This is a genomic window from Mesorhizobium sp. M1142, from assembly GCF_040318565.1.
Lineage (GTDB): Bacteria > Pseudomonadota > Alphaproteobacteria > Rhizobiales > Rhizobiaceae > Mesorhizobium.
The window spans coordinates 1-57,671 of the sequence record NZ_JAMYMK010000020.1 but is presented as its reverse complement, the minus strand read 5'-3'; the positions used below and the strand labels follow the sequence as shown (position 1 = coordinate 57,671).

Annotated in this window: 48 protein-coding genes and 2 pseudogenes (1 of these 50 running past the window's edge); 22 read left to right on the top strand and 28 right to left on the bottom strand. The window is 60.0% G+C overall.

All coding sequences use genetic code 11. The features are described 5' to 3' along the window. The 6 genes from NKH42_RS25820 to NKH42_RS25795 all read right to left on the bottom strand — a co-directional run. A protein-coding gene (locus NKH42_RS25820; RefSeq protein WP_502896186.1) for an NAD(P)/FAD-dependent oxidoreductase crosses the window boundary here: on the bottom strand, positions 1-408 show its beginning. The gene continues 843 nt to the left of window position 1, outside the view; the window shows 408 of its 1,251 coding nt (coding positions 1-408); it begins with the start codon at positions 406-408; its stop codon lies beyond the left edge, outside the window. Positions 409-510: 102 nt separating this feature from the next. Beyond that, entirely contained in the window at positions 511-1,389 is an 879-nt protein-coding gene (locus NKH42_RS25815) for an ABC transporter permease (protein ID WP_352752782.1), read from the bottom strand. 32 nt (positions 1,390-1,421) lie between these two features. Further along, the gene (locus NKH42_RS25810; RefSeq protein WP_352507726.1) at positions 1,422-2,372 is read right to left on the bottom strand and encodes an ABC transporter permease; all 951 of its coding nucleotides are present in this window, start codon (positions 2,370-2,372) and stop codon (positions 1,422-1,424) included. A gap of 82 nt (positions 2,373-2,454) precedes the next feature. Beyond that, positions 2,455-4,125: a peptide ABC transporter substrate-binding protein gene (locus NKH42_RS25805; protein ID WP_352752784.1), complete on the bottom strand. Its 1,671-nt coding sequence runs from the start codon at positions 4,123-4,125 to the stop codon at positions 2,455-2,457. A gap of 23 nt (positions 4,126-4,148) precedes the next feature. Further along, entirely contained in the window at positions 4,149-5,813 is a 1,665-nt protein-coding gene (locus NKH42_RS25800; RefSeq protein WP_352752786.1) for an ABC transporter ATP-binding protein, read from the bottom strand. 432 nt (positions 5,814-6,245) lie between these two features. Further along, positions 6,246-6,434 (bottom strand): hypothetical protein, encoded by a 189-nt coding sequence (locus NKH42_RS25795; RefSeq protein ID WP_352507723.1) that lies wholly within the window; start codon positions 6,432-6,434, stop codon positions 6,246-6,248. 157 nt (positions 6,435-6,591) lie between these two features. Between NKH42_RS25795 and NKH42_RS25790 the strand changes: the two genes are divergently transcribed. The 3 genes from NKH42_RS25790 to NKH42_RS25780 all read left to right on the top strand — a co-directional run bounded on the left by NKH42_RS25790 (position 6,592) and on the right by NKH42_RS25780 (position 9,560). Beyond that, positions 6,592-7,917, top strand: a complete 1,326-nt coding sequence (locus NKH42_RS25790; protein ID WP_352507722.1) for an NAD(P)/FAD-dependent oxidoreductase — start codon at positions 6,592-6,594, stop codon at positions 7,915-7,917. Positions 7,918-7,999: 82 nt separating this feature from the next. Further along, complete coding sequence (locus NKH42_RS25785; RefSeq protein WP_352752788.1) at positions 8,000-9,073, top strand: tartrate dehydrogenase; 1,074 nt, start codon at positions 8,000-8,002, stop codon at positions 9,071-9,073. A 10-nt stretch (positions 9,074-9,083) separates the two neighbouring features. Further along, entirely contained in the window at positions 9,084-9,560 is a 477-nt protein-coding gene (locus tag NKH42_RS25780) for an Lrp/AsnC family transcriptional regulator (protein WP_023718597.1), read from the top strand. Positions 9,561-9,763: 203 nt separating this feature from the next. Here the strand turns inward: NKH42_RS25780 and NKH42_RS25775 are convergent, their stop codons facing one another. Next, complete coding sequence (locus NKH42_RS25775; RefSeq protein WP_352752833.1) at positions 9,764-11,140, bottom strand: aspartate aminotransferase family protein; 1,377 nt, start codon at positions 11,138-11,140, stop codon at positions 9,764-9,766. 429 nt (positions 11,141-11,569) lie between these two features. Between NKH42_RS25775 and NKH42_RS25770 the strand changes: the two genes are divergently transcribed. Further along, positions 11,570-12,259: a haloacid dehalogenase type II gene (locus tag NKH42_RS25770; RefSeq protein ID WP_352752789.1), complete on the top strand. Its 690-nt coding sequence runs from the start codon at positions 11,570-11,572 to the stop codon at positions 12,257-12,259. A gap of 151 nt (positions 12,260-12,410) precedes the next feature. Here the strand turns inward: NKH42_RS25770 and NKH42_RS25765 are convergent, their stop codons facing one another. The 5 genes from NKH42_RS25765 to argE all read right to left on the bottom strand — a co-directional run bounded on the left by NKH42_RS25765 (position 12,411) and on the right by argE (position 17,555). Further along, entirely contained in the window at positions 12,411-13,886 is a 1,476-nt protein-coding gene (locus NKH42_RS25765) for an NAD-dependent succinate-semialdehyde dehydrogenase (RefSeq protein WP_352752791.1), read from the bottom strand. 18 nt (positions 13,887-13,904) lie between these two features. Next, positions 13,905-14,948, bottom strand: a complete 1,044-nt coding sequence (locus NKH42_RS25760) for a tartrate dehydrogenase (RefSeq protein ID WP_352752792.1) — start codon at positions 14,946-14,948, stop codon at positions 13,905-13,907. A gap of 171 nt (positions 14,949-15,119) precedes the next feature. Further along, positions 15,120-15,476, bottom strand: coding sequence for a cupin domain-containing protein (locus NKH42_RS25755; protein WP_023678793.1), 357 nt, complete (start codon positions 15,474-15,476; stop codon positions 15,120-15,122). A gap of 14 nt (positions 15,477-15,490) precedes the next feature. Further along, positions 15,491-16,414, bottom strand: a complete 924-nt coding sequence (locus tag NKH42_RS25750; RefSeq protein ID WP_352752794.1) for a 2-hydroxyacid dehydrogenase — start codon at positions 16,412-16,414, stop codon at positions 15,491-15,493. A 16-nt stretch (positions 16,415-16,430) separates the two neighbouring features. Then, on the bottom strand, positions 16,431-17,555 hold the full coding sequence (gene argE / locus NKH42_RS25745; protein ID WP_352752796.1) for an acetylornithine deacetylase: 1,125 nt from the start codon (positions 17,553-17,555) through the stop codon (positions 16,431-16,433). A 236-nt stretch (positions 17,556-17,791) separates the two neighbouring features. On the opposite strand from argE, the gene NKH42_RS25740 reads away from it, so the two are divergent. Beyond that, entirely contained in the window at positions 17,792-18,670 is an 879-nt protein-coding gene (locus NKH42_RS25740) for a GNAT family N-acetyltransferase (protein WP_352507704.1), read from the top strand. Between the two features lie 88 nt (positions 18,671-18,758). Here NKH42_RS25740 and NKH42_RS25735 read toward each other — a convergent pair. The 3 genes and pseudogenes from NKH42_RS25735 to NKH42_RS25725 all read right to left on the bottom strand — a co-directional run bounded on the left by NKH42_RS25735 (position 18,759) and on the right by NKH42_RS25725 (position 21,769). Beyond that, positions 18,759-19,597 (bottom strand): annotated as a pseudogene (locus NKH42_RS25735) (ABC transporter ATP-binding protein). Continuing rightward, entirely contained in the window at positions 19,591-20,670 is a 1,080-nt protein-coding gene (locus NKH42_RS25730; protein ID WP_352752799.1) for a FecCD family ABC transporter permease, read from the bottom strand. The pseudogene NKH42_RS25735 and the gene NKH42_RS25730 overlap by 7 nt, the downstream one beginning before the upstream one ends. Then, positions 20,660-21,769, bottom strand: a complete 1,110-nt coding sequence (locus NKH42_RS25725; RefSeq protein WP_352752835.1) for an ABC transporter substrate-binding protein — start codon at positions 21,767-21,769, stop codon at positions 20,660-20,662. Before NKH42_RS25725 ends, NKH42_RS25730 begins: the two co-directional genes overlap by 11 nt. A gap of 143 nt (positions 21,770-21,912) precedes the next feature. Here NKH42_RS25725 and NKH42_RS25720 point away from each other — a divergent pair, with 143 nt between their 5' ends. Beyond that, positions 21,913-22,704 carry a class I SAM-dependent methyltransferase gene (locus NKH42_RS25720; protein WP_352752801.1) on the top strand — a complete coding sequence of 264 codons (792 nt, stop codon included), beginning with the start codon at positions 21,913-21,915 and terminating at the stop codon, positions 22,702-22,704. 160 nt (positions 22,705-22,864) lie between these two features. Here the strand turns inward: NKH42_RS25720 and NKH42_RS25715 are convergent, their stop codons facing one another. Both NKH42_RS25715 and NKH42_RS25710 read right to left on the bottom strand, forming a co-directional pair. Continuing rightward, the gene (locus NKH42_RS25715) at positions 22,865-23,263 is read right to left on the bottom strand and encodes a type II toxin-antitoxin system VapC family toxin (RefSeq protein WP_352752803.1); all 399 of its coding nucleotides are present in this window, start codon (positions 23,261-23,263) and stop codon (positions 22,865-22,867) included. Then, positions 23,260-23,526 (bottom strand): AbrB/MazE/SpoVT family DNA-binding domain-containing protein, encoded by a 267-nt coding sequence (locus tag NKH42_RS25710; RefSeq protein WP_352478643.1) that lies wholly within the window; start codon positions 23,524-23,526, stop codon positions 23,260-23,262. Before NKH42_RS25710 ends, NKH42_RS25715 begins: the two co-directional genes overlap by 4 nt. A 531-nt stretch (positions 23,527-24,057) precedes the next feature. On the opposite strand from NKH42_RS25710, the gene NKH42_RS25705 reads away from it, so the two are divergent. The 14 genes and pseudogenes from NKH42_RS25705 (at position 24,058) to NKH42_RS25640 (ending at position 39,315) form a co-directional block, all read left to right on the top strand. Then, a complete protein-coding gene (locus NKH42_RS25705) occupies positions 24,058-24,897 on the top strand; it encodes a hypothetical protein (protein WP_352701475.1) in 840 nt (279 codons plus the stop codon). A 132-nt stretch (positions 24,898-25,029) separates the two neighbouring features. Further along, positions 25,030-26,076 (top strand): NAD(P)-dependent alcohol dehydrogenase, encoded by a 1,047-nt coding sequence (locus NKH42_RS25700; RefSeq protein WP_352752805.1) that lies wholly within the window; start codon positions 25,030-25,032, stop codon positions 26,074-26,076. Positions 26,077-26,400: 324 nt separating this feature from the next. Further along, on the top strand, positions 26,401-27,312 hold the full coding sequence (locus tag NKH42_RS25695) for a carbohydrate ABC transporter permease (RefSeq protein ID WP_352752807.1): 912 nt from the start codon (positions 26,401-26,403) through the stop codon (positions 27,310-27,312). Beyond that, on the top strand, positions 27,312-28,211 hold the full coding sequence (locus NKH42_RS25690; protein WP_352455511.1) for a carbohydrate ABC transporter permease: 900 nt from the start codon (positions 27,312-27,314) through the stop codon (positions 28,209-28,211). Before NKH42_RS25695 ends, NKH42_RS25690 begins: the two co-directional genes overlap by 1 nt. 48 nt (positions 28,212-28,259) lie before the next feature. Next, positions 28,260-29,789 carry an ABC transporter substrate-binding protein gene (locus tag NKH42_RS25685; protein ID WP_352752809.1) on the top strand — a complete coding sequence of 510 codons (1,530 nt, stop codon included), beginning with the start codon at positions 28,260-28,262 and terminating at the stop codon, positions 29,787-29,789. A gap of 65 nt (positions 29,790-29,854) precedes the next feature. Next, entirely contained in the window at positions 29,855-31,381 is a 1,527-nt protein-coding gene (locus NKH42_RS25680) for a xylulokinase (protein WP_352752811.1), read from the top strand. Beyond that, complete coding sequence (locus NKH42_RS25675; protein ID WP_352752813.1) at positions 31,374-32,699, top strand: iron-containing alcohol dehydrogenase; 1,326 nt, start codon at positions 31,374-31,376, stop codon at positions 32,697-32,699. The genes NKH42_RS25680 and NKH42_RS25675 overlap by 8 nt, the downstream gene beginning before the upstream one ends. A 77-nt stretch (positions 32,700-32,776) precedes the next feature. Then, a complete protein-coding gene (locus tag NKH42_RS25670) occupies positions 32,777-33,859 on the top strand; it encodes an ABC transporter ATP-binding protein (RefSeq protein WP_352752814.1) in 1,083 nt (360 codons plus the stop codon). Continuing rightward, positions 33,860-34,915, top strand: a complete 1,056-nt coding sequence (locus tag NKH42_RS25665) for a hypothetical protein (RefSeq protein ID WP_352752816.1) — start codon at positions 33,860-33,862, stop codon at positions 34,913-34,915. 99 nt (positions 34,916-35,014) lie between these two features. Then, entirely contained in the window at positions 35,015-36,013 is a 999-nt protein-coding gene (locus NKH42_RS25660) for a sugar-binding transcriptional regulator (protein ID WP_352752817.1), read from the top strand. A 242-nt stretch (positions 36,014-36,255) separates the two neighbouring features. Continuing rightward, positions 36,256-37,257 carry a Tim44 domain-containing protein gene (locus NKH42_RS25655; RefSeq protein ID WP_352752819.1) on the top strand — a complete coding sequence of 334 codons (1,002 nt, stop codon included), beginning with the start codon at positions 36,256-36,258 and terminating at the stop codon, positions 37,255-37,257. Between the two features lie 329 nt (positions 37,258-37,586). Beyond that, a pseudogene (locus tag NKH42_RS25650) lies at positions 37,587-37,702 on the top strand (IS3 family transposase); the annotation flags it as partial. Positions 37,703-37,817: 115 nt separating this feature from the next. Further along, the gene (locus NKH42_RS25645; protein ID WP_352752821.1) at positions 37,818-38,642 is read left to right on the top strand and encodes a PA3715 family protein; all 825 of its coding nucleotides are present in this window, start codon (positions 37,818-37,820) and stop codon (positions 38,640-38,642) included. A 124-nt stretch (positions 38,643-38,766) separates the two neighbouring features. Beyond that, positions 38,767-39,315, top strand: coding sequence for a class I SAM-dependent methyltransferase (locus NKH42_RS25640; protein WP_352752823.1), 549 nt, complete (start codon positions 38,767-38,769; stop codon positions 39,313-39,315). Between the two features lie 337 nt (positions 39,316-39,652). Here the strand turns inward: NKH42_RS25640 and NKH42_RS25635 are convergent, their stop codons facing one another. Continuing rightward, a complete protein-coding gene (locus NKH42_RS25635) occupies positions 39,653-39,886 on the bottom strand; it encodes a DUF6429 family protein (protein ID WP_352752825.1) in 234 nt (77 codons plus the stop codon). Positions 39,887-40,553: 667 nt separating this feature from the next. On the opposite strand from NKH42_RS25635, the gene NKH42_RS25630 reads away from it, so the two are divergent. Next, complete coding sequence (locus NKH42_RS25630; RefSeq protein ID WP_352752827.1) at positions 40,554-42,140, top strand: adenylate/guanylate cyclase domain-containing protein; 1,587 nt, start codon at positions 40,554-40,556, stop codon at positions 42,138-42,140. A 379-nt stretch (positions 42,141-42,519) separates the two neighbouring features. On the opposite strand, the gene cysQ is transcribed toward NKH42_RS25630, so the two are convergent. From cysQ to NKH42_RS25580, 10 genes are all read right to left on the bottom strand, one after another. After that, the gene (gene cysQ, locus NKH42_RS25625; protein WP_352753533.1) at positions 42,520-43,308 is read right to left on the bottom strand and encodes a 3'(2'),5'-bisphosphate nucleotidase CysQ; all 789 of its coding nucleotides are present in this window, start codon (positions 43,306-43,308) and stop codon (positions 42,520-42,522) included. A 10-nt stretch (positions 43,309-43,318) separates the two neighbouring features. Next, positions 43,319-45,256: a sulfate adenylyltransferase subunit CysN gene (gene cysN / locus NKH42_RS25620; RefSeq protein WP_352690561.1), complete on the bottom strand. Its 1,938-nt coding sequence runs from the start codon at positions 45,254-45,256 to the stop codon at positions 43,319-43,321. Between the two features lie 2 nt (positions 45,257-45,258). Further along, complete coding sequence (gene cysD / locus NKH42_RS25615; protein ID WP_352690563.1) at positions 45,259-46,164, bottom strand: sulfate adenylyltransferase subunit CysD; 906 nt, start codon at positions 46,162-46,164, stop codon at positions 45,259-45,261. Positions 46,165-46,521: 357 nt separating this feature from the next. After that, positions 46,522-47,838, bottom strand: a complete 1,317-nt coding sequence (locus NKH42_RS25610) for an O-antigen ligase family protein (RefSeq protein ID WP_352753532.1) — start codon at positions 47,836-47,838, stop codon at positions 46,522-46,524. After that, a complete protein-coding gene (locus NKH42_RS25605) occupies positions 47,835-49,016 on the bottom strand; it encodes a tetratricopeptide repeat protein (RefSeq protein ID WP_352753530.1) in 1,182 nt (393 codons plus the stop codon). Before NKH42_RS25605 ends, NKH42_RS25610 begins: the two co-directional genes overlap by 4 nt. After that, a complete protein-coding gene (locus tag NKH42_RS25600) occupies positions 48,982-51,366 on the bottom strand; it encodes a GumC family protein (RefSeq protein WP_352753528.1) in 2,385 nt (794 codons plus the stop codon). Before NKH42_RS25600 ends, NKH42_RS25605 begins: the two co-directional genes overlap by 35 nt. A gap of 44 nt (positions 51,367-51,410) precedes the next feature. Next, positions 51,411-52,193, bottom strand: a complete 783-nt coding sequence (locus NKH42_RS25595; RefSeq protein ID WP_352753527.1) for a polysaccharide biosynthesis/export family protein — start codon at positions 52,191-52,193, stop codon at positions 51,411-51,413. Continuing rightward, positions 52,193-53,002 (bottom strand): tyrosine-protein phosphatase, encoded by an 810-nt coding sequence (locus tag NKH42_RS25590; protein ID WP_352974636.1) that lies wholly within the window; start codon positions 53,000-53,002, stop codon positions 52,193-52,195. Before NKH42_RS25590 ends, NKH42_RS25595 begins: the two co-directional genes overlap by 1 nt. 533 nt (positions 53,003-53,535) lie before the next feature. Beyond that, the gene (locus NKH42_RS25585; RefSeq protein ID WP_352753524.1) at positions 53,536-54,012 is read right to left on the bottom strand and encodes a hypothetical protein; all 477 of its coding nucleotides are present in this window, start codon (positions 54,010-54,012) and stop codon (positions 53,536-53,538) included. 307 nt (positions 54,013-54,319) lie between these two features. Further along, on the bottom strand, positions 54,320-54,805 hold the full coding sequence (locus NKH42_RS25580) for a hypothetical protein (protein WP_352753522.1): 486 nt from the start codon (positions 54,803-54,805) through the stop codon (positions 54,320-54,322). Positions 54,806-55,405: 600 nt separating this feature from the next. Between NKH42_RS25580 and NKH42_RS25575 the strand changes: the two genes are divergently transcribed. Further along, the gene (locus NKH42_RS25575) at positions 55,406-57,313 is read left to right on the top strand and encodes a hypothetical protein (protein WP_352753521.1); all 1,908 of its coding nucleotides are present in this window, start codon (positions 55,406-55,408) and stop codon (positions 57,311-57,313) included. The last annotated feature ends 358 nt before the right edge of the window (positions 57,314-57,671 follow it).

Sequence of the window (57,671 nt, the reverse complement as noted above, 5' to 3'; positions counted from 1 at the left end):
CTCGATCCCCAGTTTCTTCGCCAGCGTCTCGGCGCCGCGCGCCATCTTCTCATACTGTTCATATCCGAAAGCGCCCTTGAATTGGCCAACCAGTCGGAAGTCGCAGTCGAGCCCTTCGGTCTTGATGAAGTCGTAGAGGAATTCGCGTGCGACCTTTCCCTCGGCCTCGATCGCCATGGCTTTCTCTTCCCCGAAGCGCCGGGTGATCGTAGCATAGTCGGGTCGGATGCTCGCGCTCGTAATCCCGCCGTTGCGGGTGGAAGCACCCTCGCCCGGATTCATTGCGTCAAAAGCTGCGACCGAGCGTCCTTCGCGCACCAGCACAAGCCCGGCCGAAAGACCGGCATAACCGGCGCCGACGATTGCCACGTCAAGCTTCTTTGCGAGGGGCTGCCGCGGCAGCGGCATGACGGGCGCTGCTTCCCACCAGTAGGGTGTGTTCTTGTCGGCGATATGAGGCTCTTGCACGGGGCTGACTTCTCGCTGGGGTGATCTACGGTCGGTGAAACTTCAGATGTGGTCGTCTCGGACGTCGAGCGCATCACGCAGCCCGTCACCGATGAAGTTGAAACTGGTTACCGCGATCGTGATTGCAGCTCCGGGAATGATTGCCAGCCAGGGTGCGCTGCCCAGATATTGCTGGGCGCCGTTGAGCATGTTGCCCCAGCTGGGCAGTGGCGGCTGGATCCCGTAGCCGAGGAAACTGATGTAGGCTTCCATGAGAATGGCGCGCGCGACCGTCAAGGTGGAAGCAACGATAATCGGCCCCATGGCGTTGGGCAGTATCTCGCGGAACATGATGTGGGTGCCACTCAATCCCACCATTCGCCCGGCCAGGACGAACTCGCGTTCTCGTAACGAGCGGACTTCCGCTTCGACTATGCGGGCAACCTCCATCCAACTGGTGAGGGCGATAATGACGGTGATCATCACAGGACTGGGCTTCAGTGCGGCAGCCAGCGCCAGCAGCAGAAAGATCGATGGGAATGACAGGAAACCATCGACCGTGCGCATCAGCATGGCCCCGACCCAGCCGCCGCGATAGCCGGCAATTACGCCGACCAGCGTGCCGATGAGCGTCGACAAAACCATGGCAAAGAAACCCACCAGCAGCGAGATTCGTCCCGCCATCAAAAGCCTTGCCGCCACGTCGCGGCCAAGCGGATCGGTACCTAGAAAGTGGTAGCCCGTCAGCGGAGGGGCAAAGCGGGCCCGCAGATCGATGTACAGTGAGTCATAAGGCAGGAGATGGGGGCCGAGGACGCAAGCAAGGCTCAGGAAGATGATCATCGCCAACCCAAGCAGCGCCAAGCGATGCCGCATGAAACGAAGTGCCGCACGGTTGTTTCTCCATCGGCTTGGAGCTGCATTTGCGGTGAGAGCGGTCATATCGGCTGTCTCCTGTCGGGGAAGTTGCGCGCTCAAGCCAGGCGAATGCGCGGATCGACAATAGCGACGACAATGTCGGCGATCAGGTTTCCAAGCAGAACGAGGATGGCGGAGAACATCAGTAGCCCCATCACAACCGGATAGTCGCTGTAACCAAGGCTATCGAGGAACAACCGTCCCATTCCTGGCCAGGTAAAGACGGTTTCGGTCACGAGTGCGCCGGTGAGGACGCTGGGAAGCTGCATCCCAGCCAAGGTAATCATCGGCAAAAGTGCGTTGCCGACGACATGCTTCATCAGAATCCGGCGTTCACTCAAGCCTTTGGCCCGGGCCGTCTTGACGAAATCCTGGCTAATGGCGTCGAGAGTCGCCGTCCGCATGTAGCGGCTCCAGATCGCGACATGGACCAGCGACAGCACGATACTTGGCAGGATCAGATGGTGGAGATAGCCCAGGATCGAGGCATCGCCGATCTCGGACATATTGCCCGCGGGCAGCCAGCCCAGCTTCAGGGAAAAGACGTAGATGCCGACGAGTCCGAACCAGAAGGTGGGGACCGACAACGCGACCATGGCGCCGACAGTTGCAAGATAGTCGAACAGCGAGTAGCGGCGCGTGGCGCCGCGGATTCCGATCCAGGCGCCAATGGAGATTGCAATCACGGTTGAGGAACCCATCAGCAGCAGCGTGGCAAAGAGATGGCTGCCGATGACCTCCAAGACCGGCGCTCCGTCGCGGAAGGAGTGACCCCAGTCGCCCCGCACCAGCCGCCATGCCCAGTCCAGATATTGGATCCATATAGGGCGATCGAGGCCCAGCAGCCCCTTGAGACGCTCGATATCCTGCTGGGTCATTCCGGGATCAAGCCCGAATTGGGCTAGCGGGCCGCCGGGAAGGAGATTCAGAATGCCGAAGCCGATGATCGAAACGATCACAAGCAGCACCAGGCTCTGCAAGAGGCGATTGAGCAGGAAGCCGCGCATTCGAGTCCCTCCATTGTGGGTTGATGATTTTAGTCTGTTGCCGCCGCCGCGGCGGAATCGGGCTGGGCGGCGGCAACTGCGTCTAGGCCTTCCACTTCCAGGCCGCGGCATTCCACGACGCGGTGCGGGTGTTGGCGTTGGGCTCGAAGCCGTCCAGCCCCTTCTTGCGCCCGAGGACGATTGTGTACGCGAACAGCGGCAGGAAGGGCAGATCGTGGCGCACGACTTCCTGCACACGATTATAGATCGCGCGCCGTTCTTCCGGATCGAAGCTGCGAGCACCCTTTTCGAGCAGGGCATCGACCTCAGGATTGGAATATTGCCCGGTGTTCGAACCGTGTCCGCCTTGAGCGGCGATTGCCTTCGTATGGAGCCGGTTTGTGGCGTCGGGGTCGGCGGCAATCAGATAGGTGACGCCCACCATGGCGGTGTCGAATTGCGATTTCAGCCAGAACTCGCCCCACATGACTGCAGCCGGCAAATTCGAGATGGTCATCTCGACGCCTATCTCGGCAAACGTCTGCTGCAGGAACTGCTGCGTCTGCTCGCGCAGGTTGTTGCCGGAAGTTGTCGAGTTGGAGAAGGACAGTCGCACCCCATCCTTGGCGCGGATTCCATCCGGTCCCGGCACCCACCCGGCCTCATCGAGGATTTGGCGCGCCCGGTCCAGATTGAACTCCTGAACCGGCAGGTTCGGGTCATAGTAGTAGGACTCCTTCGGCATGAAGGTCTCGGTGAGGGTACCCACGCCGTAATAGATCGTGTCGACAATCGCCTTCCTGTCCAACGCGGCGTAGAGCGCCTGGCGCACTGCCAGGTCCTTGAACTGCGGGCGGCCCAAATTGAGGTAGATCGACTCCAGGGATGCCCCTGTCTCCAGTGTCACCACGCGGTCCGGTAGTTCGCGGGCTTCAGTATAATGGTCGGCGGTGATGAACGACTGATCGACCAGGTCCACGTCGCCGCTCTTGAACTGAGTGTAGAGCACGGTCATGTCGGGGATGTATTTGAAGATGAGCTGCTCGACATAGGGACCTTCGCCGGCGTACTCAGGATTTGCGACGAGCTCGATATGATCGCCCGCAACACGCTGGCCCCATTTGAATGCTCCGGTGCCGACCGGCGCCTGATTGAACGCGGCTGTGTTCGGATCGGCTTCTTTCCCCAGAATGTGCTTCGGCACGATGAAGGTTTCGGCCAAGAACGAAAGATAGGGCGCGAAGGCCTCCTTCATCCGCCATGTGATCTCGGTGGGCGAAACCACTGTGATGTCCTGCACGAGCGAATGGCCGCTCGTGCGCCAAGCCCGAAACTTCGGGTTCGTGATGAGCTCAAGGGTGAATTTCACGTCTTCGGCCGTGAAGGGCTCACCGTCGTGCCAGCGGGCATTGTCACGCAACCGGACGCGCCAGTTGAGACCGTCCTCCGAAATGCCGCCGTTCTTTTGGCTTGGCACCTCGGCCGCGAGGTTTGGATGTAGGCCGCCTTGGGGATCCATGCGGACCAGCGCGTCGAAAACCGAGAAATGGATCGCGTCATCGACCTCGATATGCGCCATCAGCGGATTGAACACGGTCGGCTCTTGGGAGAGGCCGACGACGACGCGCCCGGCCGGCCCTGCAGGAGGGGTCTTGGCGAAGGCGGGCTTGCCCAACAGATTGGGCGCGATGAGGCCTGCAGCCCCACCTATCGCCATCAGTCGCAGCGCTTCGCGCCTCGAGTAGTTGGACGTAATCGATGAATTTTTGGTCATGGTAGTTCCTCTCTTGTTATTTCTTATGCGTTTGCTGCTACTGGACCGGCATTGCCCGGCCGCTCTCCTGGAATCGCCGCTACCAGTTGGCGCGTGTAGGCTGCTTGCGGGTTCAGGAATATTTGTGAGGGCGGTCCGCGCTCGACGATCCGGCCCGTCTGCATCACTGCGATTTCGTCGCAGATCTGGCTGGCGACGCGCAGGTCGTGCGTGATGAAGACCATCGACACGCCCGTCTCGCGCTGGATCTTGTCCAGAAGCTGCAGGATCTGCGCCTGGATCGACACGTCGAGTGCGGAGACCGCCTCGTCGGCAATCAACAGCTTCGGCTTGAACATCAGCGCACGAGCGATGCCGATGCGCTGGCGTTGCCCACCCGAGAACTCGTGCGGGTAGCGGCCAAAAGCGCCGGCATCGAGACCGACATGGGCCAGAAGCGCACGCGCTTCATCGCGCGCTTGGACATAAGGCATCCCGTGCGCCAGCGGGCCTACCGTCATGATGTGACCGACCGTCGAGCGTGGGTTCAGAGAAGCGAAGGGATCCTGGAAGATCATCTGGATCCGCGGTCGAAGCGGGCGGAACTTCGCTTCGGAAAGCTTGGCTATGTCACAGCCCTCAAACAAGATCCCGCCGCCGTCACTGTCCAGCAGCTTGATCAGCAGCCGGCCCAGCGACGATTTCCCCGAACCGCTCTCGCCTACGACCCCAAGCGTGCGGCCGGGCGCCAGTTCGAACGAAACCTCGTTGACCGCTGTCACAGTCCGTTGCGCGCCGAACAGCGCGCTGCCACCGCGATAGGTCTTCACCAGACCCTCAACCTTCAGGATCGGCTCCTTGCTGGCAGCGTCCGGACGGGGGCGATCTTCGCCGGTCAAATGCGGTACGGCTGCAATCAGGCGCTGGGTATAAGGGTGCTTGGGCGACTTCAACACCTGCTCGGCGCTGCCTTGTTCGACGACATGACCCTTTTCCATCACCACGACGCTGTCGGCGATCTCGGCCACCACGCCGAAATCATGGGTGATGAACATCACGCTCATGCCCTTGCGCCGCTGAATGTCACGGATCAGTTGCAGGATCTGAGCCTGGGTGGTGACGTCGAGCGCGGTGGTCGGCTCATCCGCAATCAGCACCGTCGGCTCGAGCGCCAAGGCCATGGCGATCATGACGCGCTGCCGCTGCCCGCCCGAAAGCCGGAACGGGTACTGATAATACATGAGTTCGGGATCTGGCAGGCCTACTTCAGTGAGCAGTTCGATTGCGCGGTTGCGACAGGTTTGTGGCGTGCCGAAGCCGTGCGCGGCCATGACCTCGTCAATCTGCGCGCCCACCGTCATCAGGGGATTGAGCGCCGAGAGCGGGTCCTGAAAGATCATCGACACGACCCGTCCACGCAGGTTGCGCAGCTTGTCTGGCGACATGCCAACGATGTTCATCCCTTCCAGCTGGATGACACCCGATGAGAGGCGGATCACCTTCGGCAGAAGCCCCATGATCGCGTTCGCCGTCACCGACTTACCCGATCCGGACTCGCCTATGATGCAAAGGATCTGGCCGCGTTTCAGATCGAAGGAAATGTCCTTGACAGCATGGGTCCGTTCCATGCCTTGCGGCAAATTCACTGTGAGGTCGCGCACCGAAAGCGCCACATCGTGGGGGGCTACAGCCTGGATGCTTGCGATCATCGAGATCACCTCCCCTTTCAACCGAGCGCGTCCACCCTGTTGCGGACCGCATCATCGCCCTTTGAGCAGAAGCGCCTCACCCTAGCGGCCGTAGTCCCGCCTTCTCGACGCTTCGCGCGCTGAGGCTGCGAGAGACGGGTTCTGCTCATCCTAGCGGCTCCCTTATGAAATCCGATCCGTGTACCGGACTCTGTTCCCTTTTTCTTGGAGAACTCTCCGAAGGAGCAAGCCTTGCCTGTCGAATGTCCTCTGGAGCCTGCCTGCCAAAAGGAAGGGTTGCTCCGTTCTTGCAGCCAGTCTGACTGTTCTGTTTCCGCAGAGTCTTCGAAACTTGGCCCTCGCGCGGCAGGAACTTCTGAAAAGAACATCCAGTTCGGCATTTCACTCTGTTCCCGTTTCGGCGCGGAAACCGGGATCAGGCAACCATATCCTTTATTCGGCAATACGTGGCCATGAGGGATAGGACCAAAGATTTCCGGTGTACATCGACACCATTTGCGGGCCATGGCGCCCAAACGGATTGGTGACCGTGCGGCCCATCGCAATGTCGGCCAAGGCGCTGCCGATCAAGGTCGACGACTGCGCCGTATGCCGCCCATGCCGCAGATGACGCGACTGCATGAAATGTACTCCAGCTTGCCCACGCAGCGAGCTCTTAGCGCAATAATTGCCTGTCCTGGGGGCTGCTAAACGCAGGAAATTCCGTCCAGGCACAAACTCCGCAGTCTGCCTCTGCGGGCGGCAGGTTAGGATGGTTCAAATTACCGGAGTCCCATCCATGCCCGCGCCGCTCATGCACATCGACTGCAGCCCTTCCCTCCCTCGCGAGGCGGACGTCGTCGTCATCGGCGGCGGGGTGGTGGGCGTGTTCAGCGCTTACTATCTGGCGCGCCGCGGCCTCAAGGTCGCCCTGGTCGAGAAGGGGCGTATCGCGGCCGAGCAGTCCAGCCGCAACTGGGGTTGGTGCCGCCAGCAGAACCGCGATGCGCGTGAGCTGCCGATGGCGACCAAGAGCCTCGACCTCTGGGAGAAGGTAGCACAGGAGACCGGCCAAGACACCGGCTTTCGCCGCTGCGGGCTCCTCTATCTCTCACAAGACGAAAATGAGCTGGCAGGCTGGGCGAAGTGGCGCGATTTTGCGAGAACGGTCGGCGTCACCACGCACATGCTGAGCGCGGAAGAAGCCACCGAACGGGGCAGAGCGACGCGCCGCAAATGGAAAGGTGGCGTGTTCTCGCCAACCGACGGAACGGCGGACCCTTCCAAGGCAGTGCCGGTTGCAGCGCGCGGCATCATGGCGGCGGGAGGCACCGTACATCAGCACTGCGCGGCGCGCGGGCTGGAATTGAGCGCCGGCCGGGTGAGCGCTGTCGTGACCGAAGCGGGTAGCATCCGGACAAAGACCGTGGTCATGGCCGGGGGCGCGTGGGCGTCTTCCTTCTGCAACCAGCTCGGTGTGCGTTTTCCGCAAGCTGCCGTGCGTCAGTCCATTCTGGCCGTGGCGCCAGGCGCAAACGGTCTGCCAGATGCCCTGCATACCGCTCGCATCTCTCTGACGCGGCGCAGCAACGGTGGATACACGCTGGCGATCAGCGGGCGGGCGCGTGTCGATCCAACGCCGCAACAGTTCAGGTTCAGCCGCGAGTTTGTACCTATGTTCGCCCGCCGCTGGCGCAATCTCGCCCCGGGCGCCTTCGAGGGCTGGCGTCAGGGCCACGAAAGCCTGCGCAAATGGACCCTCGACGACATCACGCCAATGGAACGGAACCGGATTCTCGACCCGAAGCCCGACATGGGGCAGATTCGGCTGACATATCGGAGAGCCTGCGAATTGATCCCCGAACTCCAACGGGTGGCGATCTCCGATGTGTGGGCGGGTTATATCGACAGTACACCCGACGGCATTCCCGCAGTCGGCGAAGTGGAGGGGATTCCGGGCTTCATCCTGGCGGCGGGATTCAGCGGTCACGGCTTCGGGATTGGCCCCGGTGCGGGGCATATGATCGCCGACATCATCGCAGGCAGCGAGCCTATTGTCGATCCGCGTCCTTATAGGCCCGAGCGTCTGAAGACCGCTGCGTGGGGCAAGGTCGCTGAATTCTGAGAAGACCGTCTTGCCAAGGTACAATCGGTCGCACACGAGATTGAGGCACGATGCGGCCAGCACCAAAAACAGGGAACTGACGATGCGCGAATATGAGATTGCCGCCATTCCTGCCGACGGGATCGGGCCAGAGGTCATTGCCGCAGGTCTCCAGGCGCTTGAGGCGCTGCAGCAACGCTGCGGCGACTTCAAGCTGCGCGTCCAGCACTTCGACTGGGGCTCGGATTACTACAAGGCCCATGGTCGGATGATGCCCGAAGATGGCGTGGCGCAACTGAAGCGCTTCGACGCCATCTTCTTTGGCGCGGTAGGCGCTCCCGACTTGCCCGACAATATCACGCTCTGGGGCCTCCGGCTGCCGATTTGCCAAGGCTTTGATCAATACGCGAACGTGCGGCCAACAAGAATATTGCCCGGGATTGTTTCGCCTCTGGCGGGTGTTGGCCCTGGCGATCTGGATTGGGTGATCGTGCGGGAGAATTCCGAGGGCGAGTATTCGGGCCACGGCGGCCGCGCCCATCGCGGCCTCCCCGAGGAGGTCGGAACCGAGGTCGCGATCTTCACGCGCGTCGGCGTCACCCGCATCATGCGCTATGCATTCCGGCTGGCGCAGTCACGGCCGCGAAAGCTCCTGACCGTGGTTACGAAATCCAACGCTCAGCGTCACGGGATGGTAATGTGGGACGAAATCGCAGCCGAGGTGGCGCAAGAGTTCCCTGACGTCGCGTGGGACAAGATGCTAGTCGATGCTATGACAGTGCGTATGACGTCGAAACCTCGGAGCCTCGATACGATCGTCGCCACCAATCTTCACGCCGACATATTGTCGGACCTTGCAGGCGCGCTCGCGGGCAGTCTCGGCGTTGCACCGACCGCCAACATTGATCCCGAGCGTCGCTATCCCTCGATGTTCGAGCCAATTCACGGCTCGGCATTCGACATCGCCGGCAAGGGTATTGCCAACCCGGTCGCCACCTTCTGGACCGCTGCCCAGATGCTCGAACATCTGGGCGAGAGCGCAGCGGCCGTGCGGTTGATGAGCGCTGTGGAAACGGTGACGAGTGAAGGCGTGCTGACGCCGGACGTGGGAGGGACAGCGACCACGCAGGAAGTGACGGACGCCGTCTGCCGAGCGATCCGCGGTTCGAACATGTGACAGGTTTCCAATGAAGCTCGACAAGATCGACATCAAGATCTTATCCCAACTGCAAAAGAACGGGCGAGTCACGAATGTCGAGCTTGCCGACCTTGTCAACCTTTCGCCGAGCCCTTGCCTGATGCGGGTGAAGAAGCTTCAGGCGGAAGGCTTCATCACCGGCTATTCCGCCCAGATCGATGTGTCCAAGCTCGGACAGACTCTAACGATCTTCACCGAAGTCACGCTCAAGCACCATCAACAGAACGACTTCGCGAGATTTCTCACCGCAATTCAGAAAGTCGATTCGGTCATCGAATGCCATCTGGTTTCAGGCGGTTACGACTATCTTGTGAAGTTCGTCACAGCGGGCATCAGCGAGTACCAGACGATAATGGAGCGCATGATCGAATTGGATATCGGAATCGACAAATATTTCAGCTTCGTCGTGCTGAAGTCACCGATCGTGAAATCCCATTTGCCTCTCGACATCATTTTCGACAAATGAGAATGCAGCTCCGCAGTCTCGGATCTGGAGAGCCGCGCGCCAGCGCTCCTTCTTGCTGTTTTCGCTGCGCTTGTGCAACGGCAAGAGATTCCACATACCGGCAACTTGCTTTGCACTTGGCAGACGGCGGCATCACCTGAGGATTGCTTCGGGGCGCCAGGCGTCTACCGCATTGACTCAGGTCGGTTCGGTGATGGCAATGATCACCCCTTCATCGCTGCCCGCACATCCTTATCTTCGAGGGTTTGGTCCAGCGTCATCCGCGTGCGTTCGAGGATTCCATCAATATCGTCGTCGGTGCAGCAGAGCGGCGGCGCAAAGCCGAGGATGCCGCTGTTGAAGGCACGGATGACAAGACCGTTTGCCCACGCGCGCTCGAAGATGCGGCGCCCCGGATCGGCCACCGCCGGCAGCGGTGTCTTGCGTGCCTTGTCGGTGACCAACTCGATTGCTGCCAGCATGCCGCGACCGCGAATGTCGCCAACCAGCGGGTGGTCGGCGAGCGAGCGAAGGCCTTCCATCAACCGCTTCCCCACCTTCCGCCCATTCTCGAGCAGGCCATCTTCATAGAGACGCAGACATTCGAGCCCGACCGCCGCGCTCACGGGATGGGCCGAATAGGTATAGCCATGGCCGACAGCCGCTTTGCCGGCTCCGTCCGCGATCGTATTGTACACATGGTCCGACATGAAGACGGCGCCCATCGGCACGTAGCCCGAGGTCAGTCCCTTCGCCGTGGTCATGAAATCCGGCACGACCTCGTCTTCCTCACAGGCGAAGAGAGGGCCTGTGCGGCCAAAGGCAGTGATAACTTCGTCGGCAATGAACAGAATGTCGTGTTCCTTGCACACGGCGTGCAGAGCCTTCAGCCAACCTGTCGGTGGAACGAGGACACCGCCCGAACCCTGGATGGGTTCGGCGTAGAAGGCAGCAACGCGGCCCGCGCCGAGTTCTGCAATTTTGGCCCGCAGGGCCGCGACCGATGCGCCGATGATCGCCTGCGGATCGGAACCGACTGGATTGCGATAGGCGTAGTGCGAGGGAATCTTGTGCTGCCAGTCGTAAGGCACGCCGAAACCCGCGTGAAAAGCCGGGATCGCGGTCAGACCTGACCCTGCCGTCGAGGATCCATGGTAGCCGTGCTCCACGGAGATGAACTGGTCCTTTTGCGGCGTACCCTTGGCATGGTAGTAATAGCGAATGAAGCGGATCGTACTGTCGACTGCGTCGGAGCCGCCAAGCGTGAAATAGACATGGTTCAAATCGCCGGGCGCCAGCTCGGCAAGCTTGGCAGCAAGGCGAATGGCAGGCTCGGATCCCAACCCGAAATATCCCGTCGCATAGGGAAGCTCTCTTAGCTGCTTTGTCGCTGCTTCAATGACGCTTTCCTGGCCATATCCGATATTTACACACCATAGACCGGCGAATCCGTCCAGCAGGGTTTTCCCGCTTGCATCGGTCACGGTTGCGCCTTTGGCGGATTTGAGCACCCGCACGCCCGTCTCCTCGTGGCTCCGATAGCATGAAAACGGGTGAACCAGATGTGCGCGATCGAGTTCGATCAGTGAGTTTGCCAGCATTTGCTTCCTCCGATTCAGCGTAGTGCCTGACTTACGAGAGCGTAAGTCCGGTGTGGTGCGGTTTCGTCCTTCAGCTCGTTTTCCAGCGTGATCTGCTGCGCGGTCACGGTTCATTTCGGGCCTGAATTCGCCTAGGCCGAAGATAGCCCGCCGCGGACAGCAGTTCCTCCCGACCAGAACCTGAGCGATGGGCGTTTTGACTTTCCTTTGTCGCCGGCGCCGCATCTTATGCCGACGCGCGGCTGAAGGATCGCGCTCCGCCGAAGCTCGAAACGAACTCAGGCGCAACTCTCTGCCAAAGCTCTCACGCAATACAAAACAATCTGCTTCAGGGCGCATCGAATGCGGCGACTAGTCTTCTGCGGTCCTCATTATGATCCTTGCTGTTAAAGGCACGCGGTGCCGACAGGATTGGAAGGATCGACGCCCATGACCCAGTTCAGACCGAAATACATCACCTTCGACTGCTATGGTACGCTGACCAACTTCGACATGGCCGGTGCGGCGAGACGCGTATACGGCGCGCAGCTCTCCCCGGCTGGGATGGCGCAGTTCATCAAGGATTTCTCGGCCTATCGCCTCGACGAGGTTCTTGGCGCCTGGAAGCCGTACAGCGAGGTCGTGCACAATTCCGTGGAACGGACCTGCAAGCGCAACGGCGTCGCATTCCGGCCCGAAGATGCCCAACGCATCTATGCGGAAGTGCCGACATGGGGTCCGCACCCGGATGTCCCGGCGGGCCTGGCCAAGGTCGCCAAGGAGATTCCGCTGGTGATCCTGTCGAACTCCATGAAGAGCCTGATCATGTCGAATGTGGAGAAACTCGGCGCACCCTTTCACATGGTCATCACGGCCGAGGAGACCGGCGCCTACAAGCCCCAGATGAAGGGCTTCGAATATATGCTCGAGAAGCTAGGCTGCGGCCCGGAGGACATCACACATGTGTCGTCTTCATTCCGCTACGATCTCATGACCGCCTATGATCTTGGCATCAAGAGCAAGGTCTGGGTGAACCGCGGCCATGAACCTGCGAACCCCTTCTACGAATATACCGAAATCAAGGATATCGGCGGTTTGGCCGGCGCCGTCGGGCTGGAGCCTGTTCGGGAATTCGCCTAACTTTGTTTGCTGGCGCAGTCGCACCAGGCTGAGGCACTCCCAGACGTTAATAATCACTGGTCGCGATAGAGAAAGGGGCGGTTTTCACCGCCCCTTTCTTGTGGTTCCAACGCTTTAGGGCTGCAAGTGTTTCCACCGGCGTGCAAGATAACTAGTTAAGCCCGCCAACATGAAGCGCCTTGACCTCGAGATATTCCTCGATGCCGAGCTGCGATCCTTCGCGCCCCACTCCCGATTGCTTGACACCGCCGAAAGGCGCAACCTCGGTAGAGATCATGCCTGTGTTGAGCCCGACTATACCGAACTCCAGCGCCTCGGCAACACGCCATGAGCGCTTGAGGTTGTCGGTGTAGAAGTAGGCGGCAAGGCCGAACGGCGTACCGTTCGCAATGGCGATGGCCTCTTCCTCCGTCTCGAAGCGAAAAAGCGGCGCCACTGGACCGAACGTCTCTTCCGATGCCAGGAGCATCCCCGCAGTAGCTTCTCCCAGCACGACGGGCCGTGCATATTGCTTACCCTCCGGCATAGTCTCGCTTTGGGCGATGATCTGCGCACCTTTCGCCTGAGCATCGGCGATGTGACGCTCGATCTTGTCGATCGCGGCTGCGTTGATCATCGGGCCGATCTCAGTGCCCTCATCGGTCCCTGCGCCAACCTTCATCCGCGTGACGCGCCGGCTCAGCTTTTCGGCGAAAGCGTCGTAAACGCCTTCCTGCACAAGAATCCGGTTCGCGCAGACGCAGGTTTGACCGCCATTGCGGAACTTGGATGCGATCACCCCTTCAACTGCCTTATCCAGATCGGCGTCGTCAAAGACGATAAAGGGTGCGTTCCCGCCAAGCTCCAGGCTCAGCCGCTTGATGCTATCGGACGCGCCACGCATGAGCAGCGCACCGACGCGGGTCGAACCGGTGAACGAGATCTTGCGCACCGTCTGATTGGCCATCAGTTCGTTGCCGATTTCGACGGGCATGCCGGTCACGATGTTGATCACGCCTGCAGGGATACCTGCCCGTTCCGCCAGAACGAGGAGCGCCAGCGCCGAGAATGGCGTAAATTCCGACGGCTTGATGACTACCGTACAACCTGCGGCCAGCGCCGGTGCTACTTTGCGTGCGATCATCGCGTTGGGGAAATTCCACGGCGTGATGATGGCGCAGACGCCGACGGGTTCTTTCAGCACCAGAATGCGGCGATCGGCCGTGGGTGAGGGAATGGTCGAGCCACCGATCCGGCGCGCTTCTTCGGCGAACCATTTCACAAAAGATGCGCCATAGCGGATTTCTGCCAACGCCTCGGCAAGCGGCTTGCCCTGTTCCAGCGTCAGCAGGAGCGCGAGATCCTGTTCGTGCTGGCGGATGAGGTCGTGCCAGCGTTCCAGAAATCCTGCACGCTCGGCATGCGTCCTTTTCTTCCAGCCTTTGAATGCCTCGGCCGCGGCATCGATTGCCGCCCTCGTCTCGTTCTCCCCCATGGCGGGAACGGTGCCGAGAACACTTTGGCTGGCAGGGTCAATGACATCGACCGCGCCCTTCGTTTCCGCATCCCGCCAGACACCGCCAATCAGCGCCTGCTGGCGAAAAAGGTCGGAGTCGTTGAACATACCAATCTTCGTCATCGCATTCATGGTCTTTCCTCTGCCCTTTCAGCTTAATCCTGCCAGCACGGCCTGCGTGATTGCTTCAGTCCTGTCCTTGCCTGCGATCGTGCCAATCCCCCGCACGGTTGCGGACTCGATTGCCGACATCACTTCCGCCGCAGCGTGCCCCTCGCCCAGATGCTCGAGCATCATGGCACCGGACCAGATCGCGGCGATCGGATTGGCGACGCCGAGATGCGCGATGTCGGGCGCCGAACCATGGACCGGCTCGAACATGGAAGGCACGCTGCGATCGGGATTGATATTGGCGGAGGCGGCGTAACCCAGCCCTCCCTGAATGGCCGCTCCAATATCGGTGAGGATGTCGCCGAAAAGGTTCGATGCGACGATTACGTCGAGGCTTTCCGGCGCCAGGACCATACGGGCGGCAATGGCGTCGATGTGGTAGTGCGAGACCTCCACATCGGCATAGTCTTTCGCCACCTCGCGCGTGACCTCATCCCAGAAAACCATGGAGTGCTTCTGCGCGTTGGATTTGGTGACAGATGCGAGCTTCTTGCGACGCGCCCGCGCCTGTTCGAAACCGAAACGGATGATCCGTTCGACACCCGTACGCGTGAAGATCGCAGTCTCAACCGCGACCTCATCGGCCGTGCCGGAATGAACGCGCCCACCGGCGCCGGAATATTCGCCTTCCGTATTCTCACGGATGCACAGGATATCGAAACCATCGGAGCGGAGGGGCCCCTGAACGCCCGGCAACAGCCGGTGCGGTCGTATGTTGGCGTACTGCGTGAAGCCTTTCCGGATCGGCAGGAGCAGTCCGTGAAGCGATACTGAGTCGGGCACTTCCGCGGACCAGCCCACAGCGCCGAGATAGATCGCATCGAATTTTCGGAGTGTATCGATGCCGTCTGACGGCATCATTGCACCGGTCTCCAGGTAGTAGGCGCACGACCACGGGAATCTTATGTCATCAAGGACGAAACCGCCCTGCTTAGCCGCCACTTGCAGCACCTGCCATGCCGCCTGCGTCACGTCCTTGCCGATGCCGTCGCCGGGGATCAGCGCTATCTTGTAGGTCTTCATGGATGGAGGTCCTCATTCGCACTGGCGTCGCCCGAACAGTAGTCGACCGCCCGCCGCATTTTCCGTCGAGGTTTATGCCTCCGACGGCGTCGAATCGCGTCAGGCGGAACCTGAAAAGCCGATTGTTCTGGAACCGCCGCGCGCTATTCGGCCGGACCTTGAGCACTGAACTCAGTCATAAACGCAGACGTAGATCTTGCGTACGGTCTCGATCGTGCGCCAGACGCCGACGAAACCGGGTTTCATCACGAAACTGTCGCCGGCGCGGTAGGTCTTGGTCTCACCGCCCTTCTCCTCGATTTCTACGAGACCCGAGACGATGTGGCAGAACTCGTAGATAGTGCCCTTGATCGAATGCGTCTCGCCGGGCGTCGCCTCCCAGACGCCGGTCAGAACCTTCTCACCTTTCGAGGCATCCTGCGCCCAAGTCTTGAAGGATGGATTGCCGGAAATGAGCCGCTCCGGAGCCGGTAATGCCTCCTTCGGCGCAAAGTCTGGAACTGTGTCGATCGTGATCAGAAGTGACATGTGATGATTCCTGGTTAGTAGCCGAGTGTCCGATCGACGAGGCCGATCAGTTCTTCTCCGGCGCGGTGGCGCCGAATGTTGTCGACGACGGATTGTGCCGCGGTATGCGGTTGCGTCACCGAGGCGATGTGCGGCGTTATCATCACCTTCGGATGCGACCACAGCGGATGGTCTTCCGGGAGCGGTTCTGGATCGGTGACATCAAGCATCGCCGCAGATACGTGACCGGTGTCGAGCGCGTCGATCAGCGCGGCCTGGTCCAGTTGCGGACCCCTGCCGACATGCAGCAGTTGAGCCCCGGCGGGCAGTAAGTGGAAGAACTCCGCGTCGAGCATGCCGTGCGTTTGTTCCGTGAGCGGGAGCAGGCAGACGAGAATATCCGTTTGCTTCAGAAAGCCCGCGAGTTGGTCCGTGCCGTGAAAGCAGGCGACGTCCTCGATCCGCTTTTCGCTGCGGCTCCACCCGGCAAGCTGAAACTGGAACGGCTTCAAACGCTCGATAGCCGCGCGGGCCAGCATGCCAAGGCCGAGAAAGCCAACCCGGCGTTCGGCCGCCTGTCGAGCGGCAATCGGTTTCCAGAGGCATCTTTTCTGCTGCTCAAGATAAGCGGGCATCTCGCGGTGGAGCGCCAACACGCCGAGCGCAACGTATTCCTGCATCATGCGTATGATGCCGTCCTCGACCATGCGCACAAGCTTCACATGGCTTGGCACCACGTCCTGCTTGAACTGGTCGACGCCCGCGCCGATGGAAAACAGCACTTCCAGATTGCGGTAGCGCGAGATCTCGTCCGGCACCGTCCAGGTGATGAGATAGCGCACCTTCTCCGGCTCCATCTCATCTCCGGAATGGAAGAAATCCAGATCCGGGAGCTCGCGCGCGAATATCTCGCGGAAGACCGCAGCACGCGCCGCATCGGAATTGAAAAGAAACGCCATGGCGACCGCCCTTCCTTCAGGCCGCAAGACGCGCGCCAAGCCCCTCGATCATCTTCCGGCAAGCGGCGAGTTCACCGATCTCGATATACTCATTGGGACGATGGGCACGGCCGATGTCGCCAGGACCGCAAATGATCGCGTCGATGCCGGCCTGCTGGTAAAGCCCGGCCTCCGTGCCGAAGCTGACGGCTGTGAGCGGCTCCTGCCCCGTCAGCTCGGTCAGAACGGCCGCTAGCGCGCTCCCGTTCGCGGGCGCGAGGGCGGGATAGGTGCTCAACTCGTGCCACGCCACATCGAAGCCACTGTCTCGCAGGGCGAAAAGCCGGGTCTTGACAGGCTCAAGCAGGGAGGCTGGAGAAACGCCGGGCACGGCGCGCACCTCGATATCGGCTGTGCATTGGCCAGGGATGATGTTGACCGCCTGTCCACCGGCGATGACGCCCACCTGCAAGGAAGAATATGGGGGCTCGAAATTTTCATCGAGCGGCCCGTCGGCGAGGGACTGGCCGTAGACCACGGCGTATGTGATGACGCTGGCCATGGCGTGCACAGCATTGAGTCCGAGATCGGGGCGTGAGGAATGGCCGGATCGCCCGATCACCTCGAGCCGCGCGGCGGCCTTCCCCTTGTGCGCGCGCACAGGCTGCATTCTGCTCGGCTCGCCGACAATGGCGCCAAGCGGCCTCTCGCATAAGCTCGGCAACGCGGCCAGGAGATGCGGCACACCACGGCACCCCGCCTCTTCGTCATAGGAGAATGCGAGATGAACTGGCTGCCGCAGGTTCATCGCCGCAAGTCCTGGGAGCGCGGCCAATGCGCAGGCGAGGAAGCCCTTCATGTCGGTGGTGCCGCGGCCGTATAGCCTGCCGCCCTCGCGGCGCAGGACGAACGGATCCGAGCTCCATTCCGGCTCGCCGGCCGGCACGACATCCATATGTCCGGAGATGATGTAGCCCCGACCCTGGCGCGGGCCGATCGTCACGAAGAGGTTGGACCGGTCGCCCTCGGGACCGGGCAGAACCGTCACCTCGGCTCCGGCTGCCTGACAGTAGTCGCGGATCCAATCGACGATCGCGCGGTTTGGCGTGCCCACAACAGAGGGAAATCCAATCAGCGTCGCGAGGATTTCATCCACGTTCATGGCGGTCCGCTCTAATCGCACATTATCACCGGGTGCAACCAGCGTATCCGCAGGCAGCAGAGTTCCCTGCCGAATTGCGTCATGCTTTGGCCGAAGATTGCGAAAAAGCACCTCGAACCAGCGAAACCTGCTGGCTTTCCCGTATAATGCTACGGCAAAAGAGGCATGTCGCGACATGGCGATCGATCACAACGTCACACCGCGTGCCTTGCGCATTTGTTGAAGGATCGACTGAGATGCAGAGATCAGTACGCCTGAAATCCTTCGAACTGGTCGCGCGGGACATCAATGATGTCGACGTTGAGCTGCTGCACGCACTGTCGATCTCAGTCCGCTGGCCTCATCGGCCGAAGGATTGGAACCTACTGCGTCGCGCCGGCCAGGGCATCGTTGCCGTTGATGGTATTGGGCGCGTTTTCGGCAGCGCGATGTGGTTTCCTCACGGGGACGACTTCGCCACCATCGGCGTAGTGATCACAACGCCCCGCACGCAAGCGCAAGGAGGCGGCCGGTGGCTCATGGACCTAGTCCTCGAGCAGTGCGGCGATCGCAACTTGGCACTCAATGCTACCCATGCTGCCTATCCTCTTTATGTCTCGCTCGGTTTCACGACCGAGGCGACTGTATACATGCGCCAGGGGGAAGTCCCACCGGTCCTCCCAACAGTGCCGTCCCTGGACGGTCAATTGCAGGCGCTGTCGAGCGACAGGCTGAAGGAGATCACGGCGCTGGATACGCGCGCGTTTGGGACAAACCGCGAGAGGCTGCTCACGTTGCTCGCGGCCGATGCCTCAATCTGCACTTTGAGCCGCGGCAGCGAGATCGTCGGCTATTCCATGTGTCGCGAGTTCGGGCGTGGTCACGTGATCGGCCCGATGGTCGCGGGAAACGATTTCGACGCGGTCCATCTTACAGCCGTGCATCTGAAGGGACTGGCAGGACGATTTGCCCGCGTCGACACCCGCGAGAAGGATGGCGTGTTTGCCGCGTTTCTCCAGCAGTGCGGCCTCGGCATTGCCGAGACCGTTACGACCATGTCCAAGGGGCGCCGCTTTCTGAACCGGGAAGACAATGGGCCTTGGGTCTATGGATTGGCGGGCCACGCCTTGAGTTGAATGCAAGCACGCTGTCGCCTTCAACCAGCGGTCAGAGAACCAGGTCGATCAGTGCGGACGTCGATCAACCGGCTTAATGCGGTTGCCGTCACGCGGCCGGAACGGCTGCCGCCTCGACTCTGCTCCGAAGCCCGGATGCGGTCTCCGCTGCCGGCATTATGAGCGTCCGACGCCCATCCGCCACGCCATCCACGATGACATGCCGATGCCACGCGAGCACGGCTCGATGCGCGCGTTGAGATGATAAATGTCCCGCAGCAGATGTGAGGTGATGATGTCCCGCGTTGGCCCGCATGCGACCAGCCGGCCGTCCGCGATGACCATTGTCTGATCGCTGAAGCGCAGGGCCTGATTGAGGTCGTGCAGGGCGATCAGCACGACCATGCCTCGCGCCCTGGCAAGTTCCCGCACGAGACCGAGCACTTCCAGCTGCCGCGACAGATCGAGTGCTGATGTCGGTTCGTCCATCAGCAGGACCTCCGGCTCGCGCACCAGCGTCTGTGCCAGGCTGGCGAGTTGCCGCTGGCCGCCGGAAAGCTCGCCAATGTTGCGGAAAGCGATGTCGGCGATGCCGAGCGCCGCAAGGGTCTCGTCGATGCGAGCCAGATCATCGTCGCCCACAGACCAGCCCATACCCTGCTTGCGGGCGAGCAACACTGACTCATAGACGGTGAGCACCGCGTTGGCGGACGTTTCCTGTGGCATGTAGCAGATGCCGCTCGTCCCGCGAATGGCCCCCTCGACATGCATTGCTCCCGGTCCGTGCAGGAGGCCCGCGATTCGCCTGAAGAGCGTCGACTTCCCGGCGGCATTCGGACCGATCACGGCCACAATGTCTCCGCCCTCGAACGCTGGCGTCGTCACATCCCGAAGCCGGAGGCTCGTGCCGTAGCGCGCGCCGAGCGCCTCAAGCCGGATCGTCACCATGAGCGCCTCGTGCTGGACAGGATGAGCGAGATGAAGAAGGGGATGCCGATCAGCGAGGTAACGATGCCGATCGGGAAGACCGTCCCCGGGATAAGCGACTTGCTGACGACCGAGCTGGCCGACAGGATGAGCGCGCCCGCGAGGGCCGAGGCGGGCAGGAAGAAGCGTTGGTCCTCGCCGATGACCATGCGCGCGATGTGCGGGCCCACGAGGCCGATAAAACCTATGGTGCCGACGAAGGCGACGGGAATGGCGGCGAGGAGGCTCACCAGGATGAGCGTCTCGAGCCGCAGGCGACCGACTTTGACGCCGAAGCTGGCCGCCTTGTCCTCACCGAGCCTCAACGCCGTCAGCGCCCAGGCGCGCCGGGCGAAAATGGGTAAGACTGCGAGGAGAATGAATGTGGTGACCGCAAGCTTAGGCCAGGTGGCCTTGGTGAGGCTGCCCATTGTCCAGAAGACAACCGCCGCCAGCGCTTCCGCCCACGCGAAAAACTGGACGAGCGCGAGCAGCGCGTTGAAGGTGAAAACCAGCGCGATGCCGAGCAGCACGATGGTCTCCGCGCTGACGCCGCGCTTGACGCTCAGCACGTGAATTAGGAAGGCCGCCAGCATCGCCATCACGAAGGCGTTGATCGGCACTACATACTCGACTGCGGCGGGGACAAGCCTCACCCCGAAGGCAAGCGCAAGCGCGGCGCCGAAGCTCGCGGCGGCGGATATGCCGAGCGTGAACGGGCTCGCCAGCGGGTTATTGAGGATGGTCTGCATCTGCGCGCCGGCCACGGCGAGCGCCGCCCCTACGACAATCGCCATCAGGGCCACCGGCATGCGGATGTCCCAGAGCACCACGCGCACCTGCTGCGGCACGGTGTCGGGGAACACAAGGGCCCGCACGACCTCGCCGAGGTCGTAGCGGGCGGGACCGACCGCAAGGTCGACGCACAGGCTGAAGAGCAGGGCAGCGCCGAGGCCGGCAAGGATCAATTGCCGCCGCCAGACGAGAGCGCGGTAACGCCCTCGTCCATCGGTGCTGTCGAGCGCGGTGCTGACGGCCGTCGATTCAATCGACATCGGTCAGCGAGACCCAGTGGCCGGGCCTGTATGCGATCGGCAGGAATTTCTTGTGCAACTCGCTGAAGGTCACTTCAGGATCAAGGTCGGCGAAAAGATCGGGGTGCAGCCACTTCGCCATCTGCTGGATGGCCACGAACTGATAAGGACTGTTGTAGAACTGATGCCAGATGGCATGCACCGCGCCGTCCTCGACGGCCTTCACGCCGGTCAGCGCCGGCCGCTCGGTCAGCGCCTTCAGCTTGCGCACCGCCTCCGCCTCATCACGGCCGGGGCCGACGCCCACCCAGGCACCGCCCGGTACATAGGCTTCCCACGAGCCGCCGGTGACGATGATCTGATCCGGGTCGGAGGCGATGATCTGTTCGGGATTGAGTGTGCCGAAGGTGCCGGGGATGATGTCCTTGGCGATGTTGTCACCGCCTGCCATCTCAACAAATTTGCCGAAATTGTCGTCGCCGAAGCTCATGCAGCAATCGTCCGAATAGCCGCCGGCGCGTTCGATGAAGACCTTGGGCCTTTCCAGCTTGGCCTTCTCGATTACGTCGGTAACGCGCGCGATCTCGGCGGCGCGCCAGGTGATGAATTCCTCGGCGCGCTCCTCCTTGCCGAACAGCCTGCCAAACAGGCGCATGCTAGGTTCGGTGTTGGTAAAGGGACGCTCGCGGAAATCGACATAAACCAACGGAATGCCGGCAGCGGTGAGCTTCTCGATATACTTGGCGTCTTCCGTGGCCTGCTTCGACTCGATGTTCATCACGATGACGTCGGGCTTGAGCGATATCGCCTGCTCGACGTCGAAAGTGCCGTCCTTGAAACCGCCGAACGTGGGGATATTCGCCATCCTTGGGAATTTTTCCAGATAGGCGGCGTAGCTGTCCGGATCCGCTTGGCTGAAATCCTCGCGCCAGCCAGCGATGCGCTTGAACGGATCCTCGGTCTCGAGCGCCGCGACGAGATAGACCTGCCGGCCCTCACCCAGGATTACCCTCTCGACCGGGACGTTCACCTTGACCTGGCGGCCCGTGATGTCAGTCACTGCAACCATTTCGGCCCTGGCGGCCAGCGTCATCGACAGAGCGACGATAGCGGCCGCCATCGTCGCTGCTGGGATCTTTCCGAAATTCATCGCGCCCTCTCTTGAAATGGATTAGCCAGGGGTGCCTTATTAAAGATGACTTAAATTCTCAAGAAATATCTTTTAGAGCCATTCCAGACTGGTACGACGACAAGGGGTCAGGAATGGCGGGCGAGCCCAATTATTCGCTGCGGGATGAGATACGCGACTATTGGTCGACGCGCGCCGGAACATTCGACCTTTCGGTGGGGCATGAAATCTTCTCACAGCGGGAACGCCTGGCCTGGCACAGGCTGATACTCAAGCACTTGGGGCGCGGGGATGGGCGTCGCGCGCTCGACCTCGCTTGCGGCACCGGGGTCATATCCCATCTCATGCACGACCTGGGTTATGCCGTGACCGGGCTCGATTGGTCAGAGGCCATGCTTGCCCGCGCGCGTGCAAAGGCGACGCAGAGGGAAAGCGGCATCCGGTTTCTGATCGGCGACGCCGAGCGAAACCTTGAAAAAGCAGAGGGCTACGACGTCCTTCTTACCCGTCATCTCGTCTGGACGTTGGTGGATCCGCGAGCAGCATTCGCCGAATGGTTCTCGCTGCTCAAGCCTGGCGGACGGCTGCTGATTATTGATGGTGATTTCGTCAGTAAGACCTGGGTAACCTCTCTGCGACAAGTCCTGGAAAGGGCCGTTGGCCGGACAGTCGGGCCGGTCCACGAACTGGATCAGGTGATGGCGGACCGCCATGGCAGCATCCTGTCACGGTTGCACTTTTCGCATGGCGCCAAAGCGGACGAGGTCTGCGCGCTTCTCGTGGAGGCTGGCTTTGAGATGCCTGTGGTCGACACCCGGCTCGGCGCGATTCATCGCGCGCAGGCACGGCACATGAGCTTCCTCAGGGCGCTGGAACGCTCGACGCAGCATCGCTACGCGATCTGCGCGACCAAGTCGGCCTTGTAGTTGGGGAATTTCTAACGATTTCCACAACCATCTATCGGCGATCGTTGGCTCTCACCCCGCCATTCTGATCTGACACCCGTACCGCAGACAGAATCCGATTGCTCGCAGCGGCCTCTAAAGACGCGACAGCACAGGGCGAAAGACCATCGCGGAAAGAGACTTAGAAAAGAAGCTGTACGGATTGTCCCTGCGCCGAGAGCAGTTTGACGGCCTTCCGGTCAAACGAGACGAAAGTCTCCCCGCCAAGCCAGCCGCCGTCAAAAGCGATCACGCCGTCCGCGAAATCGCCGCCGGCGTCGAGGACTGACAGCCCTGCCTCACCTGCCGGCCGGTTGATGACAACATTCGCGGTGTTCAGCAACGCCCGGATCGCCGCGGCAATTTTTTCGCGCCCTGTCTGGTACTGCCGGGCCAGAACCCAGGCGAACTCGCACAAGGCCTGCAAGCTCACGGCCACGATGTCCGCTTTGGCCAGCAGGTCGACGGCAATGGCCGCCTGCGCCTCATCATCGGCGACATAGGCGCGCAGCAGCACATTCGTGTCGGCCGTAACCCTCATTCCTTGCCGGACCCAGCCGCAGCGCCCGCTTCCGCTATCGCCTCGTTGATCTCCTCGATGCTGAGCACCCGGCCGTTCGTCTTGCCTCTGAGGAAGCCGTGGAGGTCCCGGAACGACCCCTTCGCCCGTGCAGCCCTCAATTCCGCCCGACCGTCGGGCAGCAGATCAAGCTCGATCTTCTCGCCCGGTTTGATGCCCAGATGTTGCAGCACGGCCTTGCGGAACGTCACCTGTCCCCTTGTCGTCACTGTCAACGTTGCCATGTTAAACATTCCTGTTCTCGCGATAAGATCATGCAAATCTGCATTATTATCAATGCAGATGGTCGGGGGGCCAAAGCTTGGCGTCCATGCGGCGACTGAATGGCATTGATGCCTTTTAGAAAGCCGTCAGGCATCGTGGATTCGCGCTCGCCCCCCTCGTTCGACTGATTCTGATGTTGGCCGAACCGGTTGATCTGCCCCCTGCGACGTCGGAGTTGTACAGGAGCCCTCTTTGCCGAGCAGATACTCTACGTCGCTTTTATTGGCCGTAAGTTGTCAGTCCGCTACGTCAAGGTCGAGCCGGAGATTAAGAAGAACGGAGCCATCGCCGCATAGCGTGTGCCTGCGTGGGTCTGGACGGACTCACTCATGCGCAATATGAATTATGAATGGAGATGAGGCCTGCCGTGGCGCTCACATTTTCGCGGTGTCGCTAAGGCAGGTGGTGCTCGTTCAATGCTGCTGCGCCGGGCGGTTGGCCTTCTGGTCTAACGCCGCCCGCAGAAGTGTCGATATCAGGGGATCTGGTCAATGACCGACAACAAGCCAGACGTTACCAAGGATTGGCAAGCGACGCAGGGCCAGAAGTCCTCCGCCACGCGTCTTCGCCTTTTCGCCGCACTCTCGTGGATCGTCGCCATTGGCGGCGAGATCTACGGAATCATGCTGCTTCGCCAGAACAAGTTCGACCAGGCACACCTGCCGCTGGTCATCGGCCTTCTGGTCGGCATCGCGATTTTCGCAATCGCCGGCAACTTGCTGTGGAAGGCGGCCAACAGGCACGATCCGGCCCGTGCATCCGACGCGGCCAGGTTCTTCTTCCAAAACCAGCTCGGCGCAATCATCACGCTGATTGCCTTCCTCCCGCTGGTTTTCCTGATCCTCACCGACAAAAACATGGATCCGCGGACTAAGAAGGTTGCCGGCGGCGTCGGCGCTGCGCTGGCCGTGCTCGCGACGGTCATGGGGATCAGTTTCAACCCCCCGTCGGTCGAGCAGTACACCCAGGATATGAACGCATGCGCGGCCCAGATCAAGTCGGGGCAGCCCACCACCGCCTGTTCGCCCGATGTCGCCGCTCAGGCGCAGGCGATCGCGACGGACACCGCCGCGGTGACGGCGGCGACGCGGGACGCGAGCCACCCCGCCGGTCAGGATGTCGTCTACTGGATCGCGCCGGAAGCCGGAGCCGCGAAGTCCGCCGAGCCGCATGTTTTCCACCTCTGCGCAGGCGTGAGTCCGCTGAAGGGCAAGACCGTGAATAGTGGCTCCGTGACGGAGGCCTACGCGCAGAACGCCGTCCGCATCACGAAACAGATCGATATGGAACAGAAGCAGTGCGGGTTCACCCCCACAACCAGCACCAACTGAACCTGCCTGCGCTCGATCGCGTCTATCGGGGCCACAGCGCCAGCCCGGAGAACAATGATGCATAGATGGACGGTGTGTATACCCGTAGAGGGTTAAAGGCCCCTACGATCGGCTTTAGAGGAGACTACGTCGATGACGAACGTGCGCGCCCTTGTCCTCGAACGCCAACACGAACTCAAGCTGCGTGACATCGATCTGCCACAGACCGTCGGCCCGGGCGAAGTTCGCATCAAAATCCACACTGTCGGCATCTGCGGCTCCGACGTGCACTACTACACGCATGGCCGCATCGGCCCGTTCGTGGTCGAAGCGCCGATGGTCTTGGGCCATGAAGCCGCCGGCACCGTCGTCGAAACGGGGGAAGGCGTCGAGCATCTGAAGGTCGGCGACCGCGTCTGCATGGAGCCGGGTATCCCCGATCCCAATTCGCGGGCGAGCCGGCTCGGCCTCTACAATATCGATCCAGCGGTCAGGTTCTGGGCAACGCCGCCAATCCACGGCGTGCTGACGCCCTATGTCGTTCACCCCGCCAACTACACTTTCAAACTGCCCGACAATGTCAGCTTCGCCGAGGGCGCCATGGTGGAGCCCTTCGCTGTCGGAATGCAGGCGGCGGCCAAAGCGAAGATTGCGCCGGGTGACACCGCGGTGGTGATTGGCGCCGGGCCGATCGGCACGATGGTGGCGATCGCCGCGCTCGCCGGCGGCTGCGCCCGCGCCGTGGTTGCAGATCTCGCCCAACCCAAGCTCGACATTGCTGCCAGCTACCAGGGCGTGATCCCGATCAACGTCCGCGACAAGAACCTGACGGCGGAGGTAAAGCGCCTGACCGACGGCTGGGGCGCCGACGTGGTGTTTGAATGCTCGGGCTCGTCCCAGGCATGGGAGACCCTGCTCGATCTGCCGCGGCCCGGTGGTACCCTGGTGGTGGTCGGTCTGCCGGTCGCGCCGGTGGCGTTCGACATCGCTACGGCCTCTACCAAGGAAATCCGCATCGAGACGGTATTCCGCTATGCCCACCAATATGACCGGGCGATCGCACTGATGGGATCGGGCCGCGTCGATCTCAAACCATTGATTTCGGCGACCTTCCCCTTCGAAGATTCCATTGCCGCCTTCGACCGCGCAGTCGAAGCCCGGCCGGCGGACGTAAAGCTTCAGATCCGATTGCCGGATTAGCGAGTTCCAAAGCTCCGGGCTGTCCTCCCGATCGTTCCTTGGGCCGCCAAAGTTGGCGGCGGCCCTGAGCGCTTTTGATGCTGACACAAGGGCATTTACCGGCGGCGCTCCCTCCAAGAACAACTCCATACCCGGCGATGACGGGATCCTCTGGGACCACGAGCAAATCCCTTGAGCGCTGAGGGAACCGACACTTGACAAATCGGCGGCCGTCCGACACGTTCTTAACAAAAGACACAACAAACTTACAAAAGTTCAAGTTGGCACAATCTGGCCGATAGGGAGAAGGCCGATGCGTCTCTGTGACCTAGCGGAGATTTGCGCGTGAGCACGGTGACCGTGACCCGCGAAACGCCCAGATGGGCCCTGCCCCGGTTCATGACGGCCGAGCATCCTTTCCCCTGGCTCGCGCCGATCACGGTGATGCTTCTCGTTTTCGGCATCTATCCCCTCGCCTATTCAGTCTGGCTTTCGTTTCACAAACGCAATGTCGTCTCCCGGCAACTTGACTTCGCCGGGCTCCACCAATGGACGCGTGCCTTCTCGGATGCGCGTATGTGGCATTCGTTGGAAACCACGCTGATCTACACCTTCGTCGCGCTTGCGGTTCAGCTTGCGCTCGGCATCCTCATTGCGCTTCTGCTTGACACCGATCGCAAAGGTTACGGGGTGCTTCGGGCGCTGATGACACTGCCGCTGGTGGTGCCGCCTGCGGTGACCGGAATGATGTTCCTGCTGATGCAGGACGGCTCTTTCGGCGTCCTATCGTTTTACCTCTATGCCCTGGACCTGATCTCGCCGGCACAGCCGATCCTGACGCAGCCCGGAACCGCATTGGCGGCGATCCTGCTGGCAGACATATGGCAGTGGACGCCGTTCATGGTGCTCATCATCCTGGCAGGGCTCAGGGCACTGCCGAAGGAACCTTTCGAGGCAGCGGCGATCGACGGCGCCACCGGCATCCAGACGTTCTGGCGGCTCACATTGCCGATGTTGCGCAAGGTGATAGCGGTTGCGGTGCTGATCCGCGGCGTCGATCTCTTTCGCATCTACGACTACGTCTACATCATCACCGCTGGCGGGCCAGGCACGGCCACCGAGACGCTTTCATTCTACGCGGGTCGAATCTACTTCACCGGAGACTTCCCCTATGCCGCGACCCTGTCGCTGATCGTGCTCGTCGTCTTGATCGTCGTGTCGAACGTCTTCGTCAGGCTGTTCAAGGTGAGGTTCTGATGGAGTCGTCGCGTGCCCAAACGATCGCCCGTGACGTGCTCGCCGTCCTGGTGGTGGCGATCTTCATGTTCCCGATCGCTTGGTGGGCCCTGTCGTCCATCAAACCCTATTCGGCGATCTTCGATCGCAGCGGACCGGTTTACACCGGTTTCACGCCGACGCCTGACAACTACCGCGTGACGTTGCTTGGCGTTTCGCGCGTCGACATCGGCATGGAACAGGGCGGCGAAGCGGCCGGGGTCATCAAGGGGGGCGCGAGTTCCTACGATTCCCGCCAGTCGTTGCTCGACAGCGCCGTCATAGCCGTCGGATCGACAGCGCTGACGCTGCTGCTCGCAACTCTGGCCGCCTATTGCCTGTCGCGAATGCAGTTCAGCGGCCAGCAGTCCTTTCTGTTCTGGATTCTTTCGCAGCGCTTCATGCCGCCAATCGCGATCGTCATTCCGATTGTTTTCATGTTCCGCGATCTCGGCTTGCGCGATACCTATACGGGCCTCATCCTCGTTCACAGTTTGATCAACCTGCCGCTGGCGGTTTTGCTTTTGAAGTCGTTCTTCGATGACGTCCCGCGCGAGGTCGATGAGGCGGCGCTGATCGACGGCGCGACGCGCTGGCAGACGTTCCGGCGTGTGGTCCTTCCCATGGTCAAGGGCGGCATCGCTGCGACGGCCGTGCTGTGTTTCATCTTTTCGTGGACCGAGTTCCTGCTCTCACTGTTCCTGACAACGTCGATCCGCACCGTGCCGGTGAAGATTTCGACCTTTGTCACCTCGACCGCAACCGAGTGGGGCTACATCACAGCGCTCGGCACGTCCGCGATCATACCCAGCTTCATCTTTATCCTGCTGGTTCAACGGCATCTGGTCCGCGGCCTCACCCTCGGGTCCCTGAAGGAGTGAGGCGCAGGCGAGAAGAACGACGACAAAAAACGCAACGGAGGAACGATCATGAGCTTCAGAGAACACGACAAGAAGACATTCGTCGCCGATACCTGCAACGACTTTACGGCGCGCCGAATAACCAAACGCGACTTCATGAGGAAGATGGCGCTCGCCGGTGTCGGCTTTTCTGCCTTCGGATCAGCCATGCTAAGTGGCGGCCGCACCAATCGCGGGATCCTGGGCCTCGGGGTTGAAGAAGCCCGCGCCCAGGACGCCGATATGTTGAAGTGGCTGGCCGATGTCGGCAAACCGTATGCCGGCACCAAAATCCGCTACACTTCGGAAGCGACGCCGCCAACGATCGTCGCCAACCAGCTTGTCGCGGGTGAATTCACCAAGGCCACCGGCATTGAGGTGGAAGTCGAGATCGTGCCGCTGGAGCAGGTTCTCGCCAAGGCGACGCAAGACGTGCAGGGCCAGCTTGGCACCTACGACGTCTACTATCTCGACCAGTCCTGGATGGCGACGTTTGCACAGGATGTCGTCGATCCGCGCGAGTACTATGACCAGAACAAAGAACTCGCGATGCCCAACTTCGACTGGGACGATTTCTCCAAGCCGCTGGTCGACGGCATTGCCATGTACAACGGCAAACAGTGCGGAATCCCATTCGATATTCCGATCTTCATCCTGATGTACCGCAAGGATCTTTTCGACAAACACAACATTGCGCTGCCGACAGACCTCGACGCCTACCTCAAGGCCGTGCAGGCGCTCACTGAGGCAGAAAAAAGCAACGGCATCTTCGGCACCGCGTGCCAGGCGAAGTCCGGCCACTATTCGCTCGAATGCGACTGGACCTTCGCCTTGTGGGGCCATGGCGGTTCGATCTTCAACAAAGACAAGAAGTTTGTCGGCAATGACGAGCGCGGCGTGGCCGGGCTGCAATTCTATCAGGAGCTGGTCAAGAACTCGCCGCCCTCTGCGACGACATGGACTTGGGACGGTCAGGGACAGGCACTGACACAGGGTCAGGCCGCGATGGCAATCACCTGGGGCGAAGATTTCCCCGGCTTCGACGCCAACGATTCCAAGGTCAAAGGCCTGTTCGAGGCCCTGCCTGCGCCCAAGGAAGTTCCCGGTCGTCGCGCCGCCGCCGATTGCGGCTTCAACGAAATCCCGGCCGTTGGTCACCAGGGCGGCTCGACGATTTCGCTGTCGCAATATTCCAAGAACAAGGAAGCAGCATGGCTGTTCATGCAGTGGGTCTGCTCGAAGGATGTGATGGCGCGGGTATCGACGCTCGGCGGCGGCGCCTCGCCGATGCGCAATTCTTCCTTCACCGATCCTCGCGTGAAGGCGAAGGCCGTCGTCGGGCCTGGAACGACACGCCACTTCGACGCGATCAAATACACGATCGACAACCAGATGGGATCCGAGCCGGACATGCCGATCTGGGCGGATCTGTCGAACAACGACATTCCGGTTGAGCTCGGCAAATTGCTTACGGGCCAAGACTATGGCGGCAATGCCAAGGCGTGCCTCGATGCCATCGCCGGCATTGTCGACGGCAAAGTCAAGGACGCCGGTCTTTAGCGACTCGTCGGTGATTTGGGCGAAGGCGGCTTCCACCGCCCTCGCCCTTTGGCAATGTGGCGGCAATGGTTCCGGATCTCGTCATCGGCATCGATTCCTCGACCTCGGCAACCAAGGCGATCGCCTGGGACCGCAATGGGGCGGCCGTGGCTGAAGGTCGTGCACCGCTTGCAATGTCCAACCCGCGGCCGGGCTATTTCGAGCAGGATCCGGCCGAGTGGTGGGCCTCGACGGTGACGGCGCTTCGCGCTGTCGTAGCAACAGTTTCGCCGGCACGCATTGCCGCCCTTGCGATTGCCAACCAGCGCGAAAGCTTCGGCCTTTTCGACGAGCAGGGCCAGGCGGTCGGGCCGGCGACGCTCTGGCTCGATGAGCGCGCCCGGCAGAAGGTACGCCGCTTCGGCGAGAGTTTCGGCGCGGCACGCGTCCACGCAATATCCGGCAAGCCGCTCGATGTCATTCCTTGCCTTTACCGCATGATCTGGTTTCGCGAGGAAGAGCCCGAGATTTTTGCCCGCGTGGAGCGAATGGCCGAAGTCCATGGCTATCTGGTCTTTCGCTTGAGCGGCCGGTGGGTGACGTCCACCGCATCCGCCGACCCGATGGGCATACTCGATATGCGAGCTATGGACTGGTCTAACGAAATATTGGACGCCGCGGGCGTGGCACGGGGAATGATGCCGGACCTGGCGAGGCCCGGCAGCGTTCTGGGCCAACTGACTTCGGAAGCCGCCATACTGACGGGCCTGCGGGAGGGCACGCCGATCGTCGCCGGAGGCGGCGACGGTCAATGCGCCGGAACGGGCGCTGGCGTGTTGCAGCCGCGATGCGCTTACATCAATCTCGGCACGGCGGTCGTCTCCGGCAGCTTTGGCACGGACTACGTCCATGACCAGGCCTTCCGCACCGAGACGGCGGTCGCCGATGATGGCTATATCTACGAGACGTGCCTTCGCGCCGGCACTTTTCTCGTCGACTGGATGGCGCGCGAAATGCTTGGCGTCGATCTGCATGGCGCAAGCGGCCTGGCAGCGCTCGAGGCCGAAGCCGCTGCCAGCCCGATCGGCGCAGGCGGCATAATGCTTCTTCCCTACTGGCAGGGCGTCATGGACCCACACTGGGACAGTACGGCCCGTGGTGTGATTGCCGGGCTGTCCGGCTCGAGCAGCCGCGGCGACATCTATCGTGCCGTGCTGGAAGGTATAGCGCTTCATCAGGCCGCGACAAGTCAGCGGGCCGCCGCAGCGGCCGCCCAGACCATAGGCCAATTCATAGCCATCGGCGGAGGGGCGAAGTCCGACCTGTGGATGCAGATTCTGGCGGATGCGCTCGATCATCCCATAAAGCGTTCGACGACCGTCGAAGCCTCCTCGCTTGGCGCGGCGATGGCGGCGGCAAAGGGCGTGGGCTGGTTTTCCACCATCGCCGAAGCGTCGCTCGCAATGGCCAGCGAGCCGGCCAGAACCTTCGAACCGGACGCGAAACGGGCCGCGCTCTACGCCGAACTTCTTGCGATCCATGCCGATCTTTGGCCAACGCTTTTAACCTGGAACCAGCGTCTCGCGGCCTTCATGGAGACCGATCATGGCTGAAACGAGCAACTGGAACGCCTTGATCGAGGACGTTGTCGCAGGACGCTGGACAGATCCCAAGACAGGCGCAGCCGCGGTCCTGCCGTTCCAGACAATCGAATTGCTGGAGACGACGGAGGGCCGCGAAGGGGATCTCGTTGCGCCCCTGGCGCTAGGCAGCCGCATCGCCGTGGTCTCCGACATCAACACCGTCGATGTGATGGGCAGGCGCGTCGCGAAGGCGCTGCGTGCCATCGCCGAAATCGACGAAATCGTGCTGCCTGACGGCCTCGACTGCGATGAGGCAACGATCCAGATGGTCAGGGAGAAGACGCGTCACGCCGAAGGCGTCGTGGCCGTCGGATCCGGCGTCCTCAACGACAGCTGCAAGCATGCAACCTTCCTCGACCAGCGGCCCTATGCCGTCTTCGGCACGGCGGCCTCGATGAATGGCTATGGCGCCTCGACAGCGTCGGTGACGTTGGCTTCAGGGCTCAAGATCTCGCTGCCCTCGCATGCTCCGCGAGGCATCTTCCTGGACCTTGGCGTGTCGGCGGCAGCACCCAGTTGGCTCAGCGCCGCCGGGCTTGGCGACAGCCTCTGCCGCTCCACCGCCCAGATCGACTGGTGGGCTTCGCATCGGCTGTTCGGCACTTACTATTCCGAGGTGCCTTATCTGCTTCAGGCGGGCGATGAGCAACCGATGCTGGCCCATGCGCCTGGCCTTGCCAGGCACGACATCACCGCCGTCGGGCATCTCCAGCGCGTCCTGACGCTGTGCTCGATGGGCGTGTGCTTTGCCGGCGTTTCCCATCCCGGGTCCATGGGGGAGCACCAGATCTCCCATTGGGTCGACATGTTCGCGCAAGCACATCATCCAGGCACCACGCACGGCCAGCAGGTCGGGGTTGCCTCGCTGGTCATGGCGCGTCTGCAAGCGCGGCTGCTGGACATGGAACAGCCGCCGCAGGCAAAGCCAACCGTCATCGACGAGGCGACGATGCTGGCCCGCTATGGAGCGCAGCTTGGACCACTTTGCATTGCCGAGATGAGGAAGACAGCACTCGACGCCAGCCAGACGGAAATCTTCAACCGGAAACTCGCGGAAATCTGGCCAGCCCTGCGCCAGGAGGTTCGGCCAATGGCAATGCCGGTTGCCCGCATGGAGGCAGCACTGAAGGGTGCGGGGGGGCCGGTCACCGGCGCAGAACTAGGCCTGCCGCGCGCGCTTTGGCACAATGCCATTCGCTATTCGCGAGAAATCCGCGGCCGCTGGTCCTTCGTCAATCTGGCCGCCGATGCAGGACTCTTGGAAGAATTTCTGGACAGCGAATGGTGAGAGCGCATCCGATCGCCAATGGCTCGCATGGCGAAAATGGGCTCCAACCGGCAAGGGCAATCGAAGGGTAGCAATTTATGGCGTCTGTCACCATCAGCAACATAAAGAAGGACTATGGTGCCCTCTCTATTATCGATGGACTCGATCTCTCGATCGAAGATGGCCAGTTCGTCGTTCTGTTGGGGCCGTCCGGCTGCGGCAAGTCCACACTGTTGCGCATGATAGCCGGTCTCGAGCCCATCACGTCCGGTGAGATCGCCATAGGCGACAGGGTCGTCAACACGCTTCATCCCAAAGACCGCAACATCGCGATGGTCTTCCAGAATTACGCGCTTTATGCGCACATGACCGTCTTCGACAACATGGCCTTTTCCATGCAGTTGAAGAAGCGCCCCAACGAAGAAATCAAACAGAAGGTCGGGTGGGCGGCATCGATCCTCAACCTGACTCCCTATCTGGAACGGTACCCTCGCCAGCTTTCGGGCGGCCAGCGGCAGCGTGTCGCCATGGGCCGCGCCATCGTGCGGGACCCAACTGTGTTCCTGTTCGACGAGCCGCTGTCCAATCTCGATGCCAAGCTGCGGGTGCAGATGCGCACCGAAATCAAGGAACTCCACCAGCGACTGAAGACCACCACGGTCTATGTTACGCATGACCAGATCGAGGCCATGACCATGGCCGATGTCATCGTCATCATGCGCGACGGCCGTATCGAGCAGATCGGGCGCCCGCTCGATGTCTACGATCACCCGGCAAACCTGTTCGTCGCCTCTTTCATCGGCTCGCCCGCAATGAACATGTTCCATGGCGAGGTGGCTTCCGAGCGCGACGCCTGGGTGGTGCGGACCGACGAGCTATCCCTCCTGCTGCCGCCAGGGGCTGCGGTCCGGCCCGGCCAAAAGGTGATCTACGGCATTCGCCCCGAACATCTTCGACCCGTGGCCGACGGGCGCGGCATTCCAGCCAGGATTACGGTTGTCGAGCCGACCGGCCCCGAAATCCACATCTTTGCCAGCATGGGCAACACCGCGATCTGCTCGGTGCTGCATGACCGCATGGAGCTCTCTCCTGGAGCTGTAATCCATCTGGAACCGGCGCCTGAGCGAATCCACCTGTTCGACCAAGGCAGCGGCGAGCGACTGGACAAGGGAAGAAGCTGAATGGCCCAGGTCGTTATCCTCGGCGCCGGCGTCATGGGCTCTGCCATGACGCTTCCGGCCGCTCACGCGGGTAACCGCATCACTCTTGTCGGCACCCATCTCGACGAGGAGATCGTCGGCTTGGTGGCCGGCACAGGTCGTCATCCGCGCCTCAACACCACACTGCCTGATGGGGTAGCCGCCAGGTCCTGGACCGAATTCGGGGCAGCGATGAACGATGGACCCGATCTGCTTGTACTCGGCGTCTCGTCGGCCGGCATTCCTTGGGCGATCGAGCGCATTGCAGAAAGCATCAAGTCGCCGGTACCGATACTGATGATTACGAAAGGACTTGCAGCAAGCGACGAAGGCGTGGAAATCCTGCCACATCTGCTTGCCCGCGAGATCGAGCAACGCACCGGCTTGTCTGTCCCGGTGATGGCCGTCGGCGGACCGTGTATTGCCGGCGAACTGGCGGCACAGCGCGATACGTCTGTGATCGTTGCCGGACACGATCCCGACCAGGTGGCCGCGGCGTCGCGCATTCTGCGCGCGCCTTTCTATCATGCGCGATCGTCATCCGATCTCGTCGGCGTCGAGATCTGCGCTGCTTTCAAGAATTTCTACACACTCGCAGTTGGGGCTCCCGTCGGACTGCTGGAGCGCGACGGCAAGGCGCCCAATGGTGCGCTCATGCACAATCTTGCCTCGTCACTTTTCTCGCAGTCCCTCGCGGAGATGGCGATTCTGGTCGATGCTCTGGGCGGAAAAATCGAAACAGTGCTGGGGCTGGCAGGCTCCGGCGATCTTTATGTGACCTGCCAGGCGGGCCGTAACGGTCGCATGGGGCGCCTGCTTGGCCGCGGCCTGCCCTATTCCGTGGCGAAGCGCGAACATATGAGTTCGGACACGGTCGAGGGAGCGCAACTGGCGCTGGACCTTGGTCCGACTTTGAAGAATATGATGGCCCGGGGTGTACTTCCCCATGATCGCCTGCCGCTGACGAGGGCCATCATCGACGCGGTTTGTCACGATGCTCCGCTGGTTTTGTCCTTCGACCGCTATCATCGAGGCTAGCGGAGCCGGGGAAACTCGATTGATGCCTCATATCGATGAGCACATGGCTCGGCCGAGCCCGCTCTGGACCCGCTGCCGCGGAGTGGACAGGATGATCTGATGGAGAAACCCGCACGAAAGAAGCGCGACGGCCGCCAAGCTGTAACGAGTTCGGTCACGGCTGATCGTGAGGAAGGGCTGCTCGTGCGCGCCGCCTGGCTTGCTTACGTCGGTGACCTCACGCAGGCGCAAATTGCCAAGTCTCTTGGCCTGACCCGCCTTCGCGTCAACCGGATGCTGGCGCATGCGCGCCAGCGGGGGATCGTTCAGATTCGCATCAATTCGAAGGTGGCGAACTGCATCGAGCTGGAGCACCGGCTGCGGGACGCCTATGGTGTCTCGGATCCAATCGTGGTTCCGACACCACCCGATCCTGCGCTGGTGCCACAGGTCATCGCAGCCGCCGCCGGTGAGGCCCTGTCGCTCAGAATCCGCGACGGGATATCGGTGGGCGTGGGATGGGGACGGACGCTCCAGCTTAGTCTGCGGTCAGTGACCGTACGCCCGGTCAAAGGAATGTCGGTCGTTTCCCTGCTTGGTGGGCTCACGCGCGGATCGGCGATCAACATCTATGAGATCGCTTCGCGGCTCGCGGCGCTTTTCGATGCGGAATGCTTCTACATCGCAGCACCGGTGTTCACGGACACGGAGGCCACGCGCGATCTGCTTATGCGCCAGTCCATTCTGGAAGACGCCTTCACCCATGCCCGCGACGTTGACGCCGCTTTCGTTTCGGTGGGCGCGGTGCACAAGGACGCCACCATCTTTCGGATCGGACTGGTAGGCGATGATGATCTCAAATCGCTCCGCGAAGCGGGAGCCGTCGGCGATATTTGCGGCCACTGGATCGGCGCCGACGGACAACTCGTCGATCACCCGCTGAACAATCGCGTTATCGGCCTCGCGCCGGAACATCTGCGCGACATCGACACTGTGATCGTCCCCTCCGGTGGCCTCGACAAGGTTCCGGTGCTGCGCGCCGTGTTGCGTCTGGGAGTCGTCGATGTGCTGATCACCGACGAGAAAACCGCTGAGGCGATCCTTGCGCAAAAGCCGTAGCGCAGACGGCGGGGAATTGTCTCGCACCTGAATGGCGCCAAGCTGGACCGCGCGATATCTGCCGTGCCTGCGCAAAACGGATAACGCTCATGCCTTTTGGCGCTGGTGCGCATCGCGTCATCGCTCCGCGAAGACGCGGCTGAGCAAAACAGCGTGTCGCCCGTTGAAGTGGAGGTGCCGGTCAGTGATATTTCAATCGGCGCACCCCATATGAGCGGAAAGAGCGTCGTAAGGATTGGCCTATGATTTCGCGTTGGGGACGGTTTGCAGTTTTGTTCGCCGGATTGTTCCTGGCATTTTCCATGGTCGCTGTGGATCACGCCGATGCGCGCCGTGGCGGCAGCTTCGGCAGTCGCGGCATGCGCACTTTCCAGCCGGTCCCGCCGACCAGAGTCGCGCCGCAACCGGCCGCACCGGTCGAGCGCTCGATGACGCCTAATGCGGCAACGAACAATGCGGCCCGTCAGCCGCAGGCATTCCAGCGCCCCGGCTTCTTCAACGGCCTCGGCGGATCAATGATGCGGGGGCTGCTTCTCGGCGGTTTGATCGGCGTTCTTCTGGGCCACGGTTTCGGCGGCTTGGCCGGCATGTTGGGTCTTTTGCTCCAAGTACTGCTGATCGGCGGCGTGATCATGCTGGCGATCCGCTTTTTCCGCTCGCAATCGGCATACAACCCAGCGCCCGCTACGGCCGGTGCCTCGCGGGGCATCGGGACCTTTGGGCGAAACGCAGCAGCTGGGCCCGAGCCGAGCAACGCTACAGCTTTCCCCATTCCAGGCATCGGGTCAGGATTTGGCGGAACGAGCCAAGGCAATCCTTCCCAAGCCAGTGCCGATGAGATCGCACTCACGCAAGCCGACCTCGACACGTTCCAGCAACGGCTGACGGAAGTTCAGGAGGCATTCGGGCGCGAAGATCATGCTGCTTTGCGCCGGTTGGCGACGCCCGAGATGGTCTCCTATCTGTCCGAGGAACTTGCCGACAATGCCAAAAAGGGCGTCAGGAACGACGTGTCGGACGTCAACCTATTGGAGGCCGATATTGCGGAAAGTTGGCGGGAGGGTGACCGCGACTACGCGACGGCTGCTTTGCGCTATGAGTCTCGCGACGTAACCCGCGATCGCATCAGCGGCAAGATCGTTGAGGGTCAAGCCGATCGGCCGACGGAGACAATCGAACTGTGGACCTTTGCGCGCCAGAACGGCGCTGAGTGGAAGCTCGCCGCGATCCAGCAGCCTGGCTGATGTGCTGGCCTGATCGAATGGCTGCCAGGAGACTTGTCCAGTTTTGCCAGCTGCGCGCTTGAAGGCCGGTCAGCCGAGGTGAAGCAGCGAGCTCTATCGGCCCAGCGGCAGCTTCGAAGTCGAAAGCAGTTCGGCCTCATCCATCACTCCGGCCGTAATTTGCAATGATGCGACGCGAGCGCTTCATGCTCTATTGGGCTAGATGTCAGCGGCTTTCTGGCCGCGTCTTACGGAACCGTTGGCAACGCGATCGTCGGCAATGTCGATGTGCGCTCCACCACCTTCGTCGCGGCGTTCGGTTAGAGCCCACCCTGCCTCATGTTCGAGGTTTGGAAGCGTCGGCACTGCGCGAGCTTCTTTCAAAAAAATGGTAGGGCCCGCCGCCAAGCGCGAAGCCATCGTGCATCTGCAGGCCACAATGGGAGTGTCGGAGCGGCGGGCCTGTTCCTCTGGCGGCCATCGAGGCGTCGTTAGCCGCACTTTCCGCGCACCCCTGTGCGCCGCCACCAATCTCGCGTAGACATGCCTGCCGGCATCCGGCGCTGCGACGTGAGAACCTCATGCGAATCCTGTTGCCTGTGTTCTTCCTCTGCCTGACCAGCCTGTCGCCCGCCCGAGCCGCGTCGGGCGATTGCGGCGATGCCGCCGCCCTGGTGCAGCAGGCCTATCCCAAGGCCCAAAAGAGCGCCGACGGCGCGTCGTTCACGCTTGTACCCCATACGAGCATCGCCTCAACGCTCCCGGAGAGCGATGCGCCATTCGGCCTGGCCTGCAAGATCTGGCCGGCTCATGACGACCTGCTTTTGGTCGCGGTACCGCTGATCGACAGTGCTAACGGCGACCACCTGCATGTCGGTGACATCGAGCTACTGGTGGTCGATAGAAAGAGCCTGCGGGTGCGCCAGCGCCTGCTCCAGCCTGGACTGATGACCGATGATGCCATCGCGATCCGTAAGGTGGAATTCGACACCGGCCGCTATGCACTGGCCCCTGAGGTCACCGCCTTCGGCCTGCGCATCGAAATGGCAAACCATTCGCAGGCTACTCCCTTCACTGAAACCGACCTGCGGCTCTATACCGTCGCCAGCGATGCGCTGCGCTTGGTGCTCGACGGCCTCGTGGTGGCTGGCCATGGCGGCGAAGGCGATGCCAGTTGCGCTGGATCGTTTCATTCCAGCCAGGTCAGCCTGGCGATGAGCCCGGCGCGCCACCACGGCTATCGAGACATCATTGCGGTCGAGCGGTCGAATACCGACAATCCCTCCCCCGACCAGAATGGCGAATGCCAGTCCCATCCCGGCAAGCCTGTGAAGCGGACCTACCGGCTGCGCTATGACGGCAGCCGCTACGTGGTTCCCGCGGCACTCAAGGTGATGGGGTTGTGACGCCGCCGCACACGTCCCTGCCTTGGTTCGTCAATGGGATCAATTCCAGTTGAAAGGGTATCGACCGTTAATTCTCTCGTGGTAGGAGCCGCTCAAGGGGGCTCTTCCCAAAGGAGCTGATGATTTGTGGTGGTCAAGATTCAAAAGGGGTTTTGCAGGAACGTGGGACGACAGACTTGACGGGCTATTCTCCGCAAAGGTCGACTACGCCGGAAAATCCATTCTCGATGTTGGCTGCAATATGGGGGTTGTCGCCTATGAGATATCCAAGCTGAAACCCAGTTCGATCCATGGGATCGACATTGCCAAGCCGCATATCGAGACTGCAAAGATGTTGTTGAGCGGCTCCCCGGTACATGCCCGGTTCGATCGCCTGAATCTTGGCAGCCGGCGCCTCGGCAATATCCTTCTACCGAAATACGATATCGTCCTGCTGCTGGCCGTCTATCAGCACATGCAGCGCAACATCGGCCCAGGCAAGGCGCGAAGGGTGCTTTCCAATATTGTGAGGCGCACCTCAAACGTCGTTGCCCGCGTTCCGCCTGGAACGGATGGCGAATTCATCGAAACGCTTTCTGACGAGGGGTTCCAGGTCAAGAGCACTCACACATCGCCCCTTGGTAGTCATGTGCTCGTGCTTGAGAAACCTGCCTTCGGAAATCGACAGCCATAGAGATTTCGCATCGCCAGTGGCAATCTGCCCCACTAACATCCCATGTGTCAGCAGCGGCACAGACCCGCTGCTGGCTGCAACTCAGCGCGTTGGGCGCCGATTCGCCGGGAGAACATCTCGCGGCTGGACTTCGCGCCAATGCCGTTGACGTTGGAGAGTCGCGGCTGCGGTGTTCTCTGCCGCTGCCTTGACAGACAGGATGCCCCCGTTGGCGTAGGTGACGAATTTGGCCGCCATGGCGAGAGCATCGCCGTCCCGCCTGGGGTCAGCGCGCCGCCGGTGTCGAAATTCAGCCATATGCGCTATCAGCTCGCAGGCGCCCGTCCAGCGCTCTGGCTCAGGGCGCCGGGCGAGTGAACAGGGTTCGGAATAGCTCCTCAGCACGCCGCAGTCCTACATCTGTCAGAACCACTGACTTCGCCTTGTTTGCCGGATTCGCGATCAGCCCCTTCTGGTGCAAGCGATCCAGAGCATTCCAATCCAACCCCTTCCAGGCGCGCCTCTCTTCATGCAGCGTCAGCCAAAGCAGGCCCATAACGGCATCGTCGATCTTGTCGGTGTCGATCTCCATGCAAGCAGTTTAACACGCGAAAGCGCCGCTGCCACGATCCACACCGTAGGGTTATTCCTCGCAACGGTTCGACCGAGAATAAATGTTTCACCGAGGCGTCGCATGCGCGACGGTGTCATTTGGGGGGACGAGCCGGGATGGGATCCGAGTTCATCATGGTGGCTAAGCGGCCGTGGCAGCCCTTGCCACTGGCAAATGAAATGCGGATTGGCGAAATCCTCGCCGTCGCTCTGGTTGCGCTGCAGGCGAGCGGCTGACCGTCCAGCGTGCGCGTCATGCTGCCGGCAGCGCGCAGTACCGCGTCACCCCGCCGCGGTGTCCCATTCCATAATGCGACCGAAGCGCGGACACGTTTCGCGGGACGCTTTCTTTTCCGACGTGCTCTCCGACCGAAGTCTCGACCTTGCTAGAGGTGAATTTTTGACCCCTGAGCGGTTATCTCGGAGCGCATTCCGGCCACAACCGACGTTGCGACATCCCTTCACTGATTCACTGTCCGTCTGCGGCAGAATGCGAAATCCGCTGTGAGCGTCGGGGCTTAACAACAACCGCTCAAGGTCGGTCCGACTTGCAGGGCTGACGTGTTTTCATCGAGCCAAGACTGACTCTGGTACCGTGCCGGGAATGAGCTATAGTTCACATACTAAGACGGCCGGGCGCTTGCACAATGGCTGGACTGGGCGAACAGATTGCGCGTCAGCAGCGCACCATGGGACCGCTCCTGGTGGCGGCAGTGGTCATCGGCCTTATCGGTCTGCCCGTCGCAGCCTGGCTCGACCTCCGAGACCTATCGGAACGGATGCTGCGCAGGCAAGCCAGCGAAATCAGCCGCATCATCGACGAAATGCGCGGATTCTACGGCAGCGACGTCGTGGGACGCGTGCTGCAAGCAAACGGCGCCGTGACTGCGACGCACAACTACCGGGACGTGCCGGGTGCGATCCCTATTCCAGCAACCCTCTCGATTGAACTCGGCAAGCGCATCAGCGTTCACGACGGGTCCGTCAAATATCGGTTCGTCTCGGATCTGCCCTTCAAAGGTCGCGCCCCCCACCAGCTCGATGTATTCGAGCGGAATGCAATCTTGGCTTTGCGCGCCAACCCGAAGGAGCCGATCATCGAAGTCTCGGGTTCACTGTTTGACCGGCAGGTCCGCGCCGCGGCCCCTGTTGTAATGGGACAAGTCTGCGTGACCTGCCATAACTCACACCCGGACAGCCCCAAGACGGATTGGAAGGTAGGGGATGTCCGAGGGATCCAGGAGATATCAGTCAATCAGCCTATCGCTGCGAACATCCTCACTTTCAAGTATCTGCTCGTATATTTCGCCTTCGCGGCGGCGGCGGGCCTGACGTTCATTCTCCTGCAGCGTCGGCAGTCCGCGTTGATTCAGGGCATCAACAAGGAGCTTTCGGAGGCAAACGACTTCCTGGCCGCGATTTCATTCAAGATCGCCAAATACCTTTCGCCTCAAATCTACAAAAGCATCTTCAGCGGCCAGAAGGACGTCACCATCGCGACCGAGCGCAAGAAGCTCACGATCTTTTTCTCCGACGTCAAGGATTTCACCGCGATCGTGGAACGGCTCCAGCCCGAGGACCTGACGCTTCTCCTCAATGAGTACTTCACCGAGATGTCGGCGATCGCCCTCAAACACGGCGGCACTGTGGACAAGTTCATCGGCGACGCGCTTCTTGTGTTCTTCGGCGACCCCGAGACGCAAGGCGTCGAGGAAGACGCGAGAGCCTGCTTGCGCATGGCTGTCGACATGCAGCGTCGGGTGGAGCAGTTGAACAGGGTGTGGCATGACCGCGGAGTTGAACGGCCCTTCCGAGCTCGCATGGGCATCAACACGGGCTATTGCAATGTTGGGAACTTCGGTTCCGACGATCGGATGGACTACACGATCATTGGGGCCGAAGCGAACTTGGCGGCCCGGCTGCAGTCGATTGCCGAGCCCGGCGGCATCTGCCTCAGCTATGAGACTTACGCGCTCGTGCGCGACCTTGTCCGGGCGCGTCCGTTGGCACCGATTGCGATGAAGGGGATTAGCCGGGAGGTTGTCCCCTACGAAGTCGAGGGCCTCCTGGGTGAACTGGCCCAGCGCCCTCAGGTCATCAGCGAGCACGCGACTGGCCTCGACTTGTTCCTCGATGTTGAGGCAATCGACGAGAATGGGGTCGAGCGGGCGAAGAAAAGACTTTCGGAGGCGCTCCTAGCCTTATCCATCCGAAGCAAGCCCGCCGCATTTTAGGGTCTTGAACGTGATGCAATCTGGACCGTGGCCAGCCACATAAGTCGGGTTCGAAGCCGCCCTCATGCGCCGCCGGTATTGACGCACCCGGCTGGTATCACGAAAAATACGACGAGGCCCGCAAGGACTTGATCATGACTGGTCGTGCCATGCTGCAGACGCCTTTAGCTTGATGTGGTCGCTGACGTCGCCCCCAGGCCGGATGGGGAGCGTTATCGTGGTGTTTACACGCCTCGGTCAGCACCTGAGATCGCGGTCATAAGTCACTGTAACACATTCGCTTTCACACATGGGGCTGGAACTGCGCTTACGTCGCGACAAGTCGTGCGAGAGGAACGCTGACAGGTCTGACGCGTTCCTTTGGTTGCGCAGTCATCGTCTAGCCAGATCCAGCCGCCTTGCCGCTGGCGATAAAATGCGGGTTGGCGAAATCCTCGTCGTCGCTCTGGTTGCGCTTGCCGTAGGCGAGCGGCTCACCATCCAGCGTGCGCGTCATGCCGCCGGCGGCGCGTAGCACCGCATCACCCGCGGCCGTATCCCACTCCATGGTGCGGCCGAAGCGCGGATAGATGTCCGCCTCGGCGCTGGCGAGGAGGCAGAATTTCAGCGATGAGCCGACTGAGACGATCTCGGCCGCGCCAAGCGCGCGGATATAGGCGTCGGTGTCCGGCGTGTTGTGGGACCGGCTGGCAACGACGGTCAGCGGCACCATACCGGCCCTCGCCGAAATCGGCTGGCGATCGACGATCTCATAGTCGTCATTGATCTCGATCGCTTCCGCTTTGCCCGGCCGGCCGGAAAAGAAGCGGCCGGTGCAAGGCGCGAAGACAACGCCGATCTCCGGCACGCCATGGCGAACCAGCGCGATGTTGACAGTGAAATCGGTCCTGCGGTTGACGAACTCCCTGGTGCCGTCGAGCGGATCTATCAGGAAGAAGGCGTCGCCGAGATCCGGCGCCATGATGCCGGCAGAGGCTTCCTCCTCTGCCACGCATGGAATCTCTGGAAATGCGGCGCGCAGCCCGGCAAGAATAATCTTCTCGCTCTCGCGGTCAGCCTCCGTCACCGGCGAACTGTCCAACTTGCTGTCGACCGCACAGCCGGCACGAAAGACGCGCATCACCTCGCGCCCTGCCGCCAAGGCAAGGTGCTCGAAGACGGCGAGCATTGCTTCGGCGTCAGATACCGCCGCCGCTGTCATATTGGTCTTCGGCAATGTCCCGCTCGTCGAGCCAGTGTTCCAGGGTGTCCACCATCTCCTCGGCCGATTTGCCGAGTGTCTTGAGATGAATTTCGGGTTTTTCCGGCACCTCATACGGTGAATCGACGCCGGTGAAATTCTTGATCTCGCCGTTCAACGCCCGCGCATAGAGGCCCTTCGGATCGCGCCTGGCACATTCCTCGAAAGGTGTGTCGACAAACACCTCGACGAATTCGCCATCGGCCATCAATTCGCGCGCCATGCGTCGCTCGGCGCTGAACGGCGAAATGAACGACACGATGACGATCAGCCCGGCGTCGGCCATCAGGCGCGCCACTTCGGCGACGCGGCGAATGTTCTCGACCCGATCGGCGTCGGTGAAGCCGAGATCGCGGTTGAGGCCGTGACGGACGTTGTCGCCATCCAGGATGTAGGTATGGCGCCCGGTGGCGAACAGCTTTTTCTCGAACAGATTGGCGATGGTCGACTTGCCCGAGCCTGACAGCCCGGTAAACCAGAACACCGCCGGCCGCTGGTTCTTCATATCGGCGCGGGCGCGCTTGCCGACATCGAGCGACTGCCAGTGGATGTTTTCGGCGCGACGCAGCGAATGCAGGATCATGCCGGCACCGACCGTGGCATTGGTGATGCGGTCGATCAGGATGAAGGCGCCAGTGGTGCGGTTCTCGGCAAACGGATCGAAGGCGATCGGCGACCGCGTCGAGATGTTGCAGATGCCGACTTCGTTCATTTCAAGCGACTTGGCCGCCTCATGGGCAAAGTCGTTGACGTTGACCCGGTACTTCAGGTCGGTGATGGTGGCGCTGGTCTGGTCGGTCTCGGTGCGCAAGATGTAGGAGCGGCCGGGCAGCAGCGCGTGTTCGTCGAACCAGACGATGTTGGCGGCGAACTGGTCGGCGACCTGCGGCCGCGCTGCCGGTGATACCAGCATATTGCCGCGAGAGACCTCGACCTCGTCGTCGAGGACAAGGGTGATGGCCTGGCCGGCGATAGCCTGCTGAAGGTCGCCGCCATGCGAGACGATGCGCCTGACACGGGAGGACTTGCCGGATTTCGCGACGACCACCTCGTCGCCCGGCGCAACCGATCCGGACGCTATGGTGCCGGCGAAGCCGCGGAAATCGAGATTGGGACGGTTCACATATTGGACGGGAAAGCGGAATGGCAATTCGACCGCGGCCTCGTCGACCGAGACGGTTTCGAGATGTTCGATCAGTGTCGGGCCGGAATACCAGTCCGTCCTATCGGAACGACCGGTAACGTTGTCGCCATAGCGGGCCGACATCGGAATGGGCACGATCGACTGGAAACCGAGCTCGCGTGAGAACTGGCCGTAATCCGCGACGATCCGCTCGAAAACCGCTTTGTCGAAGCCGACAAGGTCGATCTTGTTGACGGCGAGCACGATGTGGCGGATGCCAAGCAGCGAGGCGATGATCGAATGCCGCCTCGTCTGGCGCAGCACGCCCTGGCGGGCATCGATCAGCACGATGGCAAGATCGGCGGTGGATGCGCCCGTCGCCATGTTGCGGGTGTACTGTTCGTGGCCGGGCGTGTCGGCGACGATGAACTTGCGCTTTGGCGTGGCGAAGAAGCGATAGGCGACGTCGATAGTGATGCCTTGCTCGCGCTCGGCCTCGAGGCCGTCGACCAGCAGCGCGAAGTCGACGTCGTCGCCGGTGGTGCCGTGCTTGCGTGAATCGCGCTCGAGCGTGGCCAGCTGGTCCTCGAAAATCTGCTTGGTGTCGGAAAGCAGGCGCCCGATCAGCGTCGACTTGCCGTCGTCGACCGAACCGCAGGTCAGGAAGCGCAGCAGCGACTTTCGTTCCTGCGCCGCCAGATAGTCGCGGACGCCGTCGGTTGGGGCGAGACTCTTGGCCATGATGTGGCGCATGCTCAGAAATACCCCTCGCGCTTCTTCTTTTCCATCGAGCCGGCTTCGTCGCGGTCGATCAGGCGACCTTGCCGCTCGGACGTGCGCGCGGTGAGCATTTCGCCGACTATCGCCTCCAGAGTATCGGCGTCCGAGTCGATCGCGCCGGTCAGCGGATAGCAGCCGAGCGTGCGGAACCGCACCATCCGGTTCTCCACTGTTTCGCCGGGCCGCAGCTGCATGCGCTCATCATCCCTCAGGATAAGCATGCCATCGCGCTCGACGACCGGCCGCTCCTTGGCCAGATACAGCGGCACGATCGGGATGTCTTCCTGGAGAATGTACTGCCAGATGTCGAGCTCGGTCCAGTTCGACAACGGGAACACCCGGATCGATTCACCGGCAGCGATGCGGGTGTTGAAAATCTTCCACATCTCCGGCCGCTGGTTCTTCGGATCCCAGGCATGCTGGGCGTTGCGGAACGAGAAGATGCGCTCCTTGGCGCGCGACTTCTCCTCATCGCGTCGCGCACCGCCGAAAGCAGCGTCAAACCCGTATTTGTCGAGCGCCTGCCGCAGCGCCACCGTCTTCATCACATGCGTATGGGTGTTGGAGCCGTGGTCGAATGGGTTGATGTTGTCGCGCACGCCGTCTTCATTGACATGGACCAGGAGGTCGAAGCCGAGCTTTTGCTGCATCTGGTCGCGAAAGGCGATCATTTCGCGGAATTTCCAGGTCGTGTCGACATGGAGAAACGGAAAGGGCGGCTTGGCCGGATAAAATGCCTTCATCGCCAGGTGCATGAGCACGGACGAATCCTTGCCGACCGAATAGAGCATGACCGGCTTGGCAAAGGCTGCGGCCACCTCGCGAAAAATATGGATGGATTCGGCCTCAAGCCGCTGAAGGTGCGTAAGTGCGATGTTCATGGACTGTGAGCGTTCTTTCGTGCCATCCACAGAAGGGCCTGTATCATCAACGGGCGCGATCTTCAGCCGCCCCGTTCAAGCTGCACTTCTGGACAATCTATTTCTCGTGCGGGCGTTCTAGCAGATCGTTCCTGCCCAGAACAATGCAGGACAAGCCTGCAGCCGGATGGTTCGGGAATGAATTTTCCGTACGGCCAGCAAAATCGGGAAATTTCTGCTCAGCGACTAATTTCGCTGCGAGCGGCAGGAAAATATTGCCTAGGCTTGCAAAGCTGAGAGCCAGGAGCCTGCGGTCAGGGAGCTTGCCTGACAGTCGTCCGCCTCGTTCAGCCGGCGGCCAGCCGTGGCGAGAGGTCGCTAGGACGGCGTTCCGATGGGAACAAGTAGCTTGTCACCGTTGTGATCGATCTCGATCATCTCACTCTTACGGCTCGAGCGTTCCGCAAATCCTTTGTGGAAGATGATGGCATTCATATAGGCAAAGGTCATTGCCAGCGCCTCGGTTCGCAATGGGTAGTCGACCAGCGAGTGAATGAGAAGAAAAGATACCGAGAGGAATGCCGCTTTCTGCAGTGGGTCACGGCGAACCCTGGCCAATGCAGCTAGAAGCAATACGAAATAACCTACCATCAGCAGGATAGCCGGAACTCCCCCTTCGAAGGCTATTTCGAGGTAGTCATTGTGAGCATGATTCACGTACTGGCCGAAGATCATGCTCTCCCTTTCATATATCTGGTAGGCCTTTTGAAAATTCCCAAATCCAACACCTGTCGCCCAATTCTCCTTGATCCCCTCAATGGTAGTGCGGGCAAATTCTGCTCGCCCGAAAGCTGGATCGACGGCTTCTGCATCTATCTTGGTCCAAGCCCCAATCGTATAAATTGACAGTCCCACAAAAATCAGGAGGATACTAAGGCCACTCGCCCTGGACCTAGCTGTAAGGAAGATGACTGACAATACAGTGATCGCAAGTCCAATCAGAACGCCGGCACGGGAACCTGCTGCCAAAAGCAACAGCAAGAGTGCGACAAGCCCCAATGATCCAGACAAAATATTGCCGCGGAACACTCCATAGTAGATGAGGAATGGTATAGAAACAAAAAGCAGAGCTGAAAAGTGGTTCTGATTCGCAAAAAGCCCTGCATTGATCGTGAAAGGAAGCAGTCCTACTATAGCGATGTCATTGGAAAGCGAATATTGGATTGCTCCTGCCAATCCATTGCAGATGACGCCCATAAAGAAAAACGGAAGAAGAGCGATGACCTGCTCAATACGCAAACGCAATAATGCTAAAAAGAACGCCGCTGTGGCCAGCAGATAAAGCAGACATTCAACCGTCCGGCCGACCCCAAGGCTTATGAAGCGAAATCGGCTTTCTCCGACCCAAGGATTTCCGAGGAGCAGTTCCGGTCGTAACCCTTTGAATATGGCCGGCGGCAGTGGGACGATTTGCAAAACCGCCAACGCCACGGCGAAGATGAGCAACCATAGAATGGAACGCGGAATCCCTTGGCTATGACTTTGGGAAAAGACCGCTGTCGCTGAGATAATCGCGATGACCTGGATTAGAGTATCCGTGTAAAGGCCGCTTGCAGTACCGCCGCCGATGAGCAGCGATATGAACAAAACAAACCCAAGAAGGTATTTATCCCATTCTAGCGGTCGATCACTCAAGACGGATTTCTCTCAATGCTCAATTTATGCATTATCAATGTGCCGACATATCTAAATCGCCAGCTCTCGGCAATGGCGGCCGTCTGCAGCCTCAGCAACTGCAGAGGACACGAAGCCGGACCGACCGAAAAATTTTGGGCGAGCTTCTGACGATTGTAGGTGCCCTCCGGGATGTTCAAACGCGCTATTTCTCGCGGCGGGTCCACACACCTGACTGACCAAAACAATTCCTTCGGAAGCTTTAGGTTTCGTGCAGAGGCAACCAGGGAAATCTTGTAAGAACCAGGAGGCAGTTCAATGTATTGCTCGAGAGCAGTGCTCTTGACCGGCGTGTTCAAGAAGCGGACCGTCGCTCCACCCTCCCCTTGCACCGCATGATCGGAGGTGGCAAAGGTAATCTCCAGGCCCGATTGATCGCGAAGTTGCCAATTGAAAGGCCTGCCGCTCGCCACCGGCTTAAACGTCCCGTTGAAAATGTAGCCGCCCAACTTCCGCTCTTGATCAGAAAGGCTAAAAAGAAACAACCGGTAGGCCGATTCATATTCCTTTTGACGAATATAGCCGGTGATCACAGCAGACAGCTCGCTTGGCCTAGGAGGTGCGGGTGATGCGGTTAAATCGAGCAGCAACCGATTTGCTAAATCGAGCCTCTCGGGAGTTTTACTAAGAACGGCGAACAGATTAGCTCTCCACGGCGCCTCTGCCTGGATGGCCGTCAAAACGGCCTGATACCCATCGGGACTTGAGAGAATTTTTGGCATGCCCTCGGCGACAGCCGAAAACTGCTCCGGCCACCGTCGTAGTAATATGTCGATCTCGCCAACGGCCCCTGACACATCACCCGTTTCGACTGCGCGGCTGATGGATCTCTGCAGCGAGTGGATTTCTGTTTTGGACAGTTTTCGAGCTTGATCAAAGAGCTGGTAGGCCTCGTCTTTTTTGCCCTGCCGGTATTTGATCTCAGCGATCAGGCTGTAGAGACGCGCGTCAGCCAGATCGAAGGCGAGCGCGCCCCTAGCCCTGGCAAGCAAGGCATCAAGATCAGGAGCATTATCCGTGTCGTTCAGGTTGCGGGTGATCTCACCTATCAACGCGTCGACATTGAACGGGTCCAGCGCAATAGAAACGGCTGGCGTTTCCGTTTCAAGAAATCGACTTAGCCCGATCGAGGAAGCCACCAACACTAGAACGGATGCGACGAACCAAACGACTGAACGTCGGAGATTTTGCATAAGCGGGCTGGCTTGCTCCATCATCGACTCTGCCCTCAATCTTCGGAGTATTCGTGTCCGTGCCGTAGTTATAGTACTGGTAATTCATGTATTTGTAGGCGTAGTTATAGTCGAACTTGTTCACGGCAAACTTTGACATTGCGGCACCGACTACGTTCGCGCCAGCAGCCCGCAGGCGCTTCAACGCTGTCTTGGCCGACTTACGCGTCACCTGATTAGTGGATATGACCATCAATGTGCCCTCCGCGAGCCGGCTGAGAATGGGGGCATCCGAGAGGCCGACGACCGGGGGCGCGTCGATGATGACAAGGTCGAAGCGCTTGCCAAGATTGGTTATGATCAAAGCCATCTTCGGTGACGAGAGCAGATCCGCGGGGTTTGGGGGGATCGTTCCAGAGGTCAGAACAGTCACATTGGGATATTTCGTCGCCCTGAAGATGTTCGCCAGATCCTCTTTTCGGACGGTATTCGTTAACAGATTGCTCAGGCCGATTGTGTTGTCGAGACCAAACAGGCGATGAAGATTCGGTTTTCGGAGATCACCGTCGACGATGAGAACTCTTGCGCCAAGTGCGGCAAAATCCTGCCCGAGCTTGAACGACGAGGTCGACTTGCCCTCCGAAGGCTCCGAACTCGTGACAACTAGCGATCGTGGGGCGCCTTCCGCACCGGAAAATTGCAGCGATGTTCGAAGCGAACGATATGCCTCCGACAAGCCGGACTTCTGATCGGCAATGCTGGTTGCGAGTTCCCGGTCATCAACCAGGGGCAAGATGCCCAGCATCGCCAAACCTAGCTCCTTTTCAACCTGCTCGGGATTAGTGAAGGTGTTATTCAACAACTCGATGACATAAATGACCGATGCACTCAGAGCCAGGAAAAGAGCCAGTGCGATTGCAAGATTGATGCTCAAGCGCGGCGAATATGGGCTATCCGGCACGGCCGCGAAATCGACGATTGCAGCGCTTTGGGTCTTAAGCTCAGAGCTGACGCCAACCTCGTTCAACTTTGCAATGAGACTGTCATACTGCGACCGGTTCGAATCAACCTCGCGCTTGAGAATTGTGTACTTGATGTTCTTGTCGTTGAATATAACCTGTTGCTTTTCCAATTCAGCAAGTTTGCTCCTGAGGTCAGCTTCCTTGTTCTGCGCCTCCTGATATTTCAATCGCAGGGAGTCCGTTATGGCCAGGACGCCGTTGTTGTAGAGCCGCTGCAACTCCTTGATCTGCGATTGAAGCTGCTGCATTTCCGGAAAGCCGGGCTTGAGAATACCCAGCTTCTGCTGGTACTGGCTCGTCAAATCGGCCAGTTTTTCACTGAGTTTCTGCAGACCTCCGCTTTCCAGGACAGGGGCCAAACTTGACCCACGCCCCTTGTCTATCTGATCTACGACCCGCCCCGCATCGAGGCGGTCCTGGATCGCCGTGGCCAGCGCAGTGTTTAGTGCCTCGATGTTCGACCCTATCAGCGATTTGTCGTCGCCTGTTATTGTGATCCCCGCATCCTTGGCATAAGCAACCAGTTCCTCTTCGGATCTCTGAAGCTTCTGCTTCACCTGCAAGACCTGTTCCTGAATGAACTGCCGTGCCAAGTCGGAAGTCTCACTGGTCTGGTCGAGGCGTTGGTCAATGAAGCTTTGCGCGACCTGATTGGCTATATCACTTGCATATTTTGGCTTCTGATCAATGAAGGTAATCGACAGCAAGCTTGTGTTCGTGACCAGATTAACTGTGAGATCGTTCAGAATGCGCCTGATCGCGATTGCCTCACGCTCCTCCGGGGTTTTCTCCTCAACGGAAGGCGATTTGGAAATACCGAACGCGCGATAAAAGACGTTACCCAGAGAAAAATCCGGTGTGGGAAACAGGAAGTCCGGCTTCTCACTTAAACCCAGTTCAAATACTACACGCTGCGCCAGGGCGCGGCTTTTGAGCTTTTCACGAGCGGTGAGAAAAGCCCGTACATCGGTGTTCTCTGAAACCACCTCGATGTCTTGGAAAACCTTGGCGGAAGGGACCAGCACTTCCAACTGCGTTGTTGCCTGATATTTCGGCGTCTGCATCATGGTAATGATGGTGCCTGCAACAAGACCGGCTGCCGCCATCATGACCATCAGCCACCGATATTGGACAACATAATAGAGTAGCTTGAGCGGGTTGAAAGCCTGTTCCTGCTCGGAACTATCGTGCCCATAGGGGCTATAGTTTTGTGCACCGTCATAATAGAAATCGGCCGACAAGGCTTGGCCGTGTCCTGGACCTACGATTTGACGCTGCCTGTTTCGATCGAGCATTTTGCGAGTTGATCCTAGATTCGACTACGTTAACCGTCTACGGCCTAAATCCCAGGGATCACCGCAATCCGAGCGGCACTTGAGGCTATGCCGAGTGCGTCCTTGAGATTGCTGACAGCAATCTTCGATTTTGAGGTAAAGACCACAACCTTGTCACCGCCGTATATGCGTGGATTGCGGACTTTGCCGGCACGAATCGCCTCCACATTGTAATTTGCTACCAACGTGTTCGGGCCAATGTTGCGATAGACAAAAACTTTGGTTGCGTCTCCGATCGGAGTGAAGTTCCCGGCCAGGGCGATCGCATCGAGGAGGGAAGAGTTGCTCGACACCGGATAGATGCCTGCCTTATTGACCTCGCCGTCGACGGTTATGCGCTGTCCAATCGATTCCTTGACAAAGATCGTGACGTCGGGGGACTGGAGGTATTTGGCGCCGTAGGCTGTCTCAATCTCTTGCTCCAGCTGGCGGACCGTTTTTCCTGCCGCGGTAATGGTCCCGATAAGCGGAAGCGATATCTGGCCGCCGGCATCGACTTGAACCGTTCTGCTCAAATTGTCGACTTGGAATACATTTACCTCGAGTACATCGTTAGGGGACAAAGGCTGCTCGCTGCCGTTCTGCGTGTTTTGCGGCGCAGGCAAATCCTTTACCACCTGCAGAGCGCCGCCGCCCGAAAGTGGCGTTGATGATGATGTCAATTGCAGCGCATCCACCGAACTCGACGAAGATGTTGAGGAGGTGCTCGTGCACGCCGACATTGCGAGTGCCGCGAGCAAGACGAATACCGTGCCCAGATGACTTTTTGGGAAACGAAAAATGTCCATCACGCTGTCCCGCCCTTGAACAATCGGCCGAGTCCGCCAAAGCGGCCAGGATTGCTGGCGTTTGGTCCTTTCGGGCGCGCCTTTCCGACCGGCTCAATAGGCCGATTCGCTAATATTTGGCCTGGGCGTTTCAATACCATGTTGCGGGCCTCGTCCTCCCCACATCGCTTGGCAGCAGCTGCAACCGCCTGCGAAAGTCCGGGGCGGCGGCGCGTGGCGCTGTGAGTGTCTGATGCGATAATATCCACCCTGCCCTCGTCAATCAGCTTTTCCGAATAGTAAAGCGCCGTGCGTCCAAAAGCACCAACAATCGAGTCGGCCGTAAGCTGAATAAGGCAGCCCGCCGCGTTAAGCCTCTCGATAACGTCGTAATTCGTTTTGATCCAGGTCAACCGCTCAGGATGGGTAAGAATCGGAATGAACCCGGCATTTATGAGGCGTCGTGCAAGATCTTCCAACCGCGGCGGTAAAACATAATGCGGCGGTTCAAACAAAAAATAACGGGACTTGTTTAAAGTCGGCACATTGCCGGCCGCCAACCGGTCGGGAAGATCCGGCGCTATGTGAATATCGGCACCTACGCAAAGCGCAAGTGGTATGGCGGCGCGGCGGAGTTCCTGGTGCAGTTCTTGAACCGCCGGAACAATGTTCGATGTTCCGTTTTCGTATACGCCTGGCGTCACGTGCGGTGTGCACGCCATGTGGGTCGTTCCGTCAGCCACCGCCAGTCGAGCCATTTCCAGCGATTCAGCAAGGCTTGGTGAGCCGTCGTCAAGGCCTGGCAAGATATGGGAATGCAGATCGATCATTGGCGTTTATGACCAAGACGATGGCGTTTGTGACTGCGACAAAGCAATCGAGCATCGCCCGCGGCATAGCGAATGACGCATTTGTCAAGCTCAAGCAAGACAATGAATGCCGGGCCCCAGGTACTGGCCGATAGAGTTGTCACCCTCCGGGCCGACAACAGCGACGCCCGACACAATTGGCGCGAGGCAAAGCCCTATGCCTACGACGGCCAGCGCTACGCACATGCCGCCTCACCGGGATTGATCATCGCCGAATCTCGAGCCCGCAATTCGCACGACATGCTCCGAAGCAGAAGATGCGACGCGGTCATACTGTAAGGACCGCAGTAGACAGGCATCCGGGCCGCCTCCGACACATCGACAGCCTCAGACATCCGCACACCGCCTCAGGCTTGAGCACTCCGCCGGAACCGCAGCCCGACGGAGTAGTGCCACAAAGCAGGAAAACCGCGCAATTCGACAAAGCCGCATCTGCAGACAAGCAAGACGACCACGACTACGAAATGCAGCAGCGTACTTACCAGCTCGGCTAGTTACCTGCTGACGCCGTGATCTTTGTCCGCCGTTGCAGCCAGAACACCAGCCCCAAGAGCCATGCCGCCAAAAATGAAGAGCGGCGTGTTGTTGTTTGTGTTAGTATTGCCCGTCTGAGCGGTCTTCTCAGAACCCAGGACATTGAGGCAAATCTTATTCTCGACGCGAGAGATATCGAGCGTCGAATTCGCCGGGACGCTCAGATTGCAGCCACCGACCTGAACCGAAGCCGAGCCCTTGGCGCCAACGACGACACGGCTGCCGAAATCCAGCGCGCCGCCCGCTTGTGCCGGGCCGTAGCCAGCCACCTGCGAGATCATTACGTCGCCATTGACGCGACCGAGCGACCCAATCGGATTTACGCCCTGGTAGGCAGTTTCACAGGTGCATGACGTATCCTGCGCGAAAGACGACACCGGAGCGAGGCCAACCAAGGCAACAAATCCTGCTAACGCACTTTTAACAACAAGGTTCATCCGTTTCGATCCTTCTGTCCCACGTTACCTGAGGCCCGCCCAACCACCAAGGCATTGAAATTAGCGCGTAACAGCTTTTTGCGTCAATTCCAACTCATTTCGCAAATGCGAGATAATTTTTGGTTTCGGTGTGGTTGACAGAACACACCATTAGAGCATCGTAATGTATCCTCATTTAACCGCTGGGCGCAATAAATGGGCGTTGCTCAAGCTGGCAGTTCTCGTAGTTGCTGAAGTAACTATCGCTCCGCCGTTTCGCGCAGGACATGCAGTCGACCATGTTCCGAATCGTCCATCAAAGCAGGAGTTACGAGCCTGGCGTGCAAGACTTGTAGATCGAGCCCGCCTGCGCGGGCTGTCCGCACAGGATGCCGGACTCGACGAGCTTCGCAGCCAAATCGGTGCCGTCGGGAGTGAGGCATTGCACAACGAAGGCGTCACGGAATTTTGGCGCGACGGAGCCGTCGCAAGGTGTTCCTGTGCCGACAGGCTTGCACGTCAACACGATCCCTTGATAGTCCCGGCGCACTGCTTCCGTAACCATCGTGCGCATGGATTGAGGCTTGGTGAATGCGACGCCGCACAGCACGATCTTCCGGCCGGCGACCCGCAGATTGTCGATTGACGGGATATCTAGTCCGCCAGCAAAGGGCTGAAGCGCGACAGGAGGCTTTGGCGCCTGCGCACTCGACTTCCCCCTCTGGGCTGCGACAGCGGCAAGAAAGGCGACGCCGAATGCCAACGCTATCAACGCCAGCAAGCCAATCTTCTTATTTGACAAGATCTCCTCCATTTTGAGGTTTTCGCTCTACGGCCGCGGCGCTGCTGCTCTTTCTCAGTGCCAAGCTGACCAAACTGACTGGCAGACCTATAGAGCTTCGAATGGTGTTGAATGTCTGGGTACTTTGCTTGCTTTGACCCGTGGGATTCGCCTGCCTTTCGCATTGTATCATCGTCCGACTGGCAAGACCCGCCTTTTGGGCCAGCTGCTCTGTTAAAATTGCAGCGCAAGAGTAATTTTGAGCCACAAGCCCCACTCGTTATCTGAGAACGTACCGAAGGCACGTTATCTTAGGATGCTGCGATCGGCTCGGCGGGTCTGACCGACCTAATTTCTTGGCGCAAATAGCCCGGAGCTATGGCCAGCTCGCGACTCTGGGGCAGAAACAACGAAACAGCCGACTTTAACCCTCGTAACGAAGCCCAAGCTGAGCCAAGTCGTGTTGATGACGGCAGAAGCTATTGGAGCTAAGTGTCTTCACCCGATGCCTGCTCGTCGGGCTTCCGTGGCAGAGGCCCGTTGTCAAACTGAAACGCCGGCCCGGCAGGTGCCAATCGTTCACGGCTGAGTTCGCGCCATCGTTCCGGCAAATTTCTCGGATAGACGATCTGAATGGAACGAAGACTCTTTCTTGGCCTACTTAGCGGGGCGGCCTTGCCGAATCCTAATGCTGCGCAGCCCGTTAGTGAGATGCGTCATGATTTGTCAGTTCGAACCACGGCAGGGGCGCAAACGCCATCATTCGTCTCCCAAGCTGCAGCGGCGGCAGCTACGATAGCCGCGGCTGTCACATACATTCGGACTGAAGGTTATAAAACAGCGGGGGACGGCGGGGGAGCGCTCTACAAGAAAGTTGAGGCCGATCCCTTAAGCCAACGCAAATTCAGTTCTGCAGACGGAGCTTGGTGGGAGATCATTGGTTCCGATTTCAATGTCACGCAATTTGGTGCGTTAGGCGACGGCGAAACAGATGATAGGGCAGCTATCCAAGCGGCTTATGACACCGTGCCGGTCGGCGGCTGGCTTTATTTCGGGAAAGACAAGAACTACCGTATCAACTCGAAGTTGACGTTCAATCGATCCGTCAATGTCGATTTCGGCGGATCCACAGTCACGCTTAACAACTCGCTATTTCCTAACAACAGACATTTCGATCTTCTTTCAACGCTTGGCACGCAGGTGAACTGGACGGAGACGATCGGCGCTGGCGTAAGAACCTTTACTGTGACAAACAATCTTGCGGTAGGCGATGATGTACTGCTCAGACTTGGCACAGATCCGTACGACTTTCATGAAGGGCACTATATCCGCGTCTGCAAAGTGACTGCTGCGTCCCCCACCGAGTTCACGGTCGATGTCGTGACTCCCTATCAAATCAACGGAACGGGCCATTCTTTTCGGCCGGTGATAGTTGCGGTCTGCGGGATTACCATAAAAAACCTTGTGATCGACTATGTCGCTCTCACCACACCCGACGTGCATTGCTGGGTGGGTTACGTCCACGACTGCATTTTCGACAACATCCGCGCAGTGAAGGGCCGGATCATTATAAATTTCTTCAACAGCTATAATCTCATAGCCCGCAATGTGAATGCTTTTGTCGAACGCAAGGGTACGTCCAGTCACGGGCGTCTCTTCACTGGTTGGCAGATCGAAAATGTACTGATCGAGAATGTCAACGGTACAAGCGATGATCGTGGCTCGTGGTTCTTCTGGGAGAACTGGTGCAGAGGTGTCAAAATAATTAACACTGTCGTCCACGATAGCGACAATGTGACTTCGCAGCCGATCATCCATGTATCTGGCGGCTCATACGATGTTGAATTCGACGGCCTCACTGTCTACATGGGAAAGGCAAACGACATAGTAAACAGTGGAGGAACTCCATCTGACTACAGAATAAAACGACTACGAATGCTCTCGCGGCCGACTTTTGTGGACCTCTCACGTGTCGAGAGTTTCGCGGACGTTGTAGCCGGCGTGAGCTTCATGGCACCGAACGGCTCGGTTCGGAATTCTGTGAAAGGGATGATCGGTCCAAACGCATCGCGCTCCGTTTCGATTGGTAATGGTGTCTTGCGGCGACTATGGATCTACGTTGAGTCAATGGCGGACCTAACCAACGTGTATCTGGTCGACAGCGGCGCCGTATCTGTTTCGGTTTTGTCTGACCTCGGCGCAGGTCAGTGGAAAGAAATAGGCGCTGGCTCTAGCTACGGGATCCTCTCTGGGCGAAATGACCCGACCAACCCGGGAAAGTCAATTCACCTCGACACGGGCGCGTCTTTTCCGGCAAACCAGAAGTATAGCATCGTTGCTGAGTACTGGCCGATATCTGACGACGCCGCCACCTTCCAAATCGGGCTTGGTGTTGCACCGCTTACTGTGGCTGCGGCCACCGGAACTCTTCCGACCGCTAGCGGAAGAGTGACTATTGCTAATGCCGCCTCTCCTACCGTCGTGGAGCTCCTGGAATATTGTCGGGAGTTAGAAGCCAGACTCAATACGCAGCGGTCGTGAGCGCGCCCGCTCTGTCCTGACCGCAGGTTTGGAGGCGCGGCCCAGCGCGTAGCGGATCGCCTCGGCAAGCTTCGACTTGCCCGATAGCCTGGGCTCCCAAAGCGCAAAGATCGCGGCGACAACCGATTTGGACCTTTGGACTACGCAGTGTCCCAGGTGTCCAGGTACCAAGAACCGGCGCGCGTGATTGCACCTAACACGTAGCGATGCGGACGATCGCCCAATGACCGCAAACTCTGGCTCAGATTATGGCGGCCGAAACGTATCACCATATGGACACCTCGAAAAACCTGGCAATCGAGACCGCATTTTGATTCACTTCGCCTGGTGATTTGCACGGAGGCGTTGGATGCGAGGC

What these genes read in the sequence shown, in the direction of transcription:
- NKH42_RS25795 (WP_352507723.1), bottom strand. Translation starts at nt 6,434, where the DNA reads ATGCAGTCGCGTCATCTGCGGCATGGGCGGCATACGGCGCAGTCGTCG.
- NKH42_RS25790 (WP_352507722.1), top strand. Translation starts at nt 6,592, where the DNA reads ATGCCCGCGCCGCTCATGCACATCGACTGCAGCCCTTCCCTCCCTCGC.
- NKH42_RS25690 (WP_352455511.1), top strand. Translation starts at nt 27,312, where the DNA reads ATGGAGTCGTCGCGTGCCCAAACGATCGCCCGTGACGTGCTCGCCGTC.
- NKH42_RS25665 (WP_352752816.1), top strand. Translation starts at nt 33,860, where the DNA reads ATGGCCCAGGTCGTTATCCTCGGCGCCGGCGTCATGGGCTCTGCCATG.
- NKH42_RS25600 (WP_352753528.1), bottom strand. Translation starts at nt 51,366, where the DNA reads ATGCTCGATCGAAACAGGCAGCGTCAAATCGTAGGTCCAGGACACGGC.
- NKH42_RS25595 (WP_352753527.1), bottom strand. Translation starts at nt 52,193, where the DNA reads ATGGACATTTTTCGTTTCCCAAAAAGTCATCTGGGCACGGTATTCGTC.
- NKH42_RS25780 (WP_023718597.1), top strand. Translation starts at nt 9,084, where the DNA reads ATGAAGCTCGACAAGATCGACATCAAGATCTTATCCCAACTGCAAAAG.
- NKH42_RS25585 (WP_352753524.1), bottom strand. Translation starts at nt 54,012, where the DNA reads ATGAACCTTGTTGTTAAAAGTGCGTTAGCAGGATTTGTTGCCTTGGTT.
- NKH42_RS25575 (WP_352753521.1), top strand. Translation starts at nt 55,406, where the DNA reads ATGGAACGAAGACTCTTTCTTGGCCTACTTAGCGGGGCGGCCTTGCCG.
- NKH42_RS25715 (WP_352752803.1), bottom strand. Translation starts at nt 23,263, where the DNA reads ATGAGGGTTACGGCCGACACGAATGTGCTGCTGCGCGCCTATGTCGCC.
- NKH42_RS25660 (WP_352752817.1), top strand. Translation starts at nt 35,015, where the DNA reads ATGGAGAAACCCGCACGAAAGAAGCGCGACGGCCGCCAAGCTGTAACG.
- NKH42_RS25675 (WP_352752813.1), top strand. Translation starts at nt 31,374, where the DNA reads ATGGCTGAAACGAGCAACTGGAACGCCTTGATCGAGGACGTTGTCGCA.
- NKH42_RS25670 (WP_352752814.1), top strand. Translation starts at nt 32,777, where the DNA reads ATGGCGTCTGTCACCATCAGCAACATAAAGAAGGACTATGGTGCCCTC.
- NKH42_RS25635 (WP_352752825.1), bottom strand. Translation starts at nt 39,886, where the DNA reads ATGGAGATCGACACCGACAAGATCGACGATGCCGTTATGGGCCTGCTT.
- NKH42_RS25685 (WP_352752809.1), top strand. Translation starts at nt 28,260, where the DNA reads ATGAGCTTCAGAGAACACGACAAGAAGACATTCGTCGCCGATACCTGC.
- cysQ (WP_352753533.1), bottom strand. Translation starts at nt 43,308, where the DNA reads ATGCTCGCCGTCTTCGAGCACCTTGCCTTGGCGGCAGGGCGCGAGGTG.
- NKH42_RS25700 (WP_352752805.1), top strand. Translation starts at nt 25,030, where the DNA reads ATGACGAACGTGCGCGCCCTTGTCCTCGAACGCCAACACGAACTCAAG.
- NKH42_RS25785 (WP_352752788.1), top strand. Translation starts at nt 8,000, where the DNA reads ATGCGCGAATATGAGATTGCCGCCATTCCTGCCGACGGGATCGGGCCA.
- NKH42_RS25755 (WP_023678793.1), bottom strand. Translation starts at nt 15,476, where the DNA reads ATGTCACTTCTGATCACGATCGACACAGTTCCAGACTTTGCGCCGAAG.
- NKH42_RS25645 (WP_352752821.1), top strand. Translation starts at nt 37,818, where the DNA reads ATGCGAATCCTGTTGCCTGTGTTCTTCCTCTGCCTGACCAGCCTGTCG.
- NKH42_RS25800 (WP_352752786.1), bottom strand. Translation starts at nt 5,813, where the DNA reads ATGATCGCAAGCATCCAGGCTGTAGCCCCCCACGATGTGGCGCTTTCG.
- NKH42_RS25655 (WP_352752819.1), top strand. Translation starts at nt 36,256, where the DNA reads ATGATTTCGCGTTGGGGACGGTTTGCAGTTTTGTTCGCCGGATTGTTC.
- NKH42_RS25590 (WP_352974636.1), bottom strand. Translation starts at nt 53,002, where the DNA reads ATGATCGATCTGCATTCCCATATCTTGCCAGGCCTTGACGACGGCTCA.
- NKH42_RS25770 (WP_352752789.1), top strand. Translation starts at nt 11,570, where the DNA reads ATGACCCAGTTCAGACCGAAATACATCACCTTCGACTGCTATGGTACG.
- NKH42_RS25805 (WP_352752784.1), bottom strand. Translation starts at nt 4,125, where the DNA reads ATGACCAAAAATTCATCGATTACGTCCAACTACTCGAGGCGCGAAGCG.
- NKH42_RS25730 (WP_352752799.1), bottom strand. Translation starts at nt 20,670, where the DNA reads ATGTCGATTGAATCGACGGCCGTCAGCACCGCGCTCGACAGCACCGAT.
- NKH42_RS25580 (WP_352753522.1), bottom strand. Translation starts at nt 54,805, where the DNA reads ATGGAGGAGATCTTGTCAAATAAGAAGATTGGCTTGCTGGCGTTGATA.
- NKH42_RS25750 (WP_352752794.1), bottom strand. Translation starts at nt 16,414, where the DNA reads ATGGCGTTTCTTTTCAATTCCGATGCGGCGCGTGCTGCGGTCTTCCGC.
- NKH42_RS25705 (WP_352701475.1), top strand. Translation starts at nt 24,058, where the DNA reads ATGACCGACAACAAGCCAGACGTTACCAAGGATTGGCAAGCGACGCAG.
- NKH42_RS25815 (WP_352752782.1), bottom strand. Translation starts at nt 1,389, where the DNA reads ATGACCGCTCTCACCGCAAATGCAGCTCCAAGCCGATGGAGAAACAAC.
- NKH42_RS25740 (WP_352507704.1), top strand. Translation starts at nt 17,792, where the DNA reads ATGCAGAGATCAGTACGCCTGAAATCCTTCGAACTGGTCGCGCGGGAC.
- NKH42_RS25630 (WP_352752827.1), top strand. Translation starts at nt 40,554, where the DNA reads ATGGCTGGACTGGGCGAACAGATTGCGCGTCAGCAGCGCACCATGGGA.
- NKH42_RS25710 (WP_352478643.1), bottom strand. Translation starts at nt 23,526, where the DNA reads ATGGCAACGTTGACAGTGACGACAAGGGGACAGGTGACGTTCCGCAAG.
- NKH42_RS25810 (WP_352507726.1), bottom strand. Translation starts at nt 2,372, where the DNA reads ATGCGCGGCTTCCTGCTCAATCGCCTCTTGCAGAGCCTGGTGCTGCTT.
- NKH42_RS25760 (WP_352752792.1), bottom strand. Translation starts at nt 14,948, where the DNA reads ATGAAGACCTACAAGATAGCGCTGATCCCCGGCGACGGCATCGGCAAG.
- NKH42_RS25720 (WP_352752801.1), top strand. Translation starts at nt 21,913, where the DNA reads ATGGCGGGCGAGCCCAATTATTCGCTGCGGGATGAGATACGCGACTAT.
- NKH42_RS25680 (WP_352752811.1), top strand. Translation starts at nt 29,855, where the DNA reads ATGGTTCCGGATCTCGTCATCGGCATCGATTCCTCGACCTCGGCAACC.
- NKH42_RS25725 (WP_352752835.1), bottom strand. Translation starts at nt 21,769, where the DNA reads ATGGCGGCCGCTATCGTCGCTCTGTCGATGACGCTGGCCGCCAGGGCC.
- argE (WP_352752796.1), bottom strand. Translation starts at nt 17,555, where the DNA reads ATGAACGTGGATGAAATCCTCGCGACGCTGATTGGATTTCCCTCTGTT.
- NKH42_RS25765 (WP_352752791.1), bottom strand. Translation starts at nt 13,886, where the DNA reads ATGAATGCGATGACGAAGATTGGTATGTTCAACGACTCCGACCTTTTT.
- cysN (WP_352690561.1), bottom strand. Translation starts at nt 45,256, where the DNA reads ATGCGCCACATCATGGCCAAGAGTCTCGCCCCAACCGACGGCGTCCGC.
- cysD (WP_352690563.1), bottom strand. Translation starts at nt 46,164, where the DNA reads ATGAACATCGCACTTACGCACCTTCAGCGGCTTGAGGCCGAATCCATC.
- NKH42_RS25775 (WP_352752833.1), bottom strand. Translation starts at nt 11,140, where the DNA reads ATGCTGGCAAACTCACTGATCGAACTCGATCGCGCACATCTGGTTCAC.